Annotated in this window: 48 protein-coding genes and 1 pseudogene (2 of these 49 only partly in view); 28 read left to right on the plus strand and 21 right to left on the minus strand. The window is 65.2% G+C overall.

Annotation, left to right across the window (positions count from 1 at the left end; all coding sequences use genetic code 11):
* The 6 genes from TQ98_RS07135 to TQ98_RS07160 form a co-directional block, all read left to right on the plus strand.
* A protein-coding gene (locus tag TQ98_RS07135) for a sulfotransferase (protein ID WP_044871591.1) crosses the window boundary here: on the plus strand, window positions 1-851 show its 3' portion. Its footprint begins 148 nt before the window's first position; only the last 851 of its 999 coding nucleotides appear in the window; its start codon lies beyond the left edge, outside the window; its stop codon occupies window positions 849-851.
* Between the two features lie 141 nt (window positions 852-992).
* Window positions 993-1,496, plus strand: a complete 504-nt coding sequence (locus TQ98_RS07140) for an N-acetyltransferase (protein ID WP_044871590.1) — start codon at window positions 993-995, stop codon at window positions 1,494-1,496.
* Entirely contained in the window at window positions 1,493-1,804 is a 312-nt protein-coding gene (locus tag TQ98_RS07145) for a hypothetical protein (RefSeq protein ID WP_044871589.1), read from the plus strand. The genes TQ98_RS07140 and TQ98_RS07145 overlap by 4 nt, the downstream gene beginning before the upstream one ends.
* 79 nt (window positions 1,805-1,883) lie before the next feature.
* A complete protein-coding gene (locus TQ98_RS07150; protein ID WP_044871588.1) occupies window positions 1,884-2,495 on the plus strand; it encodes a tail fiber protein in 612 nt (203 codons plus the stop codon).
* A 99-nt stretch (window positions 2,496-2,594) separates the two neighbouring features.
* On the plus strand, window positions 2,595-11,930 hold the full coding sequence (locus TQ98_RS07155; protein WP_052659165.1) for a DUF4347 domain-containing protein: 9,336 nt from the start codon (window positions 2,595-2,597) through the stop codon (window positions 11,928-11,930).
* A gap of 52 nt (window positions 11,931-11,982) precedes the next feature.
* A complete protein-coding gene (locus tag TQ98_RS07160; protein ID WP_044871587.1) occupies window positions 11,983-13,476 on the plus strand; it encodes a TolC family protein in 1,494 nt (497 codons plus the stop codon).
* Window positions 13,477-13,677: 201 nt separating this feature from the next.
* Here TQ98_RS07160 and TQ98_RS07165 read toward each other — a convergent pair.
* From TQ98_RS07165 to TQ98_RS07180, 4 genes and pseudogenes are all read right to left on the minus strand, one after another.
* Window positions 13,678-14,235 (minus strand): annotated as a pseudogene (locus TQ98_RS07165) (cytochrome c); the annotation flags it as partial.
* 10 nt (window positions 14,236-14,245) lie between these two features.
* Window positions 14,246-15,175, minus strand: a complete 930-nt coding sequence (locus TQ98_RS07170; RefSeq protein ID WP_044871585.1) for a copper resistance protein B — start codon at window positions 15,173-15,175, stop codon at window positions 14,246-14,248.
* Window positions 15,165-15,455 (minus strand): hypothetical protein, encoded by a 291-nt coding sequence (locus TQ98_RS07175; RefSeq protein ID WP_103102901.1) that lies wholly within the window; start codon window positions 15,453-15,455, stop codon window positions 15,165-15,167. Before TQ98_RS07175 ends, TQ98_RS07170 begins: the two co-directional genes overlap by 11 nt.
* Window positions 15,456-15,466: 11 nt before the next feature.
* The gene (locus tag TQ98_RS07180; protein WP_044871583.1) at window positions 15,467-17,227 is read right to left on the minus strand and encodes a copper resistance system multicopper oxidase; all 1,761 of its coding nucleotides are present in this window, start codon (window positions 17,225-17,227) and stop codon (window positions 15,467-15,469) included.
* Between the two features lie 216 nt (window positions 17,228-17,443).
* On the opposite strand from TQ98_RS07180, the gene TQ98_RS07185 reads away from it, so the two are divergent.
* The 3 genes from TQ98_RS07185 to TQ98_RS07195 all read left to right on the plus strand — a co-directional run bounded on the left by TQ98_RS07185 (window position 17,444) and on the right by TQ98_RS07195 (window position 20,585).
* Window positions 17,444-18,958 (plus strand): DUF3300 domain-containing protein, encoded by a 1,515-nt coding sequence (locus TQ98_RS07185; protein ID WP_044871582.1) that lies wholly within the window; start codon window positions 17,444-17,446, stop codon window positions 18,956-18,958.
* Window positions 18,959-18,971: 13 nt separating this feature from the next.
* Entirely contained in the window at window positions 18,972-19,868 is an 897-nt protein-coding gene (locus TQ98_RS07190) for a DUF2950 domain-containing protein (RefSeq protein WP_044871581.1), read from the plus strand.
* A gap of 366 nt (window positions 19,869-20,234) precedes the next feature.
* A complete protein-coding gene (locus TQ98_RS07195; RefSeq protein WP_044871580.1) occupies window positions 20,235-20,585 on the plus strand; it encodes a hypothetical protein in 351 nt (116 codons plus the stop codon).
* A gap of 71 nt (window positions 20,586-20,656) precedes the next feature.
* On the opposite strand, the gene TQ98_RS07200 is transcribed toward TQ98_RS07195, so the two are convergent.
* Window positions 20,657-20,938 carry a peptidylprolyl isomerase gene (locus tag TQ98_RS07200; protein WP_044871579.1) on the minus strand — a complete coding sequence of 94 codons (282 nt, stop codon included), beginning with the start codon at window positions 20,936-20,938 and terminating at the stop codon, window positions 20,657-20,659.
* 366 nt (window positions 20,939-21,304) lie between these two features.
* On the opposite strand from TQ98_RS07200, the gene TQ98_RS07205 reads away from it, so the two are divergent.
* Complete coding sequence (locus tag TQ98_RS07205) at window positions 21,305-21,997, plus strand: dual specificity protein phosphatase family protein (RefSeq protein WP_277949284.1); 693 nt, start codon at window positions 21,305-21,307, stop codon at window positions 21,995-21,997.
* Here TQ98_RS07205 and TQ98_RS07210 read toward each other — a convergent pair.
* Together TQ98_RS07210 and TQ98_RS07215 are read right to left on the minus strand one after the other, a co-directional pair.
* Window positions 21,978-23,699 carry a methyl-accepting chemotaxis protein gene (locus TQ98_RS07210; RefSeq protein WP_044871578.1) on the minus strand — a complete coding sequence of 574 codons (1,722 nt, stop codon included), beginning with the start codon at window positions 23,697-23,699 and terminating at the stop codon, window positions 21,978-21,980. The genes TQ98_RS07205 and TQ98_RS07210 overlap by 20 nt on opposite strands.
* Before the next feature lie 198 nt (window positions 23,700-23,897).
* Window positions 23,898-24,797, minus strand: coding sequence for a LysR substrate-binding domain-containing protein (locus tag TQ98_RS07215; RefSeq protein WP_044871577.1), 900 nt, complete (start codon window positions 24,795-24,797; stop codon window positions 23,898-23,900).
* Window positions 24,798-24,957: 160 nt separating this feature from the next.
* On the opposite strand from TQ98_RS07215, the gene TQ98_RS07220 reads away from it, so the two are divergent.
* The 6 genes from TQ98_RS07220 to TQ98_RS07245 all read left to right on the plus strand — a co-directional run bounded on the left by TQ98_RS07220 (window position 24,958) and on the right by TQ98_RS07245 (window position 31,559).
* Window positions 24,958-26,421: an aldehyde dehydrogenase family protein gene (locus tag TQ98_RS07220; RefSeq protein ID WP_044871576.1), complete on the plus strand. Its 1,464-nt coding sequence runs from the start codon at window positions 24,958-24,960 to the stop codon at window positions 26,419-26,421.
* A gap of 267 nt (window positions 26,422-26,688) precedes the next feature.
* Window positions 26,689-27,792, plus strand: a complete 1,104-nt coding sequence (locus tag TQ98_RS07225) for an ABC transporter substrate-binding protein (protein ID WP_044871575.1) — start codon at window positions 26,689-26,691, stop codon at window positions 27,790-27,792.
* An 83-nt stretch (window positions 27,793-27,875) separates the two neighbouring features.
* A complete protein-coding gene (locus TQ98_RS07230) occupies window positions 27,876-28,784 on the plus strand; it encodes an ABC transporter permease (RefSeq protein WP_044871574.1) in 909 nt (302 codons plus the stop codon).
* Window positions 28,781-29,626, plus strand: a complete 846-nt coding sequence (locus tag TQ98_RS07235) for an ABC transporter permease (protein ID WP_044871573.1) — start codon at window positions 28,781-28,783, stop codon at window positions 29,624-29,626. The genes TQ98_RS07230 and TQ98_RS07235 overlap by 4 nt, the downstream gene beginning before the upstream one ends.
* Before the next feature lie 13 nt (window positions 29,627-29,639).
* Window positions 29,640-30,695, plus strand: coding sequence for an ABC transporter ATP-binding protein (locus TQ98_RS07240; RefSeq protein ID WP_044871572.1), 1,056 nt, complete (start codon window positions 29,640-29,642; stop codon window positions 30,693-30,695).
* Between the two features lie 81 nt (window positions 30,696-30,776).
* A complete protein-coding gene (locus TQ98_RS07245; protein ID WP_044871571.1) occupies window positions 30,777-31,559 on the plus strand; it encodes an SDR family oxidoreductase in 783 nt (260 codons plus the stop codon).
* A 112-nt stretch (window positions 31,560-31,671) separates the two neighbouring features.
* Here TQ98_RS07245 and TQ98_RS07250 read toward each other — a convergent pair whose 3' ends face one another.
* From TQ98_RS07250 to TQ98_RS07275, 6 genes are all read right to left on the minus strand, one after another.
* Entirely contained in the window at window positions 31,672-33,285 is a 1,614-nt protein-coding gene (locus TQ98_RS07250) for an FMN-binding glutamate synthase family protein (RefSeq protein ID WP_044871570.1), read from the minus strand.
* Between the two features lie 191 nt (window positions 33,286-33,476).
* Window positions 33,477-34,178 (minus strand): ABC transporter ATP-binding protein, encoded by a 702-nt coding sequence (locus TQ98_RS07255; protein WP_044871569.1) that lies wholly within the window; start codon window positions 34,176-34,178, stop codon window positions 33,477-33,479.
* Window positions 34,179-34,181: 3 nt separating this feature from the next.
* Window positions 34,182-34,949, minus strand: coding sequence for a high-affinity branched-chain amino acid ABC transporter ATP-binding protein LivG (livG, locus tag TQ98_RS07260; protein WP_044871568.1), 768 nt, complete (start codon window positions 34,947-34,949; stop codon window positions 34,182-34,184).
* Window positions 34,946-36,202, minus strand: coding sequence for a high-affinity branched-chain amino acid ABC transporter permease LivM (locus tag TQ98_RS07265; RefSeq protein WP_044871567.1), 1,257 nt, complete (start codon window positions 36,200-36,202; stop codon window positions 34,946-34,948). Before TQ98_RS07265 ends, livG begins: the two co-directional genes overlap by 4 nt.
* Complete coding sequence (gene livH / locus TQ98_RS07270) at window positions 36,199-37,122, minus strand: high-affinity branched-chain amino acid ABC transporter permease LivH (RefSeq protein ID WP_044871566.1); 924 nt, start codon at window positions 37,120-37,122, stop codon at window positions 36,199-36,201. Before livH ends, TQ98_RS07265 begins: the two co-directional genes overlap by 4 nt.
* A gap of 115 nt (window positions 37,123-37,237) precedes the next feature.
* The gene (locus tag TQ98_RS07275) at window positions 37,238-38,359 is read right to left on the minus strand and encodes a branched-chain amino acid ABC transporter substrate-binding protein (RefSeq protein WP_044871565.1); all 1,122 of its coding nucleotides are present in this window, start codon (window positions 38,357-38,359) and stop codon (window positions 37,238-37,240) included.
* A 304-nt stretch (window positions 38,360-38,663) separates the two neighbouring features.
* On the opposite strand from TQ98_RS07275, the gene TQ98_RS07280 reads away from it, so the two are divergent.
* Entirely contained in the window at window positions 38,664-38,981 is a 318-nt protein-coding gene (locus TQ98_RS07280; RefSeq protein WP_044871564.1) for a DUF2288 domain-containing protein, read from the plus strand.
* A 147-nt stretch (window positions 38,982-39,128) separates the two neighbouring features.
* Complete coding sequence (locus TQ98_RS07285; RefSeq protein ID WP_044871563.1) at window positions 39,129-39,494, plus strand: DUF5064 family protein; 366 nt, start codon at window positions 39,129-39,131, stop codon at window positions 39,492-39,494.
* Between the two features lie 78 nt (window positions 39,495-39,572).
* On the opposite strand, the gene phnE is transcribed toward TQ98_RS07285, so the two are convergent.
* The 4 genes from phnE to TQ98_RS07305 are packed head-to-tail and all read right to left on the minus strand — an operon-like array spanning window position 39,573 to window position 42,806.
* Window positions 39,573-40,337 carry a phosphonate ABC transporter, permease protein PhnE gene (gene phnE, locus TQ98_RS07290; RefSeq protein ID WP_044871562.1) on the minus strand — a complete coding sequence of 255 codons (765 nt, stop codon included), beginning with the start codon at window positions 40,335-40,337 and terminating at the stop codon, window positions 39,573-39,575.
* Window positions 40,334-41,161, minus strand: coding sequence for an ABC transporter permease (locus TQ98_RS07295; RefSeq protein WP_044871561.1), 828 nt, complete (start codon window positions 41,159-41,161; stop codon window positions 40,334-40,336). Before TQ98_RS07295 ends, phnE begins: the two co-directional genes overlap by 4 nt.
* The gene (locus tag TQ98_RS07300; RefSeq protein WP_044871560.1) at window positions 41,155-41,958 is read right to left on the minus strand and encodes an ATP-binding cassette domain-containing protein; all 804 of its coding nucleotides are present in this window, start codon (window positions 41,956-41,958) and stop codon (window positions 41,155-41,157) included. Before TQ98_RS07300 ends, TQ98_RS07295 begins: the two co-directional genes overlap by 7 nt.
* Entirely contained in the window at window positions 41,955-42,806 is an 852-nt protein-coding gene (locus tag TQ98_RS07305; RefSeq protein ID WP_044871559.1) for a putative selenate ABC transporter substrate-binding protein, read from the minus strand. The genes TQ98_RS07300 and TQ98_RS07305 overlap by 4 nt, the downstream gene beginning before the upstream one ends.
* Before the next feature lie 125 nt (window positions 42,807-42,931).
* Here TQ98_RS07305 and TQ98_RS07310 point away from each other — a divergent pair, with 125 nt between their 5' ends.
* From TQ98_RS07310 to mnmH, 4 genes are all read left to right on the plus strand, one after another.
* Window positions 42,932-43,819 carry an NAD(P)-dependent oxidoreductase gene (locus TQ98_RS07310; RefSeq protein WP_044871558.1) on the plus strand — a complete coding sequence of 296 codons (888 nt, stop codon included), beginning with the start codon at window positions 42,932-42,934 and terminating at the stop codon, window positions 43,817-43,819.
* On the plus strand, window positions 43,819-44,604 hold the full coding sequence (locus TQ98_RS07315; protein WP_044871557.1) for a TIM barrel protein: 786 nt from the start codon (window positions 43,819-43,821) through the stop codon (window positions 44,602-44,604). The genes TQ98_RS07310 and TQ98_RS07315 overlap by 1 nt, the downstream gene beginning before the upstream one ends.
* A gap of 149 nt (window positions 44,605-44,753) precedes the next feature.
* The gene (gene selD / locus TQ98_RS07320) at window positions 44,754-45,788 is read left to right on the plus strand and encodes a selenide, water dikinase SelD (protein WP_044871556.1); all 1,035 of its coding nucleotides are present in this window, start codon (window positions 44,754-44,756) and stop codon (window positions 45,786-45,788) included.
* Complete coding sequence (mnmH, locus tag TQ98_RS07325; protein WP_044871555.1) at window positions 45,788-46,894, plus strand: tRNA 2-selenouridine(34) synthase MnmH; 1,107 nt, start codon at window positions 45,788-45,790, stop codon at window positions 46,892-46,894. The genes selD and mnmH overlap by 1 nt, the downstream gene beginning before the upstream one ends.
* 7 nt (window positions 46,895-46,901) lie before the next feature.
* Here the strand turns inward: mnmH and TQ98_RS07330 are convergent, their stop codons facing one another.
* Entirely contained in the window at window positions 46,902-49,103 is a 2,202-nt protein-coding gene (locus TQ98_RS07330) for a bifunctional diguanylate cyclase/phosphodiesterase (protein WP_044871554.1), read from the minus strand.
* A gap of 284 nt (window positions 49,104-49,387) precedes the next feature.
* Here TQ98_RS07330 and TQ98_RS07335 point away from each other — a divergent pair, with 284 nt between their 5' ends.
* Window positions 49,388-50,713 (plus strand): MFS transporter, encoded by a 1,326-nt coding sequence (locus tag TQ98_RS07335; RefSeq protein WP_044871553.1) that lies wholly within the window; start codon window positions 49,388-49,390, stop codon window positions 50,711-50,713.
* Between the two features lie 79 nt (window positions 50,714-50,792).
* On the opposite strand, the gene rapA is transcribed toward TQ98_RS07335, so the two are convergent.
* Window positions 50,793-53,642 carry an RNA polymerase-associated protein RapA gene (gene rapA, locus TQ98_RS07340; RefSeq protein WP_044871552.1) on the minus strand — a complete coding sequence of 950 codons (2,850 nt, stop codon included), beginning with the start codon at window positions 53,640-53,642 and terminating at the stop codon, window positions 50,793-50,795.
* A 155-nt stretch (window positions 53,643-53,797) separates the two neighbouring features.
* On the opposite strand from rapA, the gene TQ98_RS07345 reads away from it, so the two are divergent.
* The 5 genes from TQ98_RS07345 (at window position 53,798) to TQ98_RS07355 (ending at window position 56,639) form a co-directional block, all read left to right on the plus strand.
* On the plus strand, window positions 53,798-54,094 hold the full coding sequence (locus tag TQ98_RS07345) for a hypothetical protein (protein WP_044871551.1): 297 nt from the start codon (window positions 53,798-53,800) through the stop codon (window positions 54,092-54,094).
* A gap of 42 nt (window positions 54,095-54,136) precedes the next feature.
* A complete protein-coding gene (locus tag TQ98_RS07350) occupies window positions 54,137-54,733 on the plus strand; it encodes an alpha-ketoglutarate-dependent dioxygenase AlkB (protein ID WP_044871550.1) in 597 nt (198 codons plus the stop codon).
* Complete coding sequence (locus TQ98_RS27880) at window positions 54,730-54,885, plus strand: hypothetical protein (protein WP_177410164.1); 156 nt, start codon at window positions 54,730-54,732, stop codon at window positions 54,883-54,885. Before TQ98_RS07350 ends, TQ98_RS27880 begins: the two co-directional genes overlap by 4 nt.
* A gap of 407 nt (window positions 54,886-55,292) precedes the next feature.
* Entirely contained in the window at window positions 55,293-55,409 is a 117-nt protein-coding gene (gene ccoM / locus TQ98_RS28245; RefSeq protein ID WP_044871549.1) for a cytochrome c oxidase subunit CcoM, read from the plus strand.
* Window positions 55,410-55,511: 102 nt separating this feature from the next.
* A complete protein-coding gene (locus TQ98_RS07355) occupies window positions 55,512-56,639 on the plus strand; it encodes a GNAT family N-acetyltransferase (protein ID WP_044871548.1) in 1,128 nt (375 codons plus the stop codon).
* Here TQ98_RS07355 and TQ98_RS07360 read toward each other — a convergent pair whose 3' ends face one another.
* Together TQ98_RS07360 and TQ98_RS07365 are read right to left on the minus strand one after the other, a co-directional pair.
* The gene (locus TQ98_RS07360; RefSeq protein ID WP_082073164.1) at window positions 56,640-56,984 is read right to left on the minus strand and encodes a DUF2790 domain-containing protein; all 345 of its coding nucleotides are present in this window, start codon (window positions 56,982-56,984) and stop codon (window positions 56,640-56,642) included. It lies immediately after the preceding gene.
* Between the two features lie 317 nt (window positions 56,985-57,301).
* Window positions 57,302-57,533 carry the 3' portion of a DUF2790 domain-containing protein gene (locus TQ98_RS07365; protein WP_044871547.1) on the minus strand. Its footprint extends 35 nt past the window's final position, so the window shows 232 of its 267 coding nt (coding positions 36-267); the start codon falls outside the window, past its right edge; the stop codon is at window positions 57,302-57,304.

A 57,533-nucleotide genomic window follows, 5' to 3' on the forward strand; every position in this document is an offset into this window, starting at 1 on the left:
GCCTGCCCTTCAACCAGGCCTTCCGTCGTGAAACGAGGCTGGATGCACTGCTCGACTGGCAGGCCGCCAGTCCGGGCGTTGCGCCGGGCGCTTTCATCTATCACGCGTCGCGCTGCGGCTCGACCTTGATGGCGCAGATGCTGGCGGGCCTGGAGCGAAATATCGTGCTCTCTGAGCCCCCGCCGCTGGACAGCCTGCTGCGTGCCCACTTCCTCGACCCGGCCGTGCAGGACCTGCAGCCACACTGGATTCGGGCACTGTTGTCCGCCTATGGCCAGCGCCGGCTGGGCAACGAAGCGCGGTTACTGATCAAACTGGATGCCTGGAATGTCTTCGAGGCGCCGTTGCTGCATGCGTTGTACCCGGACACGCCGCGCATTTTCCTTTATCGCGATCCATTGGAAATCGTCGTTTCGCAACTGCGCCAGCCCGGCATGCACCGGGTGCCGGGGCTGCTGGGTCCATCGGCGCTGGATTTCGCCGGGACGGATGCCCAGGCCATGGCACCGCTGGAATTCACCTGCCGCCTGATCGGCCGCATCCTCGAACAGGGACTGGCACTGTGCCGGGAACAGGCTTGCGTGCCGGTGAACTACAGCGAGCTGCCCGAAGCGCTCTGGGGGCGCCTGGCGCCCATCTTCCACCTGGTCGAGGCCGACGCCCCGAAGTTGCGGGAGATTGCGGCCTTCGACGCCAAACAGCCGGCCATGTGGTTCAGTGCCGACAGCCAGCGCAAGCGCGATGAGGCCGGCGATGAGGTGCGAGCAGCCGTGGAGCGCTGGGCTGGCAAGCCCTACGAAGGGTTGGAGCAACTGCGCTGTTTAGAGCAGACGCTTCATACAGGTGTTTAGGAATACTCCCATTGATTATTAACTGAACGGTGGCTAATGGCCTTTACCTTCGGCTAATCTTTCGCCGTTGAGGTCGCGTGAAAACAGAACAATAGGTGCCGATATCCCCTCAGGGGATCGTCAGCAAGGACGCACGACGCCATGCCAATCTCCGAACTGCAACTTCGCCCCATTGCCGAAGCTGACCAGGCGTTCCTGCGTGAGCTCTACGCGACCACCCGAGCCCATGAGATGCACCAGGTCCCCTGGGACCAGGCTGCCATCGACGCCTTCCTTACCCAGCAGTTCGACGCCCAGCACCGCTATTACCAGGAGCACTATCACGATGCGCAGTTCTCGCTGATCTGCCATCAGGGCCAGTCCGTTGGCCGGCTGTATGTGTTCCGCGGGCCGAACACCCTCAATCTGATGGATATCGCCCTGCTGCCCGAATGGCGGCGGCAGGGCATTGGCACGCGCTACCTGGAAGCACTGGTTCGCGAGGCGGACGAGACCGGCAAGTCGATCCGTCTGTTCGTCGAGGCCACCAATCCGGCCCGGCGTCTTTATGACCGCTTCGGCTTCGTCGTCACTGGCGACAATCGCGTCTACCTGCAGATGCAGCGCGCGGCCAGGACCTCTTTCGCACAGGACGTATTCGCATGAGCCAGATCCCCAGTCGGCAGGACTTCGAGCAGCAGCTCCATCAGCCCTGGCAGCTCAGTTGGGGCAGCGGCGAGGGCGTTGCTGTCACCCTGATTGAGGTGAGCGAGGGCGCGCCAATGAACGCGCGCCATGAATGTTACAGCGCGATCTTCGCGCAACCCGCCGGCGTCCAGCTGCCCCAGCACACTTACCAGTTGCGTAGCCCCGGCAACGCCGAATGGACAGTGCTGCTGTGTCCGATCGGACCGGACGAGGACGGTGAACGTCATTTGTTGCAGGCAGTGTTCCACTGCCGCAAGGCCCAGTAGGTCGGGCCTCGTACGAAAGGTTGTCCCGCGCACCGATGCGCACCCTGCCGCAGAGCGGCATCAACAAGGAGCAACAGCAATGAGCGACCCCTTCCTCGGCGAGATTCGTATGGTTGGCTTCAACTTTGCCCCCCGTAGCTGGGCCTTATGCCAGGGCCAGATAATGGGAATCTCGCAGAATTCCGCCCTGTTCTCGCTGCTCGGCACCATGTACGGCGGCAATGGCCAGACGACCTTCGCACTGCCGGACTTCCGTGGCCGCAGCCCGGTGGGCCAGGGCCAGGGACTGGGCCTGAGTCCGATCACCGTCGGTGAAGTGAGCGGCACGGAGAACGTGACCATCCTCTCTAACCAGATGCCCGCCCACACCCATACCGCCACCCCTGTCAGCAACTCCATCACGGCGTCCGGTCAGGCCACCATCCCCGCCGCGACCGCCGGTACCACCCAGGCCAACCCGGGGCCGACCACCGTCCTTGGCCCGATCGCGGCCGGTGGCCGAGCCGGCACCCTGTATTCCACCGGCACCGCTGACACCAATCTGGCGCCGTTCAACGTCAGCGTGCTGGGCGACATGCCGGGCATCACCATCGGCCTGTCCGGTGGCAGCCAGCCCCTGGATATCCGCAACCCCTACCTGGGTACCAACTTCGTGATCGCACTGGAAGGGATCTTCCCGTCGCGTAACTGAAACCGGTCCGCTTCCGGCGGAGAACCGGAGTCGTGACGATAGGGAGGGGGAAGGCGAAGCTCGTCTTCCCCCTCATTGAAGGGAAGTAGGAGGTGTTCCATGTGGCGGAAGAAGACTGACCGCGAGCAAATGGCCGGCCAACCGGCTCGCTCGGCGCTTGCCCTGGCGCTCGAAGCACGAATGATGTTCGACGGCGCAGTCGCTGCTACCGCAGTGGAAGCGGCAGATTCCGCAGCGGCCTCCGATGTCACTGATGCACAGGGCAGCCAGGCGGACGCGACGCAGCACGACAGCGCGACCGACAACCTGGCCGCGACCCCGTCGGGCACTGCCGACAACCGCCAGGAAGTGGTGTTCGTTGACAGTCAGGTGAAGGACTACCAACAGCTCATCGGCGGCCTCAAGCCCGGCACCGAGGTGGTGGTGCTGGACGCGAACAAGGACGGCCTGCAGCAGATCGCCGACTACCTCGAGGGCCGCAGTGGCATCGACGCGATCCACGTCATTAGCCATGGTGAAGTCGGCAAGGTGCAGTTGGGCAACGACTGGCTGGAAAGTGGTGACATCGCCGCTCGCAGTGAGCTGCTGAATGCCATTGGCCAGACCCTGTCCAACGAGGGCGACATTCTGTTGTACGGCTGCCAGATCGGCGCCAATGGGGAAGGACAGGCGTTCATTGATGACCTGGCTGCCGCCGCCGGGGCCGATGTTGCCGCTTCCAGCGACCTGACCGGTGCGTCATCGAAGGGTGGGGACTGGGTACTGGAAAGCCGCAGCGGGCTCGTTGAAACGTCCGCGATAGACGGGGCCGGCTACGAACACCTGCTCCTCGCGCCAGCGGATGAGAACTACGACGATGATGCCGGCCAGTCCTTCAACAACGTCGCCGTTTTCAACTTTGATGGCGTCAAGTACACCATCACGGGAAGCGGCGGGAATGGCTATTCCCACTCGATCAGTAACGACCCCTTTTCCCCTCTGGGCGATGGCGTGTCCGACTACTATTTGCTGTTCGACTCGACCGGACTCAATGGCATAAGCAGTATCAAGGTCGAGGCCACCGATGGCAGTGCATTCCGGCTGCTGGGGTTGTCCATTGATGCGATAGCCGATGGAAATGTCTCCATCACGCCCAATGGCGGTAGCGCAATCAACTACACCAGTAACGGCGTTTTCGTTACGGCGGAGAACATCAACCTTTCCGCCAATACCCAGTTCCACAACATCACCAGTTTCACGATTTCCGGCGGAAATCTGCTGCTCAACCTGGACGATCTGAATTTCGATTCGCCACAGGTAATTCCCAGCCTGACCTCGGCGACCGTCGCCGATACCAACCTCAAGGCCGGCGAGACGTCGCTGGTGACCTTCACATTCAGCACCGCCGTGAGTGGATTCACCACCGCTGACCTCACTGTCGATAACGGCGTTATCACCGGGCTCAGCAGCAGCGACGGCGGCATCACCTGGACAGGCACCCTCACCCCCAACGCTTCCGTCACAGATTCCAGCAACCTGATCGCGGTCAATCTCGCCGGGGTCACCTCCGTCAGCACCGGCACTGCCGGTTCGGGCACGGCAAATTCCAACAACTACGCCATCGACACCCAGCTCCCGACGGTCACCTCGGTCTCCTCATCGACGGCCAACGGCACTTACAAGGCCGGTGACGTCATTGCTGTCACCGTGAGCTTCAGCGAGGCCGTGACGGTTACCGGCGCTCCGCAGCTCACCCTGGAAACCGGTGCCACCGACCGGGTGGTCAACTACAGCAGTGGGTCGGGTACCAACACCCTGACCTTCAACTACACAGTGCAAGCCGGCGACACCAGTGCAGACCTGGACTATCTCAGCACCGGCGGGCTGGCCCTCAATGGCGGCAGCATTCGCGATGCCGCCAGCAACGACGCCACCCTGACACTGGCCTCACCGGGCGCCGCCGGCTCGCTGGGCGCGAACAAGAACATCGTGATCGATTCCGCCCCGAGCATCGGAAACGTCAACGGTGACAGCGTCGCCTGGGCTGGAGTCGGCAGCACCGTCAATCTCGATTCGGGCAGCAACGCCGTCCTCAGCGATACCGAGAAGGGGGCGCTCAATGGCGGCAATGGCAACTGGTCGGGCGCGATCCTGACCGTGCAGCGCTCGGGCACAGCCGTTCCCGCAGATACCTTCGGCTTCGACACGTCGGGTGCATTGTTCACGGTCAACGGCAGCAACCTGGAGTCCGGTGGCCAGACCTTCGCGACCTTCACCAGCGTCAACGGCGTGCTGACGATCACCTTCACCAGCAGCGGCACCGCCGCCACGACCGCGCTGATCAATAATGTGGCGCAGCGCGTCACCTACCAAAACAATACGCCGGCTGGTGACGCCACCATCCAGTACGCCCTGAGTGACGGCACCTCCACTGCCACGGCCAATGTCACGGTCACCAGTGACACCATCTACGTCACTAACACCAGCGATGTTTCGACTATCGACGCCAGCAACGGTGTGGGCCTGCGTGAGGCGGTCGCCATCGCGGCGGCTGATGCGACGGGTACGCAGACCATCATTCTCGACAGCGGTATGGCGACCCAGACCATCACCCTTGGCTCCGGTCTCAGCCTTGGCGAGAGCCTGAATTTCAATGCCGATTCGGCTTCAGGTCTGATCATCAGCGGCAGCACCATCACCTTGGGCGGCGGCACCACGCTGAGTTTCGTGAATGGGAGCGGCGACACCGCGACCGTCAACAGTGCCATCGCCGGGAGCGGCGCACTGGCCAAGTCCGGCGCCGGCACCCTGACGCTGGGGTCCACCAGCAACTCCGCCCTCTGGTCCGGGGCAGTGTCGGTGACGGGCGGAACGCTCAATGCCGACACCGGGTCGCGTCTGTCGACTGGGAGCCTGACACTGGATGGCGGCACCCTGGCCATGACCGTGACCGGGGCGGCGGGAACGACCACCACGTTCACCAACGCCATTACCCTGGGCACGGGCGGCGGCACCATCAGCGTCGCCGGTGGCGGCGGTGCCAACATCGCCAATTTCTCTGGCGTGATTTCCGGCAGCGGCAGCCTGACCAAGACGACTGCGGCGATCCTGCAGCTCAGCGGCAATAACACCTACACCGGTGCCACCAACGTGAGTAGTGGCACCCTGATCGCCAACCACGCCAATGCACTGGGTACCACTGCGGGCGGGACCACCGTCAGCGATGGCGCGACGGCGCGTATTGCCGGCGCCCTGACCATCGCCGAGTCCTTCACCATCAGCGGCACGGGTAAACAAGTCAGCGCCGTCGACTACGGCGCCATTCACCTGACCTCGGGCAGCAGTACCCTGAGCGGCACTATCACCTTCGCCGGCGACACCGACATCAGCGCCGCCTCCGGCAGCACCCTGACCCTCACCGGAGCCCTCAGCGGTGTGTCCAACCTGAACAAAACCGACAGCGGCACGCTGGTCCTCTCCAACAGTGGCAACGAGGCGGGCCATACCGGAGGCACCACTGTCACCGGCGGCACACTGTCGATCGCCAACGACGACTACCTGGGTTCCGGCACGATCACGCTGAATGGCGGCACCCTGGGCATCACCGGCGCCACCACGATCGACAACGCCATCGCGCTGGCCTCCGCCTCGACCATCAGCAACACCGCCAACGCTACCCTCAGCGGCGTCCTCAGCGGCAGCGGCACCCTGACCAAATCCGGTGCCAGTACTCTGACCCTGTCCGGGAGCAACATCCACAGCGGCGCCGTCAACCTCACCGCCGGCGGCCTGACCCTGAGCGGCGGTTCGGCGCTCGGCAACACCAGCGCGGTGACGCAGTCGGCCAGCACTGTGCTGACCGTCTCCACCGCCGAGACCATCGGTTCCCTGGCAGGCAGCGGCAGCGTGGTACTCAACGCCGCGCTGACCGCCGGCGGTGACAACACCAGCACTACGTATTCCGGTGTGATCTCGGGCACGTCCGGCCTCACCAAGGCAGGCAGCGGCACGCTGACGCTGACCGGCAACAATGCCTACACCGGCGCCACCAACGTGTCGGCGGGCGGACTGACGCTCAACCGCGTCGGCGGTGCGCTGGACGACAACACGTCGGTGGCGGTGGCGTCCGGCGCGACCCTGACCGTCGCGGCCGACGAGACCATCGACGCCTTGTCCGGCGCCGGTACGGTGGCCCTCGGCACCTCCGCGCTTTCGATCGGCATCAACGGCACCAGCAGCACCTTCTCCGGCGCGATCACCGGGTCCGGCACCTTGACGCTGGATGGCGGCGGCACCTTCACGCTGTCCGGTACCAACAGCGGACAGAGCTGGGGGATGCAGGTATTGAGCGGCGGCACCGTTTCGGTCGCCGGCGACGCCAATCTGAGCAGCGGAACCGTGCAGCTGAACGACGGCACGCTGTCGGTCACCAGCTCCGGGACCGTCGATAATGCGATCACACTGGGCGCGAGCGCCGGCAGCGTCTCGGTGGGCTCCGGCCTGGCCGTCAGCCTGAGCGGCGCGATCGGCGGCGCCGGCGCCCTGACCAAGACCGGCAGCGGTACGCTGACCCTGTCGGGAGGCAACAACTACTCGGGTACCACCACCGTTTCCGCCGGTACCCTGGCGGTAAATGGCAGCACTGCCAGTGCGACCATCGTGGGCAGCGGCGCCACGCTGGCCGGCAGTGGCATCCTGGGTGGCAATGTGACGGTGCAGAGCGGCGGTACCCTGTCACCCGGCATCAGTGGCGTCAACAACGGTGCCGGCCTCCTGACCATCAACGGTAACCTGCAGATGAGCGCGGGCAGCACTCTGGCGGTCGAGATCAACGGCACCTCGGCCGGTAGCCAGTACGACCAGGTGGTGGTCAACGGCACCGTGAACGTCTCTGGCGCTACCCTGGCCGTCACCCACAGCTATGCGTCAGGGCTGGGCGATATCTACAACATCATCAACAACGATGCCGCCGATGCCATCACCGGGACCTTCAGTGGCCTGGCGGACGGCGCTACCACCACCGCAGGTGGCAACGGCACGGTATTGACCGCCATGTACACCGGCGGCACCGACAACGAGTTTTCCCTGATCGCGCCGACCAACGCGGCACCCGTCGTCGGCAACTTCAATGGTGGCAACAGCCATACCGAAGGCGGCGCGGCCACCGTGATCGATACCGATGCCAGTGTGTCCGATGCGGACCTGGACCCGCTGAACGGTGGCAACGGCAACTACGACGGTGCCTCCCTGGTCGTGGTGCGCAATGGTGGCGCCAATGCCAGCGATCTGTTCGGATTCCTCAATGGCAATGGCATCACCCTGGTGGGCAGCAACCTGGTCAAGAACGGCCAGGTGATCGGCAGCTTCGACACCAGCACAAGCGGCCAACTGACCCTGACCTTCACCGACGCCAACGGCCAGATTCCGACCACTGCGGACGTGAACAACATCCTGCAGCAACTGACCTATGCCAGCGCGTCCAGCGACCCGGCTGCCAGTGTGACGCTGAACTGGACCTTCGCCGATGAGCTGGGCGCTACCGCTGCGGGCAGTGCCGTCGTCAACATCGTCGCGGTCAACAACGCGCCTACCGCCACCGCAACCGGCGCAAGCCCGACCCATACCGAGAACGGCAGCGCCGTCGACCTGTTCAGCGGCGTCAGTATCGGCACGGTGGAAGCCGGCCAGAGCATCACCGGCCTGACCTTCACCGTCAGCGGCCTGGCCAACGGCGCCAGCGAAATCCTCAGCATCGATGGGACTGATATCGCCCTGGTCAATGGCAGTAGTGGGACCACCGGCGGCAGCGGCATCAGCTACAGCGTCGGCCTGGTGGGCGGCACCGCCACCATCACCCTGACTCACGCCGGCATCAGCACTGCCAGCGTTCAGACCGTGATCGACGGCATGACCTACCGCAACAGCAGCGAGGCGCCGGCCGCCGGCAATCGCGTGGTCACCCTGACCAGCGTTCGCGACAGCGGCGGCACCAGCAATGGCGGAGTGGACACCAGCAGCCTCGCGATTGCGGCCACCGTGAACGTGGTAGCGGTCAATGATGCACCGGTCATCACGGCACCGGGCTCCATTAGTGTCAGCGAAGACGTCGCCCAGTCCCTGACGGGCATCTCCTTCAGCGATGTGGATGCCGGTACCGGCAACGTGACCGTGACCTTCAGCGTGGCCAGCGGCAGCCTGGGCGCCATCAGCGGCAGTGGCGTCACCGTGGCCGGTTCCGGCACCGGTACGCTGACCCTTGTCGGCACCGTCGGCGATATCAACGCCTTCATCGCCGCCAGTGGCGTGAGCTTCACAACCGCTGCCAATGCCACGGCCAACGTGACCCTGAGCATCGGCATCGACGACGGCGGCAATACCGGTACCGATCCGGGCAACTCCGGTACCGGAACCTCCGAAGCCGACAGCACCACGGTCACCCTGGCGGTCACCGCGGTGAACGATGCACCGGTCAACAACCTGCCGGTGGCCCAGGGCACTGACCAGGACGCGAACCTGGTGTTCAACGCCGGCAATGGCAACCTGATCAGCATCAGCGATGTGGATGTCGGCGGCGGCAACCTGGAGGTGACCCTGACCGCCAGCAACGGCCTGATTTCCCTGGGCAGCATCACGGGCCTCAGCTTCATCACGGGCGATGGCACTGGCGATGCCACCCTGACCTTCACCGGTTCTCTGGTGGACATCAACAACGCCCTGAACGGCCTGACCTTCAGCCCAACCGCCGGCTACAACGGGCCTGCCAGCCTCCAGATCAGCACCAGCGATCTGGGAGGCAGCGGCAGCGGCGGCATCCAGACCGACACCGACACCCTCAATATCACCGTCAACCCGATCAATCCGGTGATCACCGGCATTGGCGTCAGCAATCCGGATGGCGGCTACAAGGTGGGTGATGTCATCACCGTCACCATCAGCTTCGACCAGACCGTGATCGTCGACACCACCGGCGGCGTGCCTTCGCTGCTGCTGGAAACCGGCCTGCTGGACCGCAACGCCACCTACGTTTCCGGCTCGGGCAGCAACACCCTGACCTTCAGCTACACCGTGCAGGCGGGTGACGTCAGTGCCGACCTGGACTATCAGTCCACCGGTGCCCTCGCCCTGAACGGCGGGACCATCCGCAACGCCAGCAGCGACGATGCCATCGTTACCCTGCCGGCCGTGGGCGGCGCCGATTCCATCGCCGGGCAGCACGACATCGTCATCGACGGCCTCGTGCCGCAGGTCACCAGCGTGACCGTGCCGGCCAATGGCACCTATGTGGCGGGGCAGAATCTCGATTTCACCGTCAACCTCAGCGAAGCGGTAACCGTCGACACCACCGGCGGCACGCCGCGCATCGCCATCACCCTGGACGGCGGCGGCACCGTCTTTGCCGACTACGTCAGCGGCAGCGGCACCACCGCGCTGGTGTTCCGCCTGACCGTCAGCAGCGGCCAGTTGGATACCAATGGCATCAGCGTCGGCGGCGCCATCCTGGCCAATGGCGGCACCTTGCGTGATGGCGTGGGCAATGACGCCAATACCACCCTGAACAATGTCGCCAGCACCACCGGCGTGCGGGTGGATGCGGTGGTGCCCACCGTGAGCAGCGTCACGGTACCGATCGGCCTTCCCTACAACGGCGGCGACACCCTGACCTTCGTGGTCAACGCCAGCGAGGCGGTGTTCGTCAATGGCACGCCGCGCCTCGCGCTGGATATCGGTGGCACCACCGTGTTCGCCAACTACGTGGCGGGTTCCGGTACCTCGACCCTGGTGTTCCAGTACACCATCCAGGCCGGTGACAACGATGCCAACGGCATTGCCGTGACCGGACTGGCCGCCAACGGCGGCACCCTGCGGGACGGGGCCGGCAATGACCTGAACCTGTCGCTGAATAACATCGGCAATACCAGTGGCGTGATCGTCGACACCGTGGCACCGAGCCCGAGCGGTATCGTCACCGTCGATCCGTCGTCGACCAATGCCGGCAGCGTGCGCTACACCGTGACCTTCAGCGAAGACGTCAGCGGCGTGGACCTCAGCGATTTCGTCCTGGTTGGCGCGGGTACTTCCGGCAACCTGAGCAGCCTGGTGCAGATCGATGCGCGCACCTATCAGGTCACCGTCAGCGGCGTGGTCGGCACCGGCACCCTGGGGCTCAACCTCAACGGCTCCGCTACCGGCATCGTCGATGCTGCCGGCAACGCCATCACCGGTGGCCTGACCGGCGCGGTGTACAACGTCGACCGCGACGTACCCACCGTCACCAGCGTCGGCGTTCCGGTCGGCGTGCACTACAACGCCGGCGATACGCTGACCTTCGTGGTCAACGCCAGCGAAGCGGTGATCGTCAACGGCACGCCGCGCCTGGCCATCGACATGGGCGGCACCACCGTGTTCGCCGACTACGTGGCGGGCTCCGGCAGCAACACGCTGGTGTTCCAGTACACGGTCCGCGCCGGTGACAACGATGCCAACGGCATCGCCGTCACTGGCCTGGTGGCCAACGGCGCGACCCTGCGTGATGCCATCGGCAATGCGATGAACCTGACGCTGAACGGCGTCGGCGACATCCACGGCGTAACCGTCGACACCACGGCGCCGGGCGCCAGTGCAACGGTCGCACCGCTGCCCACGCCCGGCAGCGTGCAGTACACCGTGACCTTCGATGAGGACGTCAGCGGCGTCGACCTCGGCGACTTCAACCTGGTGACCACCGGCAATGTCACCGGCACCCTGCAATCGCTGACACAGGTCGATAGCCGTACCTTCCTGGTCACGGTCAGCAACGTCGCGGGCGCCGGTACCCTCAGCCTCGCGCTGAACGCCACCGGTACCCTGATCACCGATAACGCCGGCAACGCCATGCTCAGCGGGCTTTCCGCGCAGACCTACAGCGTGCAGCAGAACGACGGCGATCCGGAGTTCCGCGCCAACCCGCCGGTCCTCCTGCCGCCAGAGCCGACGGTACCGTTTGACCCGGTGCAGCCCAACGTGCCGCCGCCACCCTTCACCTCGCCGCTCATTCCGCCGCCGCTGTTCGAGCAGCCGACGCTGGGCAGCGGCATTCCGACCCTGGGCAATATCTTCATCAACCAGGGCGCCCTGGCGCCCAGCTTCATCGCCCAGGTATTCGCCAGCAGCGACAGCTTCGGCGACGGTTCGGGCAGGGGCTTCCTCGGCTTTGGTGGTGGCGATGCCAATGTGTTCGGCAGCAGCAGCCTGTCCGGCTTCTTCAACAAGGAGGTGCCGCAGGACGGCGAGGAGATGAAGCTGTTCGACGGCAAGCAATGGCATGGCGCCGGGGAGGGCGGCCAGGGCCATCGTGGCAGCTCTGGCGCACCGACGCTGACGCAGCAGTTGCAGGACATGCAGGAACGGGAGCATCGCCAGGTTCGGGACCTGGCCATGGCACTGGGGCAGATCCAGGCGGATCGCCCGCAGGCGTGAACAACAGCGAATCAGAGATCTGTAAGTGCCGTGTCTAGGGGGCGGCCCAAGGATGAGCAAAGCAGCGAAGCTTTTCACCGTCAGCGTGCTGGCGCTGGCGGTCACCGGATGCGCGGTGACCAGCCAGCCCATCGACCGTAGCGTCAGCGAGCAGCGTGCCCGCCAGGATATGGCGAGCATGTTTAAGGACCAAGAGCCCCTCAGCGGGCCCCTGACCCTGCACGAGGCCATGGCCCGTGCCGTGAAGTACAACCTCGAAGCGCGCCTCAAGGTGATGGAGGAAGCCCTGGCCAAGCGCCAGGTGGACCTGGCCAGTTTCGACATGCTGCCGCGCATGGCCATGGAAGCGGGCTACGCCGGGCGCAACAACGTCAGCGCCTCGAGCAGCCAGAGCGTGCTGACCAACACCCAGTCCCTGGAACCGTCCACCTCCCAGGACCGCGACCGTGGCGTGGCGGACCTGACCATGGTGTGGAACGTGTTGGACTTCGGCGTCAGCTATGTCAGCGCCAAGCAACAGGCTGATCAGCGCCTGATCGTCCAGGAGCGCCGCCGCAAGGTGGTTCACACCATCATCCAGGACGTGCGCTCGGCCTACTGGCGGGCGGTGGCGGCCGATCGCCTGCTCCAGCAGATCGACAGCCTGATGGCCCGGGTCGACGACGCTCGTAACAACAGCCAGGTCATGAGCCAGCAGCGCATTGGCGACCCGGTGCAGGCCCTGAGCTACCAGCGTGCCCTGATCGAGGCCACCCGCCAGTTGGAAGAGCAGCGTCGCGCGTTGTCCCTGGCCAAGACCGAACTGGCGGCGCTGATCAATCTGCCGCTGAACAGCGACTTCACCCTGGCCGCTGACGAGGGCTATCAGGTGCCGGAACTCAAGGTGGATATCGCCCGCCTGGAGGAGGAGGCCCTGGCCAGCCGCCCCGAACTGCGCGAGCAGGACTACCAGGCGCGCATCAGCGCCGCCGAAACGCGCAAGGCCATGCTGCGCCTGTTGCCGGGCCTGGAGTTCTCGGCTGGCGGCCATTACGACAGCAACTCCTTCCTGGTGAACCAGAGCTGGGCCGACTATGGAGTGAAGGTCACCTGGAACCTGTTCAATGCACTGTCGGCGCCGGCTGCCATCGACGTCGCCAAGGCTGGCGAGTCCGTGGCCGCGGCCCGGCGCCAGGCCATGTCCATGGCCGTCCTGGCGCAGCTTTACGTGGCCAACGCCAACTACCACGAGGCTCAGCGCCAGTTCCAGACCAGCCAGCAACTGGCCGAGCTGGACGGGCAGATCGCCGAGCAGCTGCGTAACCGCTACAAGACCCAGAGCATTGGCGAGCTGGACCTGATCCAGGGCGAGCTCAACACGCTCCAGGCTCAGCTCAAGCGTGATCTGTCCTACGCCGAGCTGCGTAACGCTTATGCCCAAGTCTTCGTCAGCGCCGGTGTCGACCCGCTGCCGAACGCCCTGCCGGACAGCAACCTGAGCACCATCGCCAGCGCGCTGGAGAGCAGCGAATCGCGTTGGGCGAGTGGGGATATCGGGGCCAAGTAGGTTGGTGCCGAGCGCAGCGAGGCCCAACGTAGCGACGGCAGGTAATGCCGCGTTGGGCTTCGTACCTCAGCCCAAACTACGGGATCGAGGCGTGCCGGCTATCTCGCTGCAGCAGGCGCGAATCACAGGGGCCGGGGGGAGTGTGGGCCGGTACTAGTGAGCATGCCCCTCCCCATGCCCGTGCCCCTCGTCTTCAGCCATTCCCTCGCCATGCCCATGGGGAGCGCTTTCCCCACCGCCGTGCTGGTGTCCCTCACTGCTGGCCACCAACTGGCGGTACTCGGCGGGCTCCATCTCCGGCAGCCGCTGGACAAAGGCGACCAGGCCCCAGATGTGTTCGTCACCCATGCTCTTGCCCCAGGCCGCCATCCCGGTGGCTTTGAGGCCGTGCTTGATCACCCAGAACGCCTCCGCCGGGCCACCGTCCACACCCTGGCGGGCGAGGTTGGGTGGGGCGGGGTAGAGGGCCTGGCTCAGCTCGGTGGGCTCCACGCCGGGGGCGAGGTGGCAGCCGACGCACATGGCGTCGTAGTTGCCGGCACCGGCACGGACAAGCTCGGCATTGTCGAGGGGAGGCACCTGGATATCCCGCGCGCGGACTTCGATGGAGCGGTCTCGCGCGGCAGTGAGAAACGCATGCACCAGGGAGAAGTGAGGGTCGTCGGCGGCGACGTTCACCACACCGCTGTAGACCACGCCACCCACGCCGGCGGCGGCTACCAGGCCGGCGAGGGCCAGGGTCTTTATTGTTCTTTTCATGGAAGGGGTCTCAGAACCAGAAGCGGATACCGGCGACGAAGCGGGCTTCGTCGTTGTCCTCACCTTCCTCGCGGGCGAAGTCGGCGGTGTTGCCGTAGTTGCGGTTCCAGCTTACGCCTATGTAGGGCGCGAACTCGCGGACGATCTCGTAGCGCAGGCGCAGGCCCACCTCGGTGTTGCCCAGCCCCGAGCCGACGCCGCGCTCGTGGTCATTGCGGCCGTAGAGGTTCACTTCCGCCGTGGGCTGCAGGATCAGCCGGTTGGTTAGCAGGATGTCGTACTCGCCTTCCAGGCGTAGGGCGCTCTGACCGTTCTCGCCGAAAAAGGCCGTGGCCTCGGTCTCCAGGCCATACAAGGGCATGCCTTGCACGCCGAAGGCCGCCCAGGTCTGCGGTGAGCCGGGCTTGAAGTCCTGGCGCACGCCGCCCACCAGTTCCCACCAGGGGCTGATCGCGCGGCCATAGAGCGCCTGCACTTCGGCTTCCTCGGTCTTGCCGTTGGCGCGTTCGCCTTCCGAGCGGAACCAGAATCGATTGATGTCGCCGCCGATCCAGCCGGAGGCGTCCCAGTTCAACACGGCAGCGTCGTCAGCGTCCTGGTACTCCAACTTGTCCATCAGGAACAGGCTGTTGATGCCACCGGTGTGCATGTGGTGGGGCGGCAGCGGTGGGAAGGCAGCGGCGCGGTCGGCCTCGGTCGGCACCGGGATAGGCGTGCGGCTGCCATAGCCGGACGGCTGGGACGGGGCCTTTTCGTCTTGTTTCATCTGGCCATGGTTCATCTGGCGGTGGTCCATGGCGCCGTGATCCATCTGATCGTGGTTCATCTGGCTGTGGTCCATGGCGCCATGATCCATGGTTTCCGCCGCCCCAGCGCTACCGGCCGCGGCAAGGGCCACGGCCAGGGCGAGCAGGGCAGGGCGCTTGAGGCTACTGGTCATCGTTGCGATCCGTCCTGGGCTTGCCGTCGTGGCCCTGTTGCATGGCGCCATGGTCCATCTTGCCGTGGTCCATGCCCTTCATCTTGCTGTGATCCATCCCTTGCATCTGGCTGTGGTCCATACCCTGCATCTTGCTGTGGTCCATGCCCTGCATCTGGCCATGGTTCATCGATTGTGGGTCAGCGGCCTTGGCCTTCTGGTCGTTCCCGGCCCAGGCGGCGGGCGCCAGCAGGGCGAAGGCCAGTGCGGCGGCGGTGAGGGTCTGCATGTGCTTGCTCATAGGTTTCTCCTTCATTCGACCACACGGACTTCGCGGAACATGCCCATGTCCATGTGGAACATCAGGTGGCAGTGATAGGCCCAGCGGCCCAGGGCGTCGGCCGTGACGCGGTAGCTGCGTTTCGAGCCGGGCGGCATGTCGATGGTGTGCTTGCGGACCAGGAAGTTGCCCGCCTCGTCCTCCAGGTCGCTCCACATGCCGTGGAGGTGGATGGGGTGGGTCATCATGGTGTCGTTGACCAGGGTGATCCGCAGGCGCTCGCCGTACTTCAGCAGCAGCGGTTCTGCATCGGCAAAGGGGATGCCGTTGAAGGACCAGGAGAAGCGCTCCATGTGCCCCGTGAGGTGCAGTTCGATGGTGCGGCCCGGCTCGCGTCCGTCCGGGTCGGGGAAGGTGCTGCGCAAGTCGGAGTAGGTGAGCACGCGGCGGCCGTTGTCGCGCAGGCCGATGCCCGGATCGTCCAGCTTCGGCACGGTGGTCATGGCCTGCATGTCCACCAGCGGATTGTCGGTTTCCGACGCAGGGTGGGCCTGCATCTGGCCGCCCATGCCGGCCATCTGCGAAGGGGCCATCCCTGCCATGGCGGAGTGGTCCATGCCGGCCATCTTCGAATGATCCATTCCCGCCATGTCGCCATGCCCCATGGCGCCGTGGTCCATGCCCATATCGGCCATGTTGATCAGCGGACGCGGGTCGGGCTCCGGCACCGGTGCGCTGAGCCCCTCGCGCAGAGCGAGGGTGCCGCGGGCGAAGCCGGAGCGGTCCATGGACTGGGCGAAAATGGTGTAGGCCTCGTCGCCGGCGGGCTCCACCAGCACGTCATAGGTCTCGGCCACGGCGATGCGGAACTCGTCCACACTCACTGGCTCCACCGGCAGGCCGTCGGCGGCGATCACGGTCATCTTCAGGCCGGGAATACGCACGTCGAAGTAGGTCATGGCCGAGCCGTTGATGAAGCGCAGGCGGATCTTCTCGCCCGGCTGGAACAGCCCGGTCCAGTTGCCGTCCGGCGCCTGGCCGTTGAGCAGGTAGGTGTAGGTGGCGCCGCTGACGTCCGCGAGGTCCGTGGGGCTCATCTTCATTTCCGCCCACATCTTGCGGTCGGCCATGGCGGCGGCCCAGCCTTGCTCGCCGACGTCATTGATGAAGTCGCCGACGGTGCGCCTGTGCTGGTTGTAGTAGTCGGATTGCTTCTTCAGCTTGGCCAGCACACGGGCGGGGTCTTCGTCGGTCCAGTCGCTCAGCATCACCACGTAGTCGCGCTGGTACTGATAAGGCTCCGGCTCCTTCGGGTCGATCACGATGGGGCCGTACACGCCCACCTGCTCCTGGTAGCCGGAGTGGCTGTGGTACCAGTAGGTGCCGTGCTGCTTCACCTGGAAGCGGTATTCGTACTGGCCATCCGGCGCGATGCCAGCGAAGCTGAAGCCCGGTACGCCGTCCATGTTGGCCGGCAGGATGACGCCGTGCCAGTGGATGGAGGTGTCCTCATCCAGGCGGTTGCGCACCCGCAGGGTCACGGTGTCGCCCTCGCGCCAGCGCAGCAGTGGGCCGGGGATGCCGCCGTTGATGGTCTTGGCGATTCGTGTCTTGCCGCTGAAGTTGACCGGCGTTTCGCCGATGAACAGGTCGAACTCGGTGCCGCTGAGCACCGTCGGCTGGCCCGGGCTGGTTACTGCCCAGACCGGCGTCTTCCACAGGCCCAGGCCCCCGAGAATGCCGCCGGCGGCCAGGCCTTTGACGAAGGTCCGCCGCGAGGTTTTGCATTGCATGCCGTTTCAATCCAGTCAGTCGAATGGGGCGCCACGCAACGGTCTGCGGCATGGCTCAGGTGCAAAACTGCCATATCGGCGCAGGGCGGGTGATTACATTTCTGTCAGCTTGCCAGGGCCGGCGCCCAAACCCTGGTCTATCGTTTCTCAACGGCAGTGTCAGGGCGCCCGCCCTTGCCGGGTTCAAGGACAACCACCCCCTGCGGGAGACGCACCATGCCCATCCGCAACCCATCCAGCGCCCTGTTACTGGTGCTGACTCTCCAGTTGGCCGGAAATGCTGCCTTTGCCGCCACGGATGCCGGCATATCCGCCGCCCAGGATGACGCCCCCACCGCGGGCGTGTCCGCCGTACCCGCGGAGACGCCCGCCGCTGCACCGGCGGCCGCACCCGCAGCGGCGCCAGCTCCGGCCGCGCAGCCCGCGGCCACTCAGGCGGTGTTCAAGACCGAAGAACTCGACCAGATGATGGCGCCCATCGCCCTCTACCCGGATTCGCTGCTGGCCCAGGTCCTGATGGCCGCGACTTATCCGGGCAACGTGGCCGATGCCGTCGCCTGGTCCAAGGCCCATCCGGATGCCCAGGGCGATGCCGCCGTGAAACAAGTGGCCGACCAACCCTGGGACCCGAGCGTTCAATCGCTGGTGGCCTTTCCCCAGGTGCTGGCCACCCTTGGCCAGGACCCGGCCTGGGTGCAGCGCATGGGTGACGCCTTCCTCGCCCAGCCCAACGACGTGATGGATTCCGTCCAGCGCCTGAGGCGCCAGGCCCAGGCCGCCGGCAACCTGGAATCCAACGAGCAGCAGAAAGTCACCGTCCAGGAGGCCGCGCCGGTTGCGCCCAGCTCCACCACCACCGTGGTGCAGCCGGCCACCCAAACCATCGTCATCGAGCCCGCCGACCCGCAGGTGGTCTACGTGCCCAGCTACAACCCCACGGTGGTCTACGGCACCTGGTCGTACCCGTCCTACCCGCCGCCCTATTACCCGCCGCCGCCCAGCTACGGCTACCCCGTCGCCACCGCACTGGCCGCGGGCCTGGCCTTCGGCGTTGGCGTGGGCATCGTCAACTCCCTCTGGGGCGACTGCGACTGGGGCGGCGGCGACGTCGATATCGACGTCAACAAGTACAACAACATCAACACCAACAGGCAGATCGACCGCAGCCAGAACAAATTCGTCCACAACCCGACCAATCGCGGCGGCGTGCCCTACCGCGACAACGTCAACCGCCGCGAGAACAGCCGGCGTATTCCCGGCGCCGAGCAGCGCGACGCCCTGCGCGGCTACGACGGCAACCGTACCGCCGAACGTCAGCGGGCCCGTGCGAGCCTGCAGGAGCGGGGCATCCAGGCGCCCGCCACCAGCAACCAGCAGGCCCGCGAACGGGCCCAGGCCGCCACGCGCGAGATGCGCAACGACCCGCAGGCGCGCCAACGTGTTGAAGGCGGCGCCCAGCAGCGTCCGCGCGCCGACACGGCCAATCGCCAGCAGCAGCGTCCCCGTGCCCAGAACAATCAGCAGACACGGCAACAGGCCCGCCAGCAGTACTCGTCGCAGCAGGGGCCACGCAACAACGCTTTCGCCGGTGCCCGTCAGCCTTCCCAGTCACGGCAGGCTGCCAGTCGGGGTGAAGTCAGCCGGCAATCTGCCGCACGCCCCCAGAAAGCATCCGCCGGCCGGCAAGTGCAACGGTCCGCACCGTCTCGCGGCGGCGCCGGTCGGCGCTGACAGGAGTTTGGACATGAACGTCACATCCCGGATTTTCGCGTCGCTGCTGCTGGCCACCTCTGTCGTGGGGGTGTGCTTCGCGCAGGAATCGTTCAAGACCCCGGAAGCCGCCGCCGAGGCTTTCGTCGCCGCCCTCGGCACCGAAAAGGCCGATGCCAAGCAACTGGCCGCCCTCCTCGGGGAGCGCTGGCAGGACTACATCCCCACCAAGGGCATCGAACGCAAGGAGGTGGACGCCTTCCTCGCCTACTACCGCGAAAAGCACAGGATCGACACCGCCAAGGGCCGTGCCCACCTTGTCGTCGGCAATGACCCCTGGACCCTGCCGATCCCCATCGTCCAAGGCAAGGCGGGCTGGACCTTCGACGCCAAAGCCGCGAAAGAGGAAATCCGCCTGCTGCGCATCGGTCGCAATGAACTGACGGCGATCCAGTCCGCCGAGGCCTATCACGATGCGCAGATGGACTACGCCGAAGTCGACCGCAATGGCGACGGCGTGCTGGAGTACGCCCAGAAATTCATCAGCAGCGACGGCAAGCACGACGGCCTTTACTGGGCCGACGAAGATGGCGCGGACGAGAGCCCCCTCGGCCCGTTGTTCGGTGGCCAGACCAAGGGCGACGACTGGCACGGCTACCACTTCCGCATCCTCACCGCCCAGGGGCCCTCGGCCCCCGGCGGCGCCTACAACTACATGCTGGGCAAGGCCATGAGCCGGGGCTTCGCCCTGATTGCCTGGCCAGCCCAGTACGGCGACAGCGGCGTGATGAGCTTCATGATCAGCCACGACGGCGAGATCTTTCAGAAGGACCTGGGCAAGGACAGCGAAAAGATCGCCAAGGCCATGAAGCGCTTCGACCCCGATAGCAGCTGGGACGAAGTCAAAACCTCGGACGAGCCGGGCTCGTAGTGCCGGCTCCCCGCTCCCGGTGCGCATGGCGCACTCTACGGTCAGCCCCGTCGCGCTGGCCGAGCCTCGCTGATGGGGCGTAGGGTGGACCACGCTTCATCGGTCCACCATCGGCGTGTGGCATGGCACAGGCGGTGGGAATGAACAACGATTTCCACCCTGCGGCCAGTCGCTGGTGCGCGTGCACTGGGGATGAGCGTCGCGCGGTATTCCCCTGTCTGGACCTCCTCAGGAACCTTTGACCGCACGTCGCCACGACCTCATGCGCCGACGCAAGGCTGCCGCAAAATCAGGGGGGAACTGGTCAAAAACTATACTGAGAGTGCAGGGGTAAAGCTTGGGGGGGACCATTCAGGAGGGCTCGCCATGCGTTTCCTCAAACTCGTCATCTTCTTCCTGGCGTGCGCCAGCAGCGGCCAGCTTCTTGCCCAACAGCCCTGGTCGTATTCCGACAGCTCCGACTCGCAGATGCTGGCCTGGAACGGTGGTGGCTATCACCGGCACCACCACCATCACTTCTACGGCCATCGCCACGGCCATGGCTACAGACCCTACTACTACCGCCAATACCCGCGCGTGATCTTTGTGCCGAGGTACTACAACGGTTACGGGATGCAGCCTTATTACTACCCGTACTACCGGAACCCGCGGATCGTGATTCAGTACTACGACCCGAGGCGGGGGGTATTCATTGGGTCGGATGTGGGTGGCTACTGAAGCGTCAGGGAATGAATCCGCATGCAACAAGGCCCGCGAATGCGGGCCTTGTGGTTGGAGGCGCTAAGCCATCAGTCCTGGCGGCTGGTGACTTCCAGCAGGTGGTAGCCGAACTGGGTCTTCACCGGGCCCTGCACCACGTTCAGCGGGGCGCTGAAGACGACGGTGTCGAATTCCTTGACCATCTGGCCGCGGCCGAAGGAGCCGAGGTTGCCGCCGTCGCGGCTGGAGGGGCAGGTGGAATGCTTCTTGGCGATTTCGGCGAAGTCGGCGCCGGCTTCGATGGCGGCTTTGAGTTCGTTGCACTTGGCTTCGGTGGAAACCAGGATGTGGCGGGCGGTTGCGCGTGCCATGGTGGGGTACTCCTTGCAATTGAGGTTGCAGAGCCTAGCGGAATCGGTGGGCGATTCAAGGTGTTTGGTCGGGGTCAATCGCCCATCGGCTGCCGGACATGAGCGGGGTACAGGGCTGGTGATCCGGCTGTGGGGGAGTGTGGAACACTCTGCCTGAACCCCGGCCTCTCCCGCAGTGGTAAAGGGCAGGAACGAAATTTTCACGCGCTTTTCAACTGGCGTTGACGCCGGCTTGGCTAGGGTGGCAGGCCTCGGATTCTATGAGGCAGGCCTTTCATGTCCCGTCGTCTTTTTGTTGGGTTGGGGTGTGCGCTGGCGGTTGCGGTTGCGACGGCCATCGCGTTGGTGCCTCGGGGTGGCTCCGAGGTGGCGCAGTCCGTAGCGCCCTTGCTGGGCACCGCGCGTCCGGCGAACTGGGCGCAGCCGGTGGAGCCCGCCTTCAATTTCTATCGCATGTCGCCTTCGCTCTACCGCAGCGCGCTGCCGCACAGTGGTGATGTGCCGCTGCTTGAGCAGTTGGGCGTGCGCACGGTGGTGAGTTTCATCAAGGACGACGATGCCCAATGGCTGGGGGATGCCAAGGTACGCACGGTGAGCATCCCGCTCCATGCGGACCGGGTGGACGATGCCGATGTGATTCGCGTGCTGGGCGCCGTGCAGGCGGCCGAGCGGCTGGGACCGGTGCTGATCCATTGCAAGCATGGGCGCGACCGCTCCGGGCTGATGGCGGCCATGTACCGCACCGTGGTGCAGGGCTGGAGCAAGGAGGAGGCATTGCGGGAGATGCAGCAGGGTGGCTTTGGCGACCCGGCGAGCATGGCCAGTGCCGTGGCCTATGTGCAGAAGGCTGATGTGGAAGGCATTCGCCAGGCCATGGCGCGAGGGGAGTGCAGCACGTCCTGGGCTTCAATGTGCCGGCTCAGGGGCTGGCTGGATCGCCAGTTCGCCGACGCTACCCAGGGGGTTCCGGCCGCCCTGCCCGCGACGGATGTCGCGGACAGGGACGTGCAGTCGGTGCCGGCTGCAGAAAGTTCCGAACTTACGCCCGACCGAGGTTGAAGTGACTCACCTGGGCGTTCAGGTCCTCGGCGAGGCGGGCCAGTCCCAGGGTGGCGTGGCTGACCTGGTCTGAGCCTTCGGCGTTGCTGCTGGCCAGGTCACGGATCAGTTCGATGCGCTGACTGATGTCGTGGGCGACCGCAGCCTGTTCCTCGGCGGCGCTGGCAATCTGAACGGCCATGTCGCTGATCACCCGGTTGGCGTGGGTGATGCTTTCCAGGGCGTGGCCGGCATCGTCCGCCTGGCGGGCGCCGGATTCCGCCTGGCTGCGGCTGTGGGACATGACGCTCACGGCCTGCTGGGCACCTTCCTGCAAGCGCTGGATCATGTCCTGGATTTCCTGGGTGGAGTCCTGGGTGCGTTTGGCCAGGTTACGTACTTCCTCCGCCACCACAGCAAAACCCCGACCCTGTTCACCGGCCCGCGCGGCCTCGATGGCGGCGTTGAGGGCCAGCAGGTTGGTCTGGTCGGCGATGCCCCGGATCACGTCGAGGATGCTGCCGATGCTGGTGGTATCCGACGCCAGGGACTGAACGACTTCTTCGGCCTGGCCGATATCGCCGGACAGGCGCTGGATGGTGTCCACCATCTGGTCCACCAGCACACGCCCACCCCTGGCCGACTGGTCCGCCTGCTGGGCCGCCTCGGCGGTCTGGGAGGAGTGGCGGGCGACTTCCTGCACGGTGGCGGCCATTTCTGTGATGGCGGTGGCCACTTCTACGGTGTGCAGTTCCTGCTGCCGGATGTTTTCCTGGGTGGCGCGGGTGGTGCTGGTGAGCTGGGCGGCGGAAACGCTCAGTTGGCCGCTGGAGTGCACCACGTTGCTGACGATGTCGCGCAGCTTGGTGACCATCTGCCCGAAGGCGTGGGAGAGCACGCCGAACTCGCCGGAGCTGCGGTCATCGAGACGGGTGTTGAGCTCGCCTTCGGCCACGCGATGGGCTTCGCCGGAGAGTCGCAGCAGGGCGCCGCTGACCTTGCGGCGAATGGCGAAGATGCCGATCACGGAGATCACGATGAGCAGCAGGACCATGAGGCTGACGGCGGTCATGTAGGTGTTGCCGGTGGCGCGCAGGTCGGCGACTTCGCCCTGGGTGCGCTGGTCCAGCATGGCGAAGAAGTCGTCCACCGGGCGCATGATTTGCGCCTTTTCCTGGTGGTACTGCGCGCTGTGCATCAGCTTGCCGGCCAGTGCCAGGTCCGGCGCGCCCTGGTATTCGCCCTTGCCCAGGGCCGCATTCATGGCCTGGGTTTCGAGGGTGACCAGGCCGTTGGAAGCCTTCTCGGCATCCGCCAGCTTGGCCAGTTCGGCCTGGGTGAATCCCTGGCGGCGCATCAGCTCCAGCAGGGGCGTGGAGGCGCCTTCACCGCGATCGTTGGCCTGCCCGGCGGCAAGGAAATCCAGGTAGGGGCGCTGGTACTCCCGGGGGCGAGGCTGCTGGCCGTTGCGGATGTCCAGCGTCTGCTGATAGAGGTCCGCGAAATGGGCATCGCCGGTGACCGCGAGGGTCCGGGCCATGCGCGTAAGGTCGTCGGAACTCTGCCGAAGCTCATCGGCGAGCAGGTAGGACTGGTAGCGGTTTTCCTGACGTTCGCCGAGCTGCTTCTGGTTGCTGATCAGCAACACGACCAGCAGGCAGAGCAGAGCGGTGCAGAGGATGATGGCGCTGAAGATCAGCGTGAACAGGCGTTGGATCGACAATTGGGCTCTCCTGCATGAAGCGGTACCGGTCCCGGCAAGCGAGCAGGTGAGCGAAGCAACGTATGGCGATCCTTCGCTCATTGAACTCGGTGGAGGCGGGGTGCGGCAGCGTCCTTGCGCATGGCTTGGGGCGCACCAGCGCGGTGCGTGGCAAGGATGATTGACCACTCAATCAAGATTGGCAACTGGCCATCAGACTTATTTTGGCAGCTGTTCGTCCGCTGCCCGGGCCTGGCTCATCAGCCAGTTGCCGAGCTCCAGCAATTGCGGACTGGGAGCGGGGCGTTCGGGGTAGACCAGGAAATAGGCACCGCCGGTGGGCACCCGGAGGTCGAAGGGGGCCACGAGGCGGCCGGTGGCGAGGTCTTCGCCGATCAGTGACCAGTCCCCGAGCGCCACGCCATTGCCCTGAGCGGCGACGGAGAGGGCCAGGTCAAGGGTGTCGAAGTGGTGGCCGCTGCCAAGCTTGTCGAGGGTGACCTCGGCAGCCCGGAGCCAGGTTCTCCAGTCCTGGTCGTCCCGGGTGGGGTGCAGCAGTGTGTGCCGAGCCAGGTCGGCGGGGCTCTCCAGCGGCAAGGGGCCGGCCTTCAGTTGCTGGGAGCAGACGGGGGTGAGCTGCTCGTCGAACAGGTGATGGGCAACCTGGCCGCTGCCGGGTTGGCTGCCATAGATCACCGCGGCGTCGAACTCCTCGCGGCGGAAGTCCACGCCGTACTGCACGGTGGTGGTGAGTTCCACCGGCACGTCCGGGCGCTCGGCCTGCCATTGCATCAGCCGCGGCAGGAGCCAGCGCATCACACAGGTGGGGGCTTTGAGTTGCAGGGCTTCGCGCTTGGTACCCACTTTCTCGACGGCTTCCTCGATCAGGCTGAATATCTGCTGGATGCGCGGCAGCATTTCGCGACCTTGTGCGGTGAGGCTGAGGCCCCGCGCCTGGCGCTGGAACAGCGGGTAGCCCAGGTGATCCTCCAGCCCGGCGATCTGCCGGCTCACCGCGCCCTGGGTCAGGTGCAGCAGCTCGGCGGCACGGGTGAAGTTGCAGCACTGTGCGGTGACCAGAAAGGTATGCAGGGCAGGCAGGGGCGGGAGGCGTTTCATAGGGACAGCCATGAGGTGAGGACATGGCTAGTATGACGATTTTTGCCTTGTCAGTCTCACCGCCGGGCGGCTCAATGGGCGCCAATCATGGCCCTCCAGCCGGTTCCGGCTCCTTGCTCAGGGAGTGGCCTTCCACCGTCCCGCTCATGGAGCCAATACCATGCCGAATACCCTTCCGCCCTTCGCCGAAACCCTGGCCGGCGTCTACATCAATGGTCAGTGGCTGCCCGGCGGCCCGACCCTGGACGTGGTGAACCCGTCCACCGAAGCGCATCTAGCCAGCATTGGCAGCGGCGATGCGGCGACAGTCGACCAGGCCGTGCAGGCCGCCAGCCAGGCCTTCCCGACCTGGGCCCGGAGCAGTGGTGCGGAACGTGGTGCGGTACTGCGCCGCATTGCCGAGGGCGTGCGCCAGCGTCGCGAGACGCTGATCCAGCTGCAGTCGGCCAACAACGGCAAGCCCCTGTTCGAGGCGGCCATCGATGTGGACGACGTGATCGGTACCTTCGACTACTACGCGGGCCTCGCCGAAGGCCTGGACGCCCAGCAGGACCGCCCGGTGGAGCTGCCCAGCGAGGACTTCGCCGCGCGCCTGCGTCGCGAGCCCTGCGGCGTGGTGGGGCTGATCGTGCCCTGGAACTTCCCCATGGTGACCACCGCCTGGAAACTGGCCCCGGCCCTGGCCGCCGGTTGCGCCGTGGTGCTGAAGCCTTCCGAGGTGACCCCGCTGCCGGAACTGGAGCTGGCGCGCATCATCCATGAAGCCGGCCTGCCGGCCGGCGTGCTCAACGTCGTGTGCGGCACCGGCCTTGCCGTGGGCGCGCCGCTGTCGTCCCACCCGAAGGTGGCCAAGGTGTCCTTCACCGGCAGCAATGCCGTGGGCGTGCAGGTGATGCAGCGCGCGGCGGAGACCGTGAAGGGCGTCAGCCTGGAACTGGGCGGCAAGTCGTCGCTGCTGGTGCTGAATGAGGCGGATCTGGACCTGGCCGTCGAACTGGCCTGTGGCGGTGCCTTCTTCAATGCCGGGCAGATGTGCTCCGCCACCAGCCGCGTGCTGGTGGCCGCCCCCCTGGCGGCGGACTTCCTGGCCCGCGTGCAGGAGCGTGCCGAAGCCATTCAGGTAGGTGACCCCTTCGTCGAAGGCGTGGAGATGGGCGCCCTGGTGAACCAGGCGCAGTACCAGCGCGTGACCGGCCATATCGAGCGCGGCATCGCCGCCGGTGCCCGCCTGGTGTGTGGCGGCGCGCGGCCGGAAGGGCTGGAGCGCGGCTACTTCCTCAAGCCCACGGTGTTCACCGATGTGCCGGCGGAGAGCGCCCTGTGGAACGAGGAAATCTTCGGGCCGGTACTCTGCGTGCGCAGTTTCGCCACCGAGGAGGAGGCCATCGAACTGGCCAATGACAGCGAGTTCGGCCTGGTGGCCAGTGTGGTGAGCCGCAACCTCGAGGCCGCCGAGCGGGTGGCCAATGCCCTGCAGGCGGGCATGGTGTGGATCAACTCGCCGCAAGTGATCTTCCCGCAGACCGCCTGGGGTGGGTACAAGCAGAGCAGCATCGGCCGCGAACTCGGTCCGTGGGGCCTGGCGTCCTTCCAGGAGATCAAGCACGTGGTGCGGGCGGTCTAAACGATATTTCGCCGCTTGGGCTTGCGTAGGATGGGTATCGCTGTGCTCCACCCATCCTACAAGGCTTGAGTTCGCCCCCTACATAGCACCATGCAACCTGCCAAAGCCGCCTTCGGGCGGCTTTTTCATGCCTGGGTTCAAGCCATGCGTGGGGCACATGGCTCCAATGACGAATTTTCGTTTGTTGCTCCATCGGGGGCGCCGCAGGATGAGCGCGCCGGGCACGTACGCTGCCGCAGAGCCATACAAGAACAAGAGGAGTCCTCAATGGGCGAGCATGATCTGAGCAGAAGAAATTTCATCAAGACGGTGGGTGTCGCTTCGGTGGCGGCCGCCACCCTGTCGATGCCCTTCATCCGGGCCAGCGCCAGCGATACCCGCTTCCAGGGCAAGACCCTGCGCCTGCTGACCTGGTCGGATGACACCGGGCTGGCGGCGCTGCGCAATATCGCGGCTACCTTCGAGGCCAAGACCGGCGCCAAGGTCATTGCCGACCGCACCGGCAGCACGTCGGAAATGGTCGCCAAGTTGAAGGCCGGTGGCGACCGGCCGCAGTACGACATCATCACCCTCGCCGGGGTGGGCGCTGAAGGCCTGGCCAGTGCCGGCCTGCTGGAAAAGCCTGACCTGAACCGCATTCCCAATCTCAAGGACGTGCCCGCCCAGTACCAGACCGGTGCCAACGGCCACGGCATCGGCTACCTCTTGTGGTGCAACAGCCTGGTCTACAACACCCGCACCGTGAAGGACGTGCCGGACAGCTACGCTGCGCTCTGGGACCCTGCCTACGAGGGCCGCCTGTTCCTGCCGCCGCCGAACTGGACCGAGGCCATGGACCTGATCATCATCGCCGCCAAGCTGGCCGGTGGTGACGAGCACAACATCGAGCCGGGCTTCAAGAAGCTGGAAGAGCTGAAGGACCGGGTGATGACCCTGGGGGAAAACCCCAACCAGATCGCCGAGCTGTTCCGCACCAACTCGCTGGACATGGGCGGCCTTTACGCCCCGGCCTTCTTCCCCAAGCAGATCCGCGACCCCGCCTACAGCCTGGGCGCCACCTTCGGCATGAAGGAAGGCTTCTACACCGACCTGATGCTTTCGGTCATGCCCAAGCACCGTCCGGGCGACACCGACCTGGCCTACGCCTTCCTCGACCACTCGCTGGACCCGCTGGTGCAGGGCAAGATGGCCGAGGACATCTTCAACGGTCCGGTCAACGCCAAGGCGATCATCTCCGCCGAGGCGCGCAAGAGCCCCTTCATCCTCACGCCGGAGCAGATCGCGGAGAAGGCGATCATGCACGACAACGCCTTCCTCGCCACGGTCCACGACCAGTGGATTCGCCGCTACACGGAAATCTTCTCTTCCTGATGCAGCCACGGCGCCTGCCGTGATTCGCGCCGGGCGGCTGGCCGTCCGGCGCGTGGTTTTCCTGTTCTGACGAGACGAGCGCTATGGAACACACTGATCTGACCCAGGCGGTCGGGGCGGCCCCCCTGCGCCCGGCCGGGGCGATTTCGCCCACGACACGGGCCTGGCTCTTCCTCACCCCGTCGATGCTTTTCCTGGCCGTGCTGGTTGCCGCCAGCCTGCTGGTGCTGCGCATGAGCATCGGCGAGAAGGGGGCCGAGTGGAGCGGCTTCAGCCTGGCCAGCTATGCCCAGCTGGCCGAGCCTTACTATCTGAAATCGCTGCTGTTGACCATGCGCCTGGCCTTCGTCAGCGCGCTGATCGCGGTGGCCCTGGCGATTCCGGTGGGGTACTGCATGTCGCGTCTGCAGTCGCCCCTGCTGCGCCGGATATTCCTGGCGGCCGTGCTGCTGCCGCTGTTGGTCAATCTGCTGCTGCAAAGCTACGGCTGGCTGGTGATCCTCGGGCCGGCCGGGATGCTCAACCAGGCGTTGATCGGGCTGGGGCTGATCGACCGGCCGATGATGCTGCTCTACAACCAGACCGGGGTGCTCATGGGCCTGGTGCAGACGGCCTTCCCCCTGGCGGTGCTGCCTATCGCCAGTGCCATGCGCGGCGTGGCCCGCACCTATGAAGAGGCGGCCGCCACCCTGGGCGCCAGCCGCTTTCAGGTGTTCCGCCAGGTGGTGCTGCCGATGAGCCTGCCGGGCATCTTCACCGGCGCCACCCTGGTGTTCGCCTACAACGCCAGCAGCTTCGTGGTCCCGCTGCTGCTCGGGGGACGGCGCGTGCCGATGCTGGCGGTGATGGTGCATGACCAGATCGCCCCGCTGATGAACTGGCCCGCGGCCTCCGCCGCCGGCGTGGTGCTGATCGCCACGACCCTGGTGATCATGGGCTTCTCCGAATACGTCACCGGCCGTCGCCGTCGCATGCTGGAGGCTTCGCAATGAGCAATCCCTTCCGTTCCCACGCGGCGCTGCCCGGGGAACTCGGCCGCTTCGCGATGACCCTTTCCGGGGTGATCCTGCTGTTGGCGGTATTGCCGATCCTGACCATGATCGTGATGTCGTTCAGCGGTGCGTCGAACCTCGACTTCCCGCCGACGAGCTTCAGCCTGCAGTGGTACGAGGCGGCCTGGCGCACCTTCGTTTCGCCCGACGCCAGTGATGTGCTGAGCCTGGGGCAGGCGCTGACCACCAGCCTGCTGGTGTCCTGCCTGACCATGGTGCTGGCGACCCTGGTGGCGGTGCCAGCGTCCTACGCGCTGACCCGTTGCGAGTTCCGCGGCAAGGCGGTGGCGCTGCAACTGATGTCGCTGCCGCTGGTGTTCCCCATGGTGGTGCTGGGCCTGGCGCTGCTGCTGGTGTTCGACAGCCTGCCGTTCCACATGGATACCTCGCGGCTGGTGATCGCCCACGTGATCCTCGCGCTGCCCTTCGTGGTGAAGAACTGCACGGCCGCCATGGTTTCCATCGGCACCGAGGTGGAGGAGGCCGCACAGATGCTCGGCGCCTCGCCGCTGCGGGCGATCCTCGATGTGGTGGTGCCGCTGATGCGCTCGGGCATCCTCGCTGGGATGCTGCTGGCCTTCATCGTGTCGTTCAACGAGTTCACGGTGACCTACTTCCTCTACAACATCGATGTGATGACCGTGCCGATCTGGATGTACAGCCGCACCGTGTCGTCCCTCGATCCCACCGTATTTTCCTTTGCCGTGCTGATCGTGCTGATCGACTTCGCCCTGATCTGGGCGCTGGAGAAGCTGGTTGGCGATGGCGGCGTGTCGTTCTGAGTCGAGGTGAAGCATGTCTGGACTGATTCTGCAAAAAGTCGAAAAGCGTTACGGCTCCATCTGCGCCGTGACCGACGTCAACCTCCATCTGCCCGAGGGCAAACTGGTCTGCTTCCTCGGCCCTTCCGGCTGCGGCAAGACCACGCTGCTGCGGATGATCGCCGGTCTGGAGAGCCTCACCTCCGGGCAGATCGTCCTGGATGGCGGGGATATCAGCGGCACCCCCGCACACCAGCGCAACTTCGGCATGGTCTTCCAGTCCCTGGCGCTGTTCCCGCACATGACGGTCGGGGAGAACATTGCCTACCCGCTGCGCCTGCGCAACGCGGGCAAGGCCGAGCAGCAGGCGCGGGTGGCCGAGCTGCTGCAGATGATTCAGTTGCAGGAGATGGTGGATCGGCCGGTGTCGCGGCTGTCCGGTGGGCAACGCCAGCGCGTGGCCATCGCCCGCGCCATCGCTTCGCACCCTAAGCTGCTGCTGTTGGACGAGCCGCTGTCGGCGCTGGACGCCAAGCTGCGCGAATCGATGCAGATCGAGATCCGCCAGCTCCAGCAACGCCTGAACATCACCACCATCATGGTCACCCATGACCAGCGCGAGGCTATGACCATGGCTGACATCGTGGTGGTGCTGGGCGAGCACCGGGTGCAGCAGGTGGGCACGCCCATCGAGATCTACCGCAACCCGGCCAACGAGTTCGTCGCCGATTTCATCGGCACCGGCAATATCTTCCCGGCCACCGCCCTGGGCAGTGGGCGTGTCGGCCTGCCTGGCGGCGCGTCATTCCAGGCGCCGGTCTGCGCCAGCATCCAGGCCGGCGCGCCGATCAAGCTGCTGGTACGGCCGGAGGACCTGCAACTGTCCGCACCCCAGGCCGGCGGTGCCAACAGCGTGCCGGGCACGGTGACTTTCGTGCGGGATATCGGCGCCACCATCGAGACCACGGTGGACTGTTCGGGCGTTTCCCTTACCGCCCTGACGACGCCGTGCCAGGATATTGGCCTGGCCATCGGCAACCCGGTGTCGGTGACCATTCCCGAGCATGCCTGCCGGGTGCTCTCGGCGTGACAAAGAAGGGCCGATTGCACATTGGCCTTCGCCCCCGCCAGGTGCACACTGGCGGGTGAACCTGGAAATGGAGAGCTGAGCATGAACCTTCAACTTGAGAACCGCAGTGCCCTGGTGTGCGGCGGCAGCTCCGGGTTGGGCTTCGGTGTGGCCGAGGCACTGGCCAGGGAAGGCGTGCGGGTTTGCCTGCTGGCGCGCAACCTGTCGAAGCTGGACCTCGCGGTGGAGCGCATTCGTCGCGAAGGCGGCGAGGCCCAGGGGGTCGCCGTTGACCTGAACGACCTGGGTGCCGTGGACATGGCCATCGAGCAGGTCGTGGCGGCCATCGGCACGCCGGACATTCTTGTCGCCAACAACGGTGGGCCGCCGCCGATCAACGCGGTGGATTTCGAGCCGGAACTCTGGCATCGCCAGTTGGACGCCATGCTGCTCAGCACCATGGCCCTGGTGAATGCCTTCCTGCCGAGCATGCGCCAGCGGCGCTTCGGTCGCATCCTGATGATTTCGTCCACCAGCGTGGTGGAGCCCATCCCCGGCCTGGTGCTGTCCAGTGCCCTGCGGTCGGCCCTGGCCAACTGGGCCAAGACCCTGGCCACCGAAGTGGCCGCCGATGGCGTCACGGTGAACACGTTGATGCCGGGCTCGTTCTGGACCGAGCGCACCGAGTCCCTGCTGCTGCGCGCGGCTGAACGCAGCAATATGCCGGTGGCGTCCCTGATGGCCAAGGAGCAGGCGGCGATTCCAGTGGGGCGCTACGGCGCTGCCGAGGAGTTCGGCGCGGTGGCGACCTTCCTGGCCAGCCCGTTGGCCAGCTATGTCACCGGGTCGCTGATTCCGGTGGATGGTGGGGTTCTGAAGGGTTGATGGGGCAGGCCATCGGCCTGCTTGGCGAATGAATTCGCCCCTACAAGGTACTCACCCATCCCTGTAGGGGCGATTTCAATCGCCAAAGGGCCGCGCAGCGGCCCCGAATCATTCACCACGCACACGACGGCTCGAAGCTGTCTGCCCGCGCCATCGCCCACATGCGTTCGTAGAAGTCCGCCTCGATCTTTTCCTTGAGCAGGTCCCCTGGCTTGAGGAAGACGTGAATCTGGGAAAAGAGGCGGATTTCCTTGTCCGAGACGCGCCGCACCACATGGCGCGGTTCAAGTTGGTTGGGGTGCTCGAGGCCTGCGGCGGCGAGCATTTCCGCCAGTGCCTTGACGGTGTTGCGGTGGAACATCTGCACCCGCTGGGCTTTGTCCGGCACTACCAGGGCGCGCTGGCGCAGCGTGTCCTGGGTGGCGACTCCGGTGGGGCATTTGTTCGTATGGCACGATTGGCTCTGAATGCAGCCGATGGCGAACATGAAGCCCCGGGCCGAGTTGGCCCAGTCGGCGCCGATGGCCAGTACGCTGGCGATGTCGAAGGCGCTGATGATCTTGCCGCTGGCGCCCAGCTTGATCTTGTCCCGCAGGTTCAGCCCCACCAGGGTGTTGTGCACGAACAGCAGCCCTTCCCGTAGCGGTACGCCGATATGGTCGGTGAACTCCAGGGGGGCCGCGCCGGTGCCGCCTTCCTTGCCGTCGATCACGATGAAGTCGGGGAGAATGCCGGTTTCCAGCATCGCCTTGGCGATGCCCATGAACTCCCACGGATGGCCCAGGCATAGCTTGAATCCCACCGGCTTGCCGCCGGACAGCTCCCGCAGCTTGGCGATGAAATGCATCATCTCGATCGGCGTGGAGAAGGCGCTGTGGCGGGAGGGAGAAATGCAGTCCTCGCCCATGGGCACACCCCGGGTATGGGAGATTTCCTCGGTGACCTTGTGCTTGGGCAGGATGCCGCCATGGCCGGGTTTGGCGCCTTGGCTCAGCTTGATTTCGATCATCCGCACCTGGGGGCTGCGGGCCTGGGTGGCAAAACGTTCCGGGTCGAATTGGCCGTCGCTGGTCCGGCAGCCGAAGTAGCCGCTGCCCAGTTCCCAGACCAGGTCGCCGCCGTTTTCCCGGTGGTAGGGGCTGATGCTGCCTTCGCCGGTGTCGTGATAGAAGTTGCCGAGCTTGGCACCTCGGTTGAGGGCGCGAATGGCGTTGGCGCTGAGCGAGCCGAAGCTCATGGCCGAGATGTTGAACACCGAGGCGGAGTAGGGCTGGGTGCACTGCGGCCCACCCACCTCCACGCGGAAGCTGGACGGGTCGCTCAGCGGCGCCGGGCGCATGGAGTGGCCGATGAATTCGTAGCCGGCCTTGTAGACGTCGATCAGTGTGCCGAAGGGCTTGTCGCCGCCTTCGTTCTTGGCCCGCGCATAGACCAGCGAGCGCTGGGCGCGGGAGAAGGGCAGGCGATCGTCATCAGCTTCCAGCAGGTACTGGCGGATCTCCGGGCGGATGCCTTCCACCAGGTAGCGGATGTTGCCGAGGATCGGGTAGTTGCGCCGCACCGCATGGCGCGACTGCATCAGGTCGATCACCCCCAGCACGCTCAGGGCGCCAGCGAGCAGGGTGAAGGGCCAGACCCAGCCGTGATCCGTGAAGGGCAGGCTGAACAGGGTGAACAGCACGCAGAAGGCGAAGAAGGCGTAGCGGCTCAGTAGCGAAAGGCTCATGCGGACTCCTTGTTTGCAGGTACCCGCATAGGGTAGGCCGAACCCGTGGGAATTGCCTTGTGATGGCTCAAGACTGGGTTGTAGGAAGAGGCCGCGCCTTCGTCCGGCCACGTTTTTCTGTCGCTACAAGGAAAGCGGAAAGCGGAAAAGAAAACGGCCCGCGAGGGGCCGTTTTCGGTGGAGCGGGGTGCTTAGCCGCCGAGGTAGGCGTCGCGCACCTTGGGGTCGTTCAGCAGGTCGTTACCGCTGCCCTGCATGACGATGCGTCCGTTCTCCAGCACATAGCCACGGTCGGCCAGCTTGAGCGCCTGGTTGGCGTTCTGCTCCACCAGGAAGACGGTCACGCCGTCCTTACGCAGCTGCTCGATGATGTCGAAGATCTGCTGGATGATGATGGGCGCCAGACCCAGGGACGGCTCGTCGAGCAGCAGCAGCTTGGGCTTGCTCATCAGCGCACGGCCGATGGCGAGCATCTGCTGTTCGCCGCCGGACATCGTGCCGGCGCGCTGCTCGAAACGCTCCTTCAGGCGCGGGAACAGGTGCAGCACCTTGTCCATCTGCTCCTGATAGTCGCCCTTCTCGGTGAAGAAGCCGCCCATGGACAGGTTTTCTTCGACGGTCAGGCGGGCGAACACGCGGCGGCCTTCCGGCACGACGGCGATGCTCTTGCGCATGATGTCGTAGGACTCCCGGCCAACCAGCTCTTCGCCTTCATAGCGGATGCTGCCGCTGGCCGCGCGCGGCGAGCCGCAGAGGGTCATCAGCAGGGTGGACTTGCCTGCGCCGTTGGCGCCGATCAGGGTGACGATCTCGCCCTTTTTCACATCCATGCTGACGCCGTGCAGCGCCTGGATCTTGCCGTAGAAGGTGGAAACCTTGTCGAACGTAAGCATGGCTCAGGCCTCCCCCAGATAGGCTTTGATCACGTCGGGGTTGCTGCGGATCTGCTCCGGCGTGCCGTCGGCCAGGGGGGTGCCCTGGTTGATCACGTAGATGTGGTCGGAAATGCTCATCACCAGCTTCATGTCGTGCTCGATCAGCAGCACGGTCACGTTGTGCTCGTTGCGCAGCATGGCAATCAGCGCCTTGAGGTCGTCGGTCTCTTTCGGGTTGAGGCCGGCGGCGGGCTCGTCGAGCATGAGGATGCGCGGGCGCGTCATCATGCAGCGGGCGATTTCCAGGCGACGCTGCTGACCGTAGGCCAGGGTGCCGGCCGGGCGGTTGGCCACGTCGGTCAGGTTGACCTTTTCCAGCCACTGGGCGGCGTAAGCCATGGCCTCGCGCTCGCTCTTGCGGAAGCTCGGAGTCTTCAGCAGGCCGGCGAGGAAGTTGGTGTTGAGGTGGCGATGCTGGGCGACCAGCAGGTTTTCCACTGCGGTCATTTCCTTGAACAGGCGAACGTTCTGGAAGGTCCGCACCACCCCTTTGCCGGCGATCTTGTGACCCGGGAGGGCCTCGATCTGCTCGCCATCCAGGCGGATGCTGCCGGAGGTCGGCTGGTAGAAGCCGGTCAGGCAGTTGAACACGGTGGTCTTGCCGGCGCCGTTCGGGCCGATCATGGAGACGACTTGCTTTTCCTGTACGGTCAGACCCACCCCGTTGACGGCCAGCAGGCCGCCGAAGCGCATGGTGAGACCGCTTACTTCGAGAATCGGGCGGCTCATTGTTTCAGCTCCAGGTGGGGACGTTGCATGGGCATGAGGCCCTGCGGACGCCAGATCATCATCAGCACCATCAGGGCGCCGAACATCAGCATCCGGTACTCGCTGAACTCACGCATGAGTTCGGGGAGCAGGATCATCACCACGGCAGCGAGGATCACACCCAGCTGAGAGCCCAGGCCACCCAGCACGACGATGGCGAGGATGGTCGCCGACTCGATGAAGGTGAAGGACTCGGGAGTCACCAGGCCCTGGCGTGCGGCAAAGAAGCTGCCGGCGAAGCCCGCGAAGCAGGCGCCCAGGGTGAAGGCGGAGAGCTTGATGATGGTGGGGTTCAGGCCCAGGGCGCGGCAGGCGATTTCGTCTTCGCGCAGGGCTTCCCACGCACGGCCGAGCGGCATGCGCAGCAGGCGGTTGATCACGAACAGTGCGAGCAGGGCCAGCAGCAGGGCGACCAGGTAGAGGAAGACCACCTTGTTCACCGAGTTGTAGGCAAAGCCGAAATACTCGTGGAAGGTCTGCATGCCTTCTTCCGCACGGCGCTCGAAGGTCAGGCCGAACAGGGTCGGCTTGTCGATGTTGCTGATGCCGTTGGGGCCACCGGTCAACCAGGTCAGGTTGCGCAGCAGGATGCGGATGATCTCGCCGAAGCCCAGGGTCACGATGGCCAGGTAGTCACCGCGCAGGCGCAGCACCGGGAAGCCGAGGATGAAGCCGAAGAAGGCCGCCATCATGCCGGCGATCGGCAGGCACACCCAGAAACCCAGGCCGTAGTAGTGGGACAGCAGGGCGTAGCTGTAGGCGCCGACGGCGTAGAAGCCGACGTAACCCAGGTCCAGCAGGCCCGCGAGGCCGACCACGATGTTCAGGCCGAGGCCCAGCAGCACGTAGATCAGGATCAGCGTGGCGATGTCCACCGCGCCGCGCGAACCGAAGAACGGCCAGACCAGGGCGAGGCCGATCAGGCCGAAGAGGAACCAGCGCTGGGTCGACTGCAGGGTGAGGAAGTGGCTGGTCTTCTTCGACATGCCCGGCAGCTTGGGTGCGGAGGAGACAGCGCCCTGCACCTTGTCGCGCATCAGTTGCCAGAAGAACATCGCCACGGCGCATGCCAGGACGGCCAGCAGGGTCGGGGTGTTGGCACCGGTGACCACCAGGCCCACGCCGACGACGCTGAGCTTCAGGCCGAGGACGGGGTAGGCGACGGCCAGCACCAGAAGGGCGCTGAAAAACGCCGTTTTGAGTCGAGTATTCATACCTTCTCCACCTCCGGACGGCCAAGGATGCCGGTCGGCCGGAACAACAGGACCAGAACCAGCAGGCTGAAGGCCACGACGTCCTTGTACTGGTCGCCGAAGACGTCGGCGCCGAAGGCTTCGGCTACGCCCAGCACCAGGCCGCCGAGCATGGCGCCCGGAATGCTGCCGATGCCGCCGAGTACCGCTGCGGTGAAGGCCTTGATACCGGCGAGGAAGCCGATATGCGGGTTGATCACGCCGTACTGCATGCCCAGCAGCACCGCGGCCACGGCGGCCAGGGTGGCGCCGATGACGAAGGTCAGGGCGATGATGTTGTTGGTGTTGATGCCCAGCAGGTTGGCCATCCTGATGTCTTCGGCGCAGGCGCGGCAGGCACGGCCCAGGCGCGAGCGGGAGATGAACAGGGTGAGGCCGTACATGACTAGGAAGGTGACGACGAAGATGAGGATCTGCATATAGGAGATCACCACGCCGTCCATGCTGCTTTCACCGATGATGAAGTTGCCCGGGATCAGGTTGGGGATGGCCTTGTCCTTGGAGTCCTGGGTCAGCAGCACCTCGTTCTGCAGGAAGATCGACATGCCGATCGCGGAGATCAGCGGGATCAGGCGGTTGCTGCCGCGAAGGGGGCGGTAGGCGACCCGTTCGATGCTGTAACCGTACGCGCTTGCAACGATGATGCTCGCAGCGAAGGCCGCGAAAATGACAATCGGAAGGCTGTCCAGACCGAGCATGGTAAGCCCGGCAATCACGATGAAGGCTACGTACGAGCCGATCATGTAAACCTCGCCGTGGGCGAAGTTGATCATGCCGATGATGCCGTAGACCATGGTGTAGCCGATGGCGATCAAGGCATAGGTGCTGCCAACGGTGAGCCCGTTAACCAGCTGTTGCAGATAGTGGTAGAGATCAGGCATTCCCTAACTCCTCGGGCATCACGAAAAGCGGCGCTTGTGGCGCAGCGGAGCCCGTAAAACACGGATAAACAAAGCCCACTGCCGAAGCAGTGGGCTTTGCGTTCAGGCGGGAAGCTTATTTAGCTTCGGTCTTGGTGCCGTCCTTGTGCCACTCGTAAACCACGAAGCTGAAGTCCTTCAGATCGCCCTTCTGATCGAAGGCCAGGGTGCCGGTCGGGGTTTGGAACGAGTTGGCGCGCAGGGCAGCTGCGACCTTGGCGGTGTCGTCTTCGCCGGCTTTCTTGATGCCTTCGGCGATGACTTGCACAGCGGCGTAAGCCGGGAACACGAACGGACCGCTCGGGTCTTCGTTCTTGGCCTTGAAGGCTTCTACCAGGGCCTGGTTCTTCGGATCCTGGTCGAAGGACTTCGGCAGGGTGACCAGCAGGCCTTCGGAAGCCGGGCCAGCGATGGCGGACAGCTCTTTGTTGCCTACGCCTTCCGGACCCATGAAGCGTACTTTCAGGCCTTTTTCAGCCGACTGGCGCAGCAGCAGGCCGAGTTCCGGGTGGTAGCCGCCGTAGTAGACGAAGTCCACGCCGCTCTGCTTCAGCTTGGCCACGATGGTGGAGAAGTCCTTGTCGCCGGCGTTGATGCCTTCGAACACAGGCACCTTGATGCCCTTGCCTTCCAGGGTCTGCTTCACGGCAGTGGCGATGCCTTCGCCGTACTGCTGCTTGTCGTGGATGACGGCAACGGCCTTCGGCTTGATGTGGTCAGCGATGAAGTTGCCGGCGGTCGGGCCCTGCAGGCTGTCCAGGCCGATGGTGCGGAATACCAGTTGGTAGCCGCGGGAGGTGATGTCCGGGCTGGTGGAAGCCGCGGTGATCATCAGGACGCCTTCGTCTTCATAGATGTCGGACGCGGGCTGGGTGGAGCTGGAGCAGAGGTGGCCAACCACGTAGTGAATACCGTCGTTGACGATCTTGTTGGCAACGGCTACGGCCTGCTTCGGGTCGCACGCGTCGTCGTACACCACGCCTTCGAGCTGAGCGCCGTTCACCCCGCCGGCCTTGTTGATCTGCTCGATCGCCATCTTGGCGCCAATGAACTGCATCTCGCCGTACTGTGCGACCGCACCGGTCACCGGGCCAGCCAGGGCGATCTTGATGGTGTCAGCTGCTACGGAATAGCTGGCGACACCGGCCAGAGCCATGGCGGCGAACAGTTTGGAAATCTGCTTGGTAGCCTTATTCATAGTGCTCCACTCTTGTGTTTTTCGTTGTTGTTGTCCTGTTTGCCGAAGCTACGGGACAGGGAGTCACACCCCGCCAACGCCCCCCGGCAACTGTACCGGAACAGTGTAGATTGCTGATTTACGGCTTGAAAAGTCGGGTTTTGATGACGGAATGTTCTTGTGTCGCTTAATCGAAACAAACGTATAGAAATACGGCGTGTTGTGAGGATGGTTGGAGTCGTCGGCTCGGGCTTGTCTCAATGTTGACCGGCGCTATCATTGCGCCCCCCCAATCCATTCGTTACCAACCAACTCAATACAAGCCATGAACGATAACGCTAGCACCCTCTATGCCAAGCTGCTCGGCGAAACCGCCGCCATCACCTGGGAAGAGCTGCAGCCCTTCTTCGCCCGTGGCGCTCTGCTCTGGGTTGACGGTGCAGAAGACCTGGTGGGCGTCGCCCTGGCCGTAGCCGAAGACGACAAGCCCCAGGTCGCGGCCCTGCTGACTGCCGGCAAGCTCAGCAAGGTGGAGGAAGCCCGCGCCCAGGATCTGCTGGAGCGCGATCCCAAGCTCTGGGCAGTAGTGGTAGCACCGTGGGTGCTGATCCAGGAACGTGACGAGGCGCCGGCCCGTCACTGACGAAACTCTTGCCGGGATGCCAGGGAAGGGGTCCGGGAGAGCGCCGCGTGTCCCGCCATGCATTGGTCAGGGACGGCGGCGAAACCGGTGGGGCGAGCTAGACTGGAACCCACCTTCTTCATTTGTTGATCAACAGGGAGCGTCACCATGTTTGAACCAGGCCATGTACATCGGGCCAGCGTGCCCGGTCTGCCGGGACAGAAGTTCTCCATCGACCTTTATTACGAAGCGCGTCCGAATGCGAAGGAAGGCACCATGCTGCACTTCCGCATGGCGGGCGAAATCGACGGCAAGCCATTCTCGGAAGAGTTCGAGATGCACCGCGATACAGCGTTCAATTTCGCGGCCATCATTTCGAAGGTGGCGGTGAAGAATGGGTTGCACCCCAACACCACGCTGATCATGCGCAACCACAAGGAATACGACAAAATCTTCGAAGATATCCGCCGCGTGCTGGGCGCCGAGCCGGGCGAAGCGGTGAATTTCGACCATCTGGACAAGGACGGCGTCTGAGCCTTGTCCCCGGTGGAAATCGCATCGCGATTTCCACCTTCCCTCCTTCCCCTCGGGTCTGCCGGCCCACTGGCTGTTCTACGCAGTCACCCAGCGCTGGCGCATCCAGCCGCTCAGGGCATCCACACCCAGCACCAGGATCAGCATGGCGAGAATCACGCTGGCCGCCTGGGCTTCCTGGAACAGACTGAGACTCACGTAAAGCATCTGACCCAGGCCACCGGCGCCGACAAAGCCGAGGACGCTGGCCATGCGGATGTTGTTCTCCCAGCGGTAGAGCATGTAGGCCACCAGTTGAGGCCAGAGGCTGGGCAGGGTGCCGTAGCAGAATGCGGCGATGCGCCCACCACCATTGAGGCGGATCGCATCGGCCGGTGCCGGGGGCGTGTTTTCCAGGGCTTCGGCGAAGAGCCGGCCCAGGACACCTGCGGTGTGCAGGGCGAGGGCCAGGGTGCCGGCATTGGGTCCGAGGCCGGCGGCCAGCACCATCAACGCGGCCCAGACCAGTTCCGGCACCGCTCGCAAGGCATTGAGCAGCAGCCGCGCCGCGCCTTGGGCCAGACTGCCGAAGCGGCCGGCGGCGGGGAGGGCGATGAGCATGCCCAACAGCGCCGCCAGCAGGGTGCCGAGGGCCGACATCGCCAGGGTTTCCAGGGCGCCCCAGCCGATGGCCGTCAGATGCGGGGTGGACAGGTCCGGCTTGAGGAAGCGCGCTGCATAACTGGCCATCTGGTGCAGCGCATCGCCACGGAACAGCGCGCCGAGGTCGATTCCCAGGCCTATAAAGGAAGCGATCGCCGCCGCCAGCAGGGCCAGCAGCACAAGGATATTGCCCGGCCTCACGCGAACCTCCCCCGCAGGAAGCGGCTGAGCAGGTCGGCCAGCAACACCAGGGCGAGGAAGGTCAGCAGCATGCTGGCCACCTCACCACCCGCGAACATGCGCATGGACAGGTCCATCTGCTGGCCGAGGCCGCCAGCCCCCACGAACCCCATCACCACCGAGGCGCGGACCGCGCATTCCCAGCGATAGACGGTGTAGGAAATCATCTCCGTCGCCGCGATGGGCAGCACGCCATAGGCGAAGGCCGCCAGGCGCGGGCTGCCGGCGGCCAGCAGGGCGCGGCTGGGGCGCGGGTCCACGGATTCGAAGATTTCCGCATAGACCTTGCCGAGCATGCCGCTGTAGGTGATGGCAATGGCCAGCACCCCGGCGGTGGGGCCGAGGCCCACGGCGCGGACAAAAAGCAGCGCCCAGACGATTTCCGGCACGCTGCGCAGGAAGATCAGCAGGCCGCGCACCGGCCAGCGCAGGACCTGGGCCCACCAGGCCGGGCGACCGCCGCGGGGCAGGGCGGAAAGCGACAGCGCACGGCTGGCCAGCAACGACGCGGGCAGGGCGATCAGCAGCGCCAGGCTCATGCCGGCGGTGGCGATGGCCAGGGTCTCCAGGGTGGCGCGGCCTAGTAGAAGAAGGAACTCCTCGCCGTGCTCGGGCGGCCAGAAGGCGGAAAGGAACGGGCCCATGGTGCGGAGGTTGTCCGGGGCCAGCAGTACGGTGGGGTTCAGCTCGCTCAGGTCCAGGCCTGGCCAGAGCAGGGCGAGGGCCAGCAGGGTAAGCAGCAGCCGGGGCAGGGCCGCGGGGTCGCGGGGAGCGGATTTCAGCATCGCGGAATGTGCAGGGCGGGTGCCGACACCGGCGGTGAGGACGGCGCACTGGCCAGCTGTTCGTTTGCGTAGAGGGCGTCCAGGTCGGCTTGGGTGACCGCCTCCCGGGGGCGGTCGAAGGCGATGCGGCCCTCTCGCACGCCGATGATGCGCGGGAAGTGCGCCAGGGCCAGTTCCACGGCATGCAGGCTGGCCAGCAAGGTGACGCCGCGGCGGCTGGCATCGGCGCAGAGCACACCGAGGGTGTGGTCGGCGAGCACCGGGTCCATGGCGGAGACGGGCTCGTCGGCGAGGATGAGTTCCGGTGCCTGGTAAAGCACGCGGGCGATGCCCACACGCTGGAGTTGGCCGCCAGACAGCTGGTCGCAGCGCTCGAAGAGCTTGTCGGCCAGGTCCAGGCGCGCGAGGGCCGCAGCGGCTCCGGCACTGTCCGCCGGGTGCAGCAGGCTGATCAGTCCCTTGGCCAGGTTCCACTGGCCAAGCTTGCCGGCCAGCACCGCGGTGACCACCCGCTGGCGCGGCGGAAGGGGCGGAGCCTGGTGGACCAGGCCGATGCGCGCGCGCAGGCGCTGGCGCTGGCCAGAGGACAGCGACCAGGGCGCCGCACCGAGCAGTTGGAGCTGCCCGGTGGCGGGTTTGAGGCTGGTGGACAGCAGGCGCAGCAGGCTGGTCTTGCCGGCGCCGGAAGGGCCGATGATGGCGACCCGCTCGCCATTGGCGATGGTCAGGTCGATCCCCAGCAGTGCCGGCTGCCCATTGGCGTGGATCAGATCCACGCCTTGTAGCGATAGGCTCACTTCAGAAGGCCGGCGGAACGTGCGGCTTCCTCGATGCCCTGGTAGTTCTCGGGTTTGGTGGGGATGAAGCGGGTGGCGGCCTGCAGGTCGAGGATCGCCTTGTGCTCCGGGTTGGCCGGGTCGAGGGCGAGGAAGGCCTGCTTGATCTTCTCGGCGAGGACCGGATCGAGGGTGCCGCGTACGGTCCAGTTGTAGTCGTAGTAGGTCGGGGTGGTGGCGAACACCTTCACCTTGCTGGTGTCGACCTTGCCGGCGTCAACCAGCTTCTGCCAGACGCTGGCATTGAGCACACCGCCGTCCACCTTGCCGGCCTGGACCCAGGCCACGGTGGCGTCGTGGGCACCGGAATAGGCGACGCGGGAGAAGAACTGCTCGGGCACGATGCCGTCCTTCTGCATGAAGTAGCGCGGCATCAGGCTGCCGGAGGTGGACGACACCGAGCCGAAGGCGAAGGTCTTGCCCTTGAGGTCCTGCAGGGACTTCACCGCCGGATCGGCGCTGATGAACTTGCTGGTGAACTTCTCGTCCTGTTCACGCTGCACCAGGGGAATGGCATTGCCGGTCTTCAGGCGGGTCTGGACGAAGGTGAAACCGCCCAGCCAGGCCATGTCGAGGCGGTCGGCCGCCAGGGATTCCACCACGGCGGCGTAGTCGGCCACGGGGACGAACTCGACTTTCATGCCCAGTTGCTTCTCCAGGTAGGCACCCAGGGGCTTGAACTTGCGCAGCAGTTCGGTGGGGGCCTCGTCCGGAATGGCAGAGACTCTGAGGGTATCGGCGGCTTGGGCGACGACGGCGGAAACAGACAGGGCAATGCCTGCCACGAGGGCGAGAGAGCGTTTGAACATGGGATTCTCCGGTTCAATAGCGGAAAAGGCAGGCGGATTATAGTGACCGTTCGTTGGCATGGAAGCTTCAAGTTGCTGACCAGGCGTTTAAGATGTGCGTTTCGCCAACTGACCGGAGTCTCGGCATGACCGATTCCCTGCCTTCCATCGCCTTCGCCGGCATCGGCCTCATGGGCCTGCCCATGACCCGCCGCCTGCTCGCCGCCGGCTTTCCGCTGACGGTGTGGAACCGTTCCCCGGAAAAATGCGCGCCGCTCGTGGAGCAAGGCGCCCGCCGTGTGAAGACGCCGGCCGAGCTCTGCGCTGAAGCCGATATCGTCATGCTCTGCCTGGCGGATACCCGCGTGGTGCGCAAGGTGGTGTTCGGGGAGGGCGGCATCGTGGAAGGCGCGAAGCCCGGTCAATTGCTGGTGGATTTCTCCAGCCTGGAACCGGCGGCCACCCGTGAGATGGCCGCCGAACTGGAAGCTCGCACCGGCATGCGCTGGATGGATGCGCCGGTTTCCGGCGGCACCCTGGGCGCCGAGGCCGGCACGCTGGCGATCATGGCCGGCGGCCATGAAGACGATGTGGAGCGCGTGCGTCCTGTCCTCGCCCACCTGGGCCAGCGCTTGACCCGCATGGGTGGCGTCGGCGCCGGCCAGGTGACCAAGGTGTGCAACCAGATGATCGTCGCCTGCAACGCCCTGGTGATTGCCGAGGTCGTGGCCCTGGCGGAAAAGGCCGGGGTGGACGCCAGCCTGATCGCCCCGGCCCTGGCCGGCGGTTTCGCTGACTCCAAGCCACTGCAGATCCTCGGGCCGCAGATGGCGGAGAGCCGCTTCGAGCCCATCAAATGGCATGTGCGGACCCTGCTCAAGGACCTGGACACCGCTGTGCGCCTGTCCCGCGAGCATGATTCGGCCACGCCGCTCAGCGGCCTCGCCGCGCAGTTGATGCGCTTGCACGGCAGCCAGGGCAATCTGGAACGTGATCCGGCTACGCTGGTGGAAATGTACCGGGAGAACCACTGATGAAGATCGCCGCCAACCTGTCCCTGTTGTTTACCGACCGCCCGCTGATCGAACGGGTCATTGCTGCCCGCGTCGCCGGCTTCGATGGTGTGGAGGTGCAGTTTCCCTATGAGTTGCCGGCGATCCGCATGAAGGAAGTGCTGGAAGCGGCCGGCCTGCCGCTGATCCTGTTCAACCTGCCCGCCGGCGACCTGATGGAAGGTGGCCCCGGGCTGGCCGCAGTGCCGGAGCGCCAGGAGCAGTTCGACGACGGCCTGGAACAGGCGCTGAACTACGCCGCCATGACCCGCCCGCGTTTCGTCAACGTCCTGGCCGGACGCCAGGCCGAAGGCGTCAGCCGTGACCGCGCGCTGGCGTGCCTGGCGGCCAATCTGCGCAAGACCGCGGAAGCCTTCGCCGTGCTGCGCATCGGCGTCGTATGCGAGGCCGTCAACCCGCTGGACATGCCGGGCTTCCTGATCAACACGCCGGAGCAGCTGGACGAACTGCTGCGCGATGTCGACCACCCCAACCTCAAGGCCCAGTACGACCTCTATCACATGGCCCGACAAGGGGTGGACGCAGCCGCGGGAATCCGGTTGCTCTCCGGCCGCATCGGCCACGTACAATTCGCCGATTGTCCTGGACGCGGTGAACCGGGCAGCGGCAGCACCGATTTCGGTCCGGCCCTGCGCGCCCTCCGGGAAGACGATTACCCCGGCTGGCTGGGCGCCGAGTACAAGCCCACCGCCGTGACCGCCGACACCCTCGGCTGGCTGCCGGAGTGGAAGGCCAGGCAGGCCTGAACCAACGAACACGAATGTTGTAGGGGCGAATTCATTCGCCAGGGGTTTGCGGAGCGACCCCCCGATGGACGTCCATCGCAGGCCGTCGGCCTGCCTGGCGAATGAATTCGCCCCTACAGGAAACCAATCCGCTTGTTGTAGAGAAAACCATGACCGACCCCATCCGCCTCACCCAGTACAGCCACGGTGCTGGCTGCGGCTGCAAGATTTCCCCCCAGGTGCTGGACGTGATCCTCACCGGCAGCGGTGCGCAGAACCTCGATCCCAAGCTCTGGGTCGGCAACGCCTCCAAGGATGACGCGGCGGTCTATGCCCTGGACGACGAGCGCGGGGTGGTTTCCACCACCGACTTCTTCATGCCGATCGTGGATGATCCCTACGATTTCGGCCGTATCGCCGCCACGAATGCCATCAGCGACATCTACGCCATGGGCGGTGACCCGTTGATGGCCATCGCCATCCTCGGCTGGCCGGTGAACCTGCTGCCGCCGGAAGTGGCCCGCGAAGTGGTGCGCGGCGGCCGTTCGGTCTGCGACGAAGCCGGTATTCCGTTGGCCGGCGGGCATTCCATCGATGCGCCCGAACCCATCTTCGGCCTGGCCGTCACTGGTGTGGTGGATAAGCGCAACATGAAGCGCAACGACACTGCCACTGCCGGCTGCAAGCTCTATCTGACCAAGCCGCTGGGGATCGGCATCCTCACCACGGCGGAGAAGAAGGGCAAGCTGCGGGAGGCCGATGTCGGCCTGGCCCGTGACTGGATGTGCACCCTGAACAAGCCCGGCAGCCGTTTCGGCAAGCTGGAAGGCGTCAAGGCCATGACCGACGTGACGGGCTTCGGCCTGCTCGGCCACCTGGTGGAAATGGCCGACGGCAGCGGTCTGACCGCCCGTGTCGACTACGCCAAGGTGCCCAGCCTGCCGGGCGTCGAGTACTACCTGGAGCAGGGCTGCGTGCCCGGCGGCACGATGCGCAACTTCGATAGCTACGGCCACCGCCTGGCGCCGTTGGCGGAGGTGCAGAAGCTGCTGCTCTGCGACCCGCAGACCAGCGGCGGCCTGCTGGTGGCCGTGGCCCCGGAAGGGGAGGCGGAGTTTCTCGCCGTGGCCGAGGAACTCGGCCTGCAACTGGCCCCTATCGGCCAGCTGCACGAGCGACAGAGTCTCGCGGTCGAGGTGTTCTGATGCGCCCGGATACCTCGGATTACCGCAGCATTTTCCTGAACGATCTGCCGATGATGGATGCCCGTGCCCCGGTGGAATTTGCCAAGGGCGCCTTTCCCCACACGGTGAACCTGCCGCTGATGAGCGACATCGAGCGGCAGAAGGTGGGTACCTGCTACAAGCAGCACGGCCAGGACGCCGCCATCGAGCTGGGCCATCAGTTGGTCAGCGGCGCCATCAAGGCAGAGCGCATCGAAGCCTGGGCGGCCTTTGCCCGCGCCAACCCGAACGGCTACCTCTATTGCTTCCGTGGCGGCCTGCGCTCGCAACTGGTCCAGCAGTGGCTGAAGGAAGAGGCCGGCATCGAGTACCCCCGGATCAAGGGCGGTTACAAGGCGATGCGCACCTTCCTGCTGGAAACGACCCAGGAGGCCGTGGAGCAGTGCGACTTCGTGCTGGTGGGCGGCTTGACCGGTACCGGCAAGACCGACGTGATCGCCCAGCTGGCCAACAGCCTGGACCTGGAAGGCCACGCCAACCATCGTGGCTCCAGCTTCGGCAAACGTGCCACGCCGCAGCCGCCGCAGATCGACTTCGAGAACGCACTGGCCATCGACATCCTCAAGAAGCGGGCCGCCGGCATCGACCAGTTCGTACTGGAAGACGAAGGCCGCATCGTCGGCAGTTGCTCGGTGCCCCTGGAGCTGTACCAGGGCATGCAGCATTTCCCGCTGGTCTGGCTGGACGACGCCTTTGAAGACCGGGTTGAGCGCATCCTGCGGGACTACGTGGTGGACCTCTGTGCCGAGTTCATCGCCACCTTTGGCGACGAGCACGGCTTTTCGCGCTTCGCCGCACGCCTGCGCCAGAGCCTGGCCAACATCGTCAAACGCCTGGGCGGAGAGCGTCACCAGCGCATGTCCGCACTGATGGAGCAGGCCCTGACGGAACAGGAAACCACGGGCAAGGTGGACCTGCATCGCGCCTGGATCGAAGGGCTGCTGCGCGAGTACTACGACCCTATGTACGCCTTCCAGCGCGACAGCAAGGGCGACCGTATCGAATTCGCCGGGGAGCAGGCGGCGGTGCTGGAGTACCTGCGCCAGCGCAAGTCCGCTCGCCGCTGACGGCGGCTCAGGCGGGGCTGGAATCCGCCGGACGCAGGGGCAGCACATTGCTGCTGCCCAGCGGGCGCGGGTGGTGCAGGAACTCCGCGATGGCAGTCAGGGGCAGGGGGCGGCTCAGCAGGTAACCCTGGATGAAATCGCAACCGTGGCTGCGGAGGAAATCCAGCTGCTCGCGGGTCTCCACCCCTTCGGCCACCACTTGCAGGTGCAGCGTGTGGGCCATGCCGATGATGGCCTGGACGATCTCCATGTCGGCGTGGCTGTCGGGGATGTCCATGACGAAGGAACGGTCGATCTTCAACGTGTCCAAGGGCAGGCGCTTCAGGTAGGCCAGCGATGAGTAGCCGGTACCGAAGTCGTCGATGGAGATACTCACGCCCAGGCCGCGAATGCGCTCCAGCAGGTGCAGCGCCTGGCTGACGTTGCTCATCAGGGCGTTTTCAGTGACTTCCAGTTCCAGCCGTTGCGGGAGCAGGTCGGTGGTGCCCAGGGCGCTCTGTACCTCGTCCGCCAGTTCTTCCCGGCTCAGGTTCAGCGCCGAGCAGTTCACCGCCATCCGCAGGTCCTGGAAACCCTGGGCGGCGAGCGTGGACAGGTCCCGGCACGCACGGCGCAGCACCCAGGCATCCAGGTCGGCGATGAAGCCATTGGCCTCGGCCACGCCGATGAAGCGGTCCGGCGACAGCAGGCCGAGTTGCGGATGTTGCCAGCGCACCAGGGCTTCCAGCTTGGTCACCTGGCCGGTGTGCAGGTCAAGGATGGGTTGATAGTTGAGGAGCAGCCCCTGGTCCTGTGCCAGTGCCAGGCGCAGATCCTCTTCCAGTTGCAGCTCGAAGGTGGCCTTGTTCTTCAGGTGACGGCTGAAGAAGTGCAGGTTGTTGCGTCCGCTGTTCTTGGCCTGGTAGAGCGCGAGGTCGGCGTGCTTGAGCAGCTCTTCGCAGGTTTCGCCGTCGTCCGGATAGAGGCTGATACCGATGCTGGTGGTCATGGTGACGTTGCGCCCGCCCAGGGTGATGGGCTCTTTCATGCGCTCCATGATGCGCTGGGAGAGGGTCTTGGCCTCGGCCAGGTTACCCAGGCCGGCGAGCACGCAGAATTCGTCGCCGCCCAAGCGGGCAATCACATCGCCCCGGCGCAGGACGCTGCGCACACGCTCGGCCACCACTTTGAGCAGTTCGTCCCCGGCATCGTGGCCGAGGCTGTCGTTGATGCGCTTGAAGTGGTCCACGTCGAGGAACATGACGGCCAGAGACTGCTTGAGCTGCGCATGAGCGTGCAGCTTCTCGGCAAAGTAATCGTTGAAGGCGCGGCGGTTGGGCAGGTTGGTCAGGGCGTCGTAATGGGCGACGTTCTGCAGTTTCACCTTCACCTGCTCCAATTCCCGTAGCAGGTTGTTGACGTGCAACAGGTCAAGTTCCTTCTTCTGCAACCTCTTGTCCCCCCAGGCGACACAGAGGGCGAACAGCAATACGACGACGGCGATCACCCCAAGGCTGAAACCGAGCTGCATGGCGTTGTCGGCCTGGTGCAGCTGAATTTCGGTCCCTGTGGGAACCGCCAACTGCAAGGCCAGCATGCCGGTGAAGTGCATGCTGCAGATGGCGCCGCCCATGGCGAGGCTGGCGGGAATCTTGAGCAGATGCTGGCTTTCACCGTTTTCGCGGAAGTAGGCCGAGAGGAGCAGGGCGGCGAGGCTGGCGGCGATGGCAACGGCCATCGACACCGCCACCATGCCCGGGTGGTAGTACTGGGTAGCCACCGAGCGGATGGCGGCCATGCCGCAGTAGTGCATGGCCGTGATGCCTAGGCCGATGGCCAGGGCCGCCGACAGGTAGTGCACGGGTTCGAGGTTCTGGCGGCCGAGGGTGTACATGCCCACCAGCGAGGCGGCCACCACCACCATCAGGGAAACAGCAGTGGTGGGGATGTCGTAATTGATGGCCACCGGGGCTTCGAAGGCCAGCATGGCGATGAAGTGCATCGCCCAGATGCCGCCGCCCAGGCATAAGGCCCCCAGCCAGCACCAGCGCCGCCGGGTTTCCATGTCCTGGGCATGGGACACGCGTTCGGCCATGTCGAAGGCGCAGTACCCGGCGCCCGAGGCCACCAGGAACGCCAGCAGCACCAGCCAGCTGTTGTGGGTACAGTTCAGCAGCACCTGGCCGTCTGCTGGAAGCTCACTGTTGAAATGCAGGCCCAGCCAATCCATAGACGAATATCCCTTGCAGACGTTTCGATTCGGGCGTGGTGTTGCTGGCACAGTGCGATCAGTATAGCCGCCGTTGGCAATCTATCTGGAACGTTCGTCCGTTCGCGCCGGGCGGTCACGCGTGATCGATGGCCGGCGCCGGAACCAGGCAGGTTCCTGGCAGCATCGGGTTACATAAATTCCACGAATTGTCGCAGACAGGCGTCGATTCGAGGCTCTAGATTGCCACTTCGAGCCCGTCTTACGGTTACCCGGGCGTCTTAAAACAACAACGAGACCGATTCATGCAGCAATCTCCCCAAGCGGCCAATGCCTGGCGCGTGCTCTTCCTGCTGTTCCTGGCCAACCTGTTCAATTTCTTCGACCGGACCATCCCGGCCATCATCATCGAGCCGGTGCGTCACGAGTGGAGCCTGAGCGATTTCCAGCTGGGCTTGATCGGCACCGCCTTCACCCTGGTCTACGCCGTCGCCGGCGTGCCCCTGGGGCGCATGGCCGACACCGGGGCGCGGAAGAAAATCATGGGTTGGGGCCTGGCGATCTGGAGCGGGCTGACAGCGGTGAACGGGCTTGCCTGGAACTTCTGGAGCTTCCTGCTGGTGCGCATGGGCGTCGGGATAGGCGAGGCCAGCTACGCGCCGGCCGCCAACTCGCTGATCGGTGATCTCTTCCCCGCCCACAAGCGCGCCCGCGCCATGGGCATCTTCATGCTCGGCCTGCCGCTCGGGCTGGTCCTGGCCTTTTTCACCATTGGCGCCATGGTCAAGGCCTTCGGCAGCTGGCGTGCGCCCTTCTTCATCGCCGCCGTGCCGGGACTGATCCTGGCGACCTTCATGTTCTTCATCAGGGAACCGGCCCGTGGTGCCGCCGAGAGCGTGCAGGTGGTTGCCGTGCCTGTGGACAAGCCGCTGCGCCGGGTATTGGCGATTCGCACCTTCTGGTGGCTGACCCTGGCGGGCCTGACTTACAACTTCGCCACTTACGCCACCAATTCCTTCATGGTGCCGATGCTCCAGCGCTACTTCCTGATGCCCCTGGAACAGGCGGCCATCGCCACCGGTATCATTACCGGGCTTACGGGCCTGGTGGGGCTGACTCTGGGGGGCTGGGTGGCGGACAAGGTGCACCAGAAGTCCGAGCGCGGCCGTCTGCTGCTGGCGGCCTTCAGTATGGCGGTCGCTGCGGGCTGCACGGGCTTCGCATTGCTGGCCGGGCGCATCGAGATCGGCCTATTCGTGGGGGTATTCAGCCTGGGCTGGCTGTTCGCCTACAACTTCTATACCTGCGTCTACACCGCCATCCAGGACGTGGTGGAGCCGCGCCTGCGGGCCACTGCCATGGCGCTGTTCTTCGCCGGGTTGTACCTGCTGGGCGGCGGACTTGGCCCGGTGGTGGTGGGGCTACTGTCTGACCACTACTCCCAGGCCGCGATGCTGGCTGCCGGTGCCAGCGAGATGAACGAGACCTTCAAGGCCGTGGGGTTGCACAACGCCATGTACCTGATTCCGGTGGCACTGAGCCTGACCATGCTGGCGCTGTTCCAGGCTGCGCGCTGCTTTGTGCGCGATGCCGCGAACATGCGCCAGGGCCTGGTGGCCGCGGCGGCCTGACGATTCTCCGGATGCGAAAAGGCCCGCGATTGCGGGCCTTTTTTATTGGGGTGCGCTTTTTCCTGTGGACCGGCGCTGATTACCCCGCCACCAGCACCCGGATCGACTCCAGCCGCAGGGCGGCCTTGTCCAGCAGTTGCAGGCCTTCGTCACGCTGGTGACGGACGGCTTCCAGCTCGCTGTCGCGCACGCTCGGATTCACCGCCTGGAGGGCGGTGAGGCGGGCCAGTTCTTCGTCCAGTTCGGCCTTCAGGCGGCGCTGGGCCTCGGCTACGCGCTCGGCATGGCGTGGGGCGATCTTGGCTTCGGCGGCGTTGATCTGTGCGGCAAGCACATCGCGCTGGGCCTGGACGAATTTGTTGGCGCTGCCACGGGGCACGCTTTCCAGTTGGTCGTTCAGGGTATCGAAGCCCACCTTGGAGGCCAGGTCGTTGCCGTTGGCATCCAGCAGGCAGCGCAGGGCCCTGGGCGGCAGGAAACGGCTGAGCTGCAGGGCACGCGGGGCGACCACTTCGCTGACGTAGAGCAGTTCCAGCAGCACGGTGCCGGGCTTGAGCGCCTTGTTCTTGATCAGCGCCACGGCGGTGTTGCCCATGGAACCGGACAGCACCAGGTCCATGCCGCCCTGCACCATGGGGTGTTCCCAGGTGAGGAACTGCATGTCCTCGCGGGACAGCGCCTGGTTGCGGTCGTAGGTGACAGTCACACCCTCGTCGTCGCCCAGGGGGAAGCCGGCATCCAGCATCTTCTCGCCGGGCTTGAGCACCAGGGCGTTCTCGGAATGGTCTTCGCTGTCGATGCCGAAGGCTTCGAACAGGCTCTCCATATAAATGGGCAGGGCGAACTGGTCGTCCAGCTCGAAGATGTCCTCCACCAGGCGCTCGCCTTCGCCCGCGCCGCCGGAGTTGAGCTCCAGCAGGCGGTCGCGGCCGTTGTGCATCTCACCTTCCAGGCGCTTGCGCTCGCCTTCGGCTTCCTCCACCAGGGCGTCCCAGGCATTGTCGTCGCCGCCTTCGAGCATCGGCAGCAGGCGCGGGCCGAACTGCTGCTGGATGGCGTTGCCGGTGGGGCAGGTGGCGAGGAAGGCGTTCAGGGCCTGGTGGTACCACTGGAACAGGCGTTCCTGGGGGCTGGTTTCCAGGTAGGGCACGTGGAGCTGGATGGTGTGCTTCTGGCCGATCCGGTCAAGGCGGCCGATGCGCTGTTCCAGCAGGTCCGGGTGGGCCGGCAGGTCGAACAGCACCAGATGGTGGGCGAACTGGAAGTTGCGGCCTTCGGAGCCGATTTCCGAGCAGATCAGCACCTGCGCGCCGAATTCCTCATCCGCGAAATAGGCGGCGGCGCGGTCACGCTCGAGGATGCTCATGCCTTCGTGGAAGACGGTAGCGGGGATGCCGGAGCGCACGCGCAGGGCGTCTTCCAGGTCGAGGGCGGTTTCCGCATGGGCGCAGATCACCAGCACCTTGAACTTCTTCAGCATCTTCAGGGTGTCGATCAGCCACTCGACGCGCGGGTCGAAGCGCCACCAGCGCTCGGACTCGTCGCCACCTTCCTGGTGGGCCTGGAAGCTGACTTCCGGGTAGAGGTCCGGGTGATCGCCGATGGGCAGCTCCATGTACTCGACCGGATTGGGCAGCGAGTACGGGTGCAGCTTGCGCTCGGGGAAGCCCTGCACGGCGGCGCGGGTGTTGCGGAACAGCACGCGGCCGGTGCCGTGGCGGTCCAGCAGCTCGCGCACCAGGCGCGGCGAGGCTTCTTCGTCGCCGCCGGCCAGGGCCTGGAGCAGGCTTTCGCCTTCCTCGCCGAGGAAGCCCTTGATGGTGGCTTCGGCCTTGGCGCTCAGGCGGCCCTGGTCCAGCAGTTCCTGCACGGCTTCGGCCACGGGGCGGTAGTTGGCGCTTTCGGCACGGAAGGCTTCCAGGTCGTGGAAGCGGCTCGGGTCCAGCAGGCGCAGGCGGGCGAAGTGGCTTTCCTGGCCGAGCTGTTCCGGCGTGGCAGTCAGCAGCAGCACGCCGGGGATGACCTCGGCCAGTTGCTCCACCAGGCGGTATTCGGGGCTGGCCTGGTCCGGGTGCCAGACCAGGTGGTGGGCTTCGTCCACCACCAGCAGGTCCCAGCCGGCGGCGAAGGCGGCGTCCTGGGCGCGCTCGCTGCTCTTCAGCCACTCCAGGGAGACCAGGGCCAGTTGGCTGTCTTCGAAGGGGTTGGTGGCATCGCTTTCGGCGAAGCGCTCGGCGTCGAACAGGGTCACCTGCAGGTTGAAGCGGCGGCGCATCTCCACTAGCCACTGGTGCTGGAGGTTCTCCGGAACCAGGATCAGCACGCGGCTGGCGCGGCCGGAAATTAGTTGGCGGTGGATGACCAGGCCGGCTTCGATGGTCTTGCCCAGGCCCACTTCATCGGCCAGCAGAACGCGCGGCGCAACGCGGTCGGCCACTTCACGGGCGATGTGCAACTGGTGGGCGATGGGCTGGGCGCGGGCGCCGGACAGGCCCCAGAGGGAGGATTGCAGCAGGCGCGAGCGGTGTTCCAGGGTGTGGTAGCGCAGGGCGAACCACTTGTGCGGGTCGATCTGGCCGGCGAACAGGCGATCGTTGGCCAGGCGGAACTGGATGAAGTTGTTCAGCTGGGTTTCCGGCAGGATACGGCGCTCGTTCTGGGCGGTGATGCCGTGGTAGACCAGCAGGCCATCGACATCCTCCACTTCCTGGACGTTCAGCTTCCAGCCGTCGAAGTGGGTGATCTCGTCGCCGGGGGCGAAGCGAACCCGGGTCAGGGGAGCGTTGCGCAGCGCGTACTGGCGGGTGTCGCCAGTGGCCGGGTAGAGGACGGTGAGCAGGCGGCCATCGGACGTCAGGATGGTTCCGAGCCCCAACTCCGCTTCGCTGTCACTGATCCAGCGTTGCCCCGGTTGATACTGCTGCGCCATGCGTGTCTCCCTGTGGTGAAAAAAGCCGGCTATGTTAGCGGAACCCAGGGCGCACGGCGACGCCGGATGCGGGCCATATGTCCGCAAAAGTGTAGCGAGCCACTATAAAGAAGCGCCCGCGCGCGCCGACAGACTGACCAAAGGAGGGCCTTCCCATGCTGCCGCCCATTCCCCAGAGCCTGGTCCCCGTCACTGCCCAGCAGGATGTGGTCAAGTCACGCCCGGATGTCCCGCCGGTCACACCCATGCAGGAAAGCGCGCAGGAGAGCGCCGTCAGCCTGGACAAGCGTCATCCCCAGGAGGCCGAAGAACTGCTTCGCGAGGAACAGCGGCGCCGCCAGCGACGGGGCTACACGCCGGAAGAGCTGGCAGCGGGGGAGGTGGCGGAGGAGGACCAGGCCGTGCTGAGCGAGTTGCCGCGCCAGGGGCTCTGGGTTGATGTGGAGGTCTGACGCGCGCAGCATGAGGCATCTTCCTTCCTGAAGCCGACGCCGGTGGACCTGTTCGACGATATCCCCCTCCAACTGCCCGATGCTGAACTGCGCTACGAGCCGCATTTTCTTACTCCGGGGGAGGCCAGCGACTGGCTGGAACGGCTGGTGGCCGAGACGCCCTGGGAGCGGCCTGAGGTCTATCTCCATGGGCGCCATTATCCGGTGCCGCGCCTGGTGGCCTGGTACGGCGATCCCGAGGCCAGCTACACCTATTCCGGACTGACCCACCAACCCCTGCCCTGGACGCCGTTGCTGGCGGAAATCCGCTCGCGGGTGCAGGACGCAGTGGGGCAACCGCTCAACGGCGTGCTGCTCAATTACTACCGCGATGGGCAGGACTCCATGGGCTGGCACAGTGACGACGAACCTGAACTGGGGCGGAATCCAACGGTAGCCTCCCTCAATCTGGGCGAGACCCGCCGCTTCGACCTGCGCCGCAAGGGCAGCAACCGCATCGAGTGCTCCCTGGACCTGGGCCACGGCGCGCTACTGGTCATGAGCGGGCCGACACAGCATCATTGGCAGCACCAGGTGGCGAAGACCCGCATCCCTTGCGCCCCCCGTCTCAATCTCACCTTCCGCTGGATCCGCAGATGAGCAATGACGAAAACCTGATCGACTTCGGTGCCGAGCGCGAAAAGCGCATCCATGACGTCCACGAAAAGCGCTTGAACGACATGCGCAAGGCCTTCGAACAGGCCATGCCGCTGCCCAAGGGCAAGAAGTCGAAGAAACCGAAAAAGCGCTGAGTTCGACTCCTTTTCCCGGATTTCATCCGGGCTGACTGACTGTGGTGGGGCTTTTGTTGTGGGGGCGAATTTATTCGCCAAGGGCTGCGCAGCAGCCCCAAGCTGACTCCCAGGCCGAACCTGCGGTCCGGTTCGCGAATGAATTCGCCCCCACAGAAAAGTTTCGTAGGGTGGACCACGCTTCATCGGTCCACCGTCGGAGCTCGTCCCCGCATCGTTGGTGGATAGAAAAGCGCTATCCACCCTACAACTGCCCTGCCGCCTCCCTCGAAATTTGATCTGGATCAGTGTCCCGACAGCCTTGTCGCGGGCCCTCCGGCACTATTGATCCAGATCAATTTTCGATCCCGGCCGTGCGGGTAACTTGAACCCATCGAAGCAACAACGCCACACGCAGGAGGCAGATCATGTTCATCGATACAGTGGTTCTCGCTGGTATAGGCACCGTCGGTCTCATGTTCGCGTTCTTCGCTGGCGTTGGTTACTTCATCTGGAAGGACTCGCACAAACGCAAGCCGCGTTGAGTTCTCTGGGTTTACAGGCACGCAAGGCACCTCGGGCGACTTCGGTCGCCCATTTTTTTATTCCCGCTTTTCTTCCATTACGGCCCGCGCCAGACTGGCGCCATGCCGATCCAGACCCTTTCCCGCCTCGATGATCTCGATCCGCAGCACTGGGATGCCCTGCTGCCGGACGACCAGCCGTTCCTGCGCCACGCGTTTCTTTCCACCCTGGAGGAGAGCGGCAGCGTGGGTGGCCGCAGTGGCTGGCATCCGGCGCATCACCTGTTGCGCGGAGAGCGCGGTGAGCTGAGGGCCGCGCTGCCGGCCTACCTCAAGAGTCATTCCTACGGCGAATACGTGTTCGACTGGGCCTGGGCCGATGCCTGCCAGCGAGCGGGCATCCGCTATTACCCCAAGCTGCTGGCTGCGGTGCCGTTCACCCCGGTCGGCGGGGCGCGCCTGCTGGCGGTGGATGACGCGGCCGCCGAAGCGCTGCTGGATGCGGTGGTGGCCGATGTCGCCGCCGACGGCCTTTCCGGTCTGCATATCAATTTCACCGATGCCTTTGCCGACCACCACCTGCGCGGCCGCGAGGGCTGGCTGGAGCGCCTGGGCTGCCAGTTCCACTGGCGCAATCACGGCTACCGGGACTTCCAGGATTTCCTCGATGCGCTGAGTTCGCGCAAGCGCAAGCAGATCCGCAAGGAGCGCGACCAGGTGGCGGGGCAGGGGATCGAGTTCCAATGGCGCCAGGGCCACGAACTGGATGAAGCGGACTGGGATTTCGTCTACGCCTGCTACGCCAACACCTACCGGGTGCGGGGCCAGGCGCCCTATCTGACGAGGACGTTCTTCAGCCTGCTGGCGCAACGGATGCCGGAAGCGATTCGCGTGGTACTGGCGCTGCAGAACAGCCGGCCGGTGGCCATGGCCTTCTCGCTAGTGGGGGGCGACACCCTGTACGGGCGCTATTGGGGCTGTCTGGCGGAGTTCGACAGGCTGCATTTCGAGACCTGCTTCTACCAGGGTATCGACCAGGCTATCGCCATTGGCCTCCAGCGCTTCGATGCTGGAGCTCAGGGCGAGCACAAGTTGATCCGGGGATTTGAGCCGGTGATCACCCGCTCCTGGCACTGGCTGTCCCATCCCGGCTTGCGAGCCGCGGTGGACGATTTCCTGGTGCAGGAGCGGGGTGGGGTGCTGGCCTACGCAGAAGAAGCGAGAGGCCTGCTGCCCTTCCGGCGGGATTGATCAGCCGATTTGGGTGGGTTCAGGCGTGACGTCCGTCCCGCTGTCGGGGGAGGCATCGATCTGGCTGACGAGGGTGCCGTCAGCGGTGGTGCCGCCCCATTCGAGGAAGCGGAGCTTGTGCACTTCGCCCTCGCTGTCTTCGTAGACCAGAGTGACCGGCACTACGCCTGTCTTCTGGGAGGTGTCGGTGCGGTGCAGCACCTTCTGGATGTCGACTTCCATTCCGTAGTGGTAGTCCACGGGCTGCAGGGCGGCACCGTGGTTCTGGTTCTGAATGCCATCCTGGGCGAATACGCTGGGCGCGAGGCTAGAGAGCAGGGCGCTTACAACCGAGGCCATTTTCATAAGGCTTGTTTTCCTCTGTTGGGTTTCGCTTACGAGGGACTTCATCTGACAGGCTGATCGTTTTTAGTTCAACCACCTGGTTCGGCGAACCTCGGTTTGAGCGTTTTTTAACCAGTCCCAATCGCCCGTGCTTGAGGTGTTGCGACCGTTTGTCGCGGTGAGTGAATTTTTTTCGTTTCTGGCCGGTCTGGGCGTTAATTCCACCTCGACCAAACCGTTTATCTGGTGATTTCACCTGGGTAATGCGCACCGTGCCTCTGAGGTCATCAGGTCGGGTGCGCAGGGTGCGCCCGACCGTCTGTCAGGTGCCGTACAGCTCAGCTGTTGCTGGTGTGGTTGCCCCACTCGAGGAAACGGACCTTGTGCAGCTCGCCCTTGCTGTCCTCATAGACCAGGGTGACCGGCACCACGCCGGTGCGCTGGGAGGCGTCGGTGCGGTACAGGACGCGCTGTACGTCCAGTTCCATGCCGTAGTGGTAGTCGACGGCGGGGATGCCCGCGCCCGGCTCCCGCTGGAAGTCCTGGGCGAACACGCTGGGGGCGAGGCTG

Origin of the sequence: Pseudomonas sp. LFM046 (assembly GCF_000949385.2) — a bacterium.
Classification (GTDB): Bacteria; Pseudomonadota; Gammaproteobacteria; order Pseudomonadales; family Pseudomonadaceae; genus Metapseudomonas.

Coding starts and splice junctions, on each gene's coding strand:
- TQ98_RS07140 (WP_044871590.1), top strand. CDS start 993: ATGCCAATCTCCGAACTGCAACTTCGCCCCATTGCCGAAGCTGACCAG.
- TQ98_RS07145 (WP_044871589.1), top strand. CDS start 1,493: ATGAGCCAGATCCCCAGTCGGCAGGACTTCGAGCAGCAGCTCCATCAG.
- TQ98_RS07150 (WP_044871588.1), top strand. CDS start 1,884: ATGAGCGACCCCTTCCTCGGCGAGATTCGTATGGTTGGCTTCAACTTT.
- TQ98_RS07155 (WP_052659165.1), top strand. CDS start 2,595: ATGTGGCGGAAGAAGACTGACCGCGAGCAAATGGCCGGCCAACCGGCT.
- TQ98_RS07160 (WP_044871587.1), top strand. CDS start 11,983: ATGAGCAAAGCAGCGAAGCTTTTCACCGTCAGCGTGCTGGCGCTGGCG.
- TQ98_RS07170 (WP_044871585.1), bottom strand. CDS start 15,175: ATGACCAGTAGCCTCAAGCGCCCTGCCCTGCTCGCCCTGGCCGTGGCC.
- TQ98_RS07175 (WP_103102901.1), bottom strand. CDS start 15,455: ATGAGCAAGCACATGCAGACCCTCACCGCCGCCGCACTGGCCTTCGCC.
- TQ98_RS07180 (WP_044871583.1), bottom strand. CDS start 17,227: ATGCAATGCAAAACCTCGCGGCGGACCTTCGTCAAAGGCCTGGCCGCC.
- TQ98_RS07185 (WP_044871582.1), top strand. CDS start 17,444: ATGCCCATCCGCAACCCATCCAGCGCCCTGTTACTGGTGCTGACTCTC.
- TQ98_RS07190 (WP_044871581.1), top strand. CDS start 18,972: ATGAACGTCACATCCCGGATTTTCGCGTCGCTGCTGCTGGCCACCTCT.
- TQ98_RS07195 (WP_044871580.1), top strand. CDS start 20,235: ATGCGTTTCCTCAAACTCGTCATCTTCTTCCTGGCGTGCGCCAGCAGC.
- TQ98_RS07200 (WP_044871579.1), bottom strand. CDS start 20,938: ATGGCACGCGCAACCGCCCGCCACATCCTGGTTTCCACCGAAGCCAAG.
- TQ98_RS07215 (WP_044871577.1), bottom strand. CDS start 24,797: ATGAAACGCCTCCCGCCCCTGCCTGCCCTGCATACCTTTCTGGTCACC.
- TQ98_RS07220 (WP_044871576.1), top strand. CDS start 24,958: ATGCCGAATACCCTTCCGCCCTTCGCCGAAACCCTGGCCGGCGTCTAC.
- TQ98_RS07225 (WP_044871575.1), top strand. CDS start 26,689: ATGGGCGAGCATGATCTGAGCAGAAGAAATTTCATCAAGACGGTGGGT.
- TQ98_RS07230 (WP_044871574.1), top strand. CDS start 27,876: ATGGAACACACTGATCTGACCCAGGCGGTCGGGGCGGCCCCCCTGCGC.
- TQ98_RS07235 (WP_044871573.1), top strand. CDS start 28,781: ATGAGCAATCCCTTCCGTTCCCACGCGGCGCTGCCCGGGGAACTCGGC.
- TQ98_RS07240 (WP_044871572.1), top strand. CDS start 29,640: ATGTCTGGACTGATTCTGCAAAAAGTCGAAAAGCGTTACGGCTCCATC.
- TQ98_RS07245 (WP_044871571.1), top strand. CDS start 30,777: ATGAACCTTCAACTTGAGAACCGCAGTGCCCTGGTGTGCGGCGGCAGC.
- TQ98_RS07250 (WP_044871570.1), bottom strand. CDS start 33,285: ATGAGCCTTTCGCTACTGAGCCGCTACGCCTTCTTCGCCTTCTGCGTG.
- TQ98_RS07255 (WP_044871569.1), bottom strand. CDS start 34,178: ATGCTTACGTTCGACAAGGTTTCCACCTTCTACGGCAAGATCCAGGCG.
- livG (WP_044871568.1), bottom strand. CDS start 34,949: ATGAGCCGCCCGATTCTCGAAGTAAGCGGTCTCACCATGCGCTTCGGC.
- TQ98_RS07265 (WP_044871567.1), bottom strand. CDS start 36,202: ATGAATACTCGACTCAAAACGGCGTTTTTCAGCGCCCTTCTGGTGCTG.
- livH (WP_044871566.1), bottom strand. CDS start 37,122: ATGCCTGATCTCTACCACTATCTGCAACAGCTGGTTAACGGGCTCACC.
- TQ98_RS07275 (WP_044871565.1), bottom strand. CDS start 38,359: ATGAATAAGGCTACCAAGCAGATTTCCAAACTGTTCGCCGCCATGGCT.
- TQ98_RS07280 (WP_044871564.1), top strand. CDS start 38,664: ATGAACGATAACGCTAGCACCCTCTATGCCAAGCTGCTCGGCGAAACC.
- TQ98_RS07285 (WP_044871563.1), top strand. CDS start 39,129: ATGTTTGAACCAGGCCATGTACATCGGGCCAGCGTGCCCGGTCTGCCG.
- TQ98_RS07295 (WP_044871561.1), bottom strand. CDS start 41,161: ATGCTGAAATCCGCTCCCCGCGACCCCGCGGCCCTGCCCCGGCTGCTG.
- TQ98_RS07305 (WP_044871559.1), bottom strand. CDS start 42,806: ATGTTCAAACGCTCTCTCGCCCTCGTGGCAGGCATTGCCCTGTCTGTT.
- TQ98_RS07310 (WP_044871558.1), top strand. CDS start 42,932: ATGACCGATTCCCTGCCTTCCATCGCCTTCGCCGGCATCGGCCTCATG.
- TQ98_RS07315 (WP_044871557.1), top strand. CDS start 43,819: ATGAAGATCGCCGCCAACCTGTCCCTGTTGTTTACCGACCGCCCGCTG.
- selD (WP_044871556.1), top strand. CDS start 44,754: ATGACCGACCCCATCCGCCTCACCCAGTACAGCCACGGTGCTGGCTGC.
- mnmH (WP_044871555.1), top strand. CDS start 45,788: ATGCGCCCGGATACCTCGGATTACCGCAGCATTTTCCTGAACGATCTG.
- TQ98_RS07330 (WP_044871554.1), bottom strand. CDS start 49,103: ATGGATTGGCTGGGCCTGCATTTCAACAGTGAGCTTCCAGCAGACGGC.
- TQ98_RS07335 (WP_044871553.1), top strand. CDS start 49,388: ATGCAGCAATCTCCCCAAGCGGCCAATGCCTGGCGCGTGCTCTTCCTG.
- rapA (WP_044871552.1), bottom strand. CDS start 53,642: ATGGCGCAGCAGTATCAACCGGGGCAACGCTGGATCAGTGACAGCGAA.
- TQ98_RS07345 (WP_044871551.1), top strand. CDS start 53,798: ATGCTGCCGCCCATTCCCCAGAGCCTGGTCCCCGTCACTGCCCAGCAG.
- TQ98_RS27880 (WP_177410164.1), top strand. CDS start 54,730: ATGAGCAATGACGAAAACCTGATCGACTTCGGTGCCGAGCGCGAAAAG.
- ccoM (WP_044871549.1), top strand. CDS start 55,293: ATGTTCATCGATACAGTGGTTCTCGCTGGTATAGGCACCGTCGGTCTC.
- TQ98_RS07355 (WP_044871548.1), top strand. CDS start 55,512: ATGCCGATCCAGACCCTTTCCCGCCTCGATGATCTCGATCCGCAGCAC.
- TQ98_RS07360 (WP_082073164.1), bottom strand. CDS start 56,984: ATGAAAATGGCCTCGGTTGTAAGCGCCCTGCTCTCTAGCCTCGCGCCC.